63 protein-coding genes and 1 tRNA gene (2 of these 64 cut by a window edge) are annotated in these 53,724 nt (G+C 66.7%); 36 read left to right on the top strand and 28 right to left on the bottom strand.

Annotation, left to right across the window (positions count from 1 at the left end):
* The 6 genes from ASE22_RS18485 to ASE22_RS18470 all read left to right on the top strand — a co-directional run.
* Positions 1-61, top strand: the 3' end of a protein-coding gene (locus tag ASE22_RS18485; protein ID WP_056363170.1) for an IS1595 family transposase. It extends 899 nt beyond the left edge of the window; the window shows 61 of its 960 coding nt (coding positions 900-960); its start codon lies off the left edge, out of view; the stop codon is at positions 59-61.
* Positions 62-161: 100 nt separating this feature from the next.
* The gene (locus ASE22_RS18480; protein WP_056363166.1) at positions 162-899 is read left to right on the top strand and encodes a hypothetical protein; all 738 of its coding nucleotides are present in this window, start codon (positions 162-164) and stop codon (positions 897-899) included.
* Positions 896-1,456 carry a PIN domain-containing protein gene (locus tag ASE22_RS18475; RefSeq protein ID WP_056363163.1) on the top strand — a complete coding sequence of 187 codons (561 nt, stop codon included), beginning with the start codon at positions 896-898 and terminating at the stop codon, positions 1,454-1,456. The genes ASE22_RS18480 and ASE22_RS18475 overlap by 4 nt, the downstream gene beginning before the upstream one ends.
* Positions 1,446-1,589 (top strand): hypothetical protein, encoded by a 144-nt coding sequence (locus tag ASE22_RS27160; protein WP_235536286.1) that lies wholly within the window; start codon positions 1,446-1,448, stop codon positions 1,587-1,589. The genes ASE22_RS18475 and ASE22_RS27160 overlap by 11 nt, the downstream gene beginning before the upstream one ends.
* Before the next feature lie 8 nt (positions 1,590-1,597).
* Positions 1,598-1,792: a hypothetical protein gene (locus tag ASE22_RS26900; RefSeq protein ID WP_156397138.1), complete on the top strand. Its 195-nt coding sequence runs from the start codon at positions 1,598-1,600 to the stop codon at positions 1,790-1,792.
* 189 nt (positions 1,793-1,981) lie between these two features.
* Positions 1,982-2,473: a methylated-DNA--[protein]-cysteine S-methyltransferase gene (locus tag ASE22_RS18470; RefSeq protein WP_056363160.1), complete on the top strand. Its 492-nt coding sequence runs from the start codon at positions 1,982-1,984 to the stop codon at positions 2,471-2,473.
* A 97-nt stretch (positions 2,474-2,570) separates the two neighbouring features.
* Here ASE22_RS18470 and ASE22_RS26895 read toward each other — a convergent pair whose 3' ends face one another.
* Together ASE22_RS26895 and ASE22_RS18455 are read right to left on the bottom strand one after the other, a co-directional pair.
* Positions 2,571-3,704, bottom strand: coding sequence for a hypothetical protein (locus ASE22_RS26895; protein ID WP_156397137.1), 1,134 nt, complete (start codon positions 3,702-3,704; stop codon positions 2,571-2,573).
* Between the two features lie 205 nt (positions 3,705-3,909).
* Positions 3,910-5,307 (bottom strand): protein adenylyltransferase SelO family protein, encoded by a 1,398-nt coding sequence (locus ASE22_RS18455; RefSeq protein ID WP_056363152.1) that lies wholly within the window; start codon positions 5,305-5,307, stop codon positions 3,910-3,912.
* Positions 5,308-5,344: 37 nt separating this feature from the next.
* On the opposite strand from ASE22_RS18455, the gene ASE22_RS18450 reads away from it, so the two are divergent.
* The 9 genes from ASE22_RS18450 to ASE22_RS18415 all read left to right on the top strand — a co-directional run bounded on the left by ASE22_RS18450 (position 5,345) and on the right by ASE22_RS18415 (position 14,740).
* On the top strand, positions 5,345-6,217 hold the full coding sequence (locus tag ASE22_RS18450; protein ID WP_056363149.1) for an alpha/beta fold hydrolase: 873 nt from the start codon (positions 5,345-5,347) through the stop codon (positions 6,215-6,217).
* Between the two features lie 4 nt (positions 6,218-6,221).
* Positions 6,222-7,376 carry a glycosyltransferase gene (locus ASE22_RS18445; RefSeq protein ID WP_056363146.1) on the top strand — a complete coding sequence of 385 codons (1,155 nt, stop codon included), beginning with the start codon at positions 6,222-6,224 and terminating at the stop codon, positions 7,374-7,376.
* A 107-nt stretch (positions 7,377-7,483) separates the two neighbouring features.
* Positions 7,484-8,887 (top strand): NAD(P)H-dependent flavin oxidoreductase, encoded by a 1,404-nt coding sequence (locus tag ASE22_RS18440; RefSeq protein ID WP_056363143.1) that lies wholly within the window; start codon positions 7,484-7,486, stop codon positions 8,885-8,887.
* A 135-nt stretch (positions 8,888-9,022) separates the two neighbouring features.
* Positions 9,023-9,565 carry a hypothetical protein gene (locus ASE22_RS26890; RefSeq protein WP_156397136.1) on the top strand — a complete coding sequence of 181 codons (543 nt, stop codon included), beginning with the start codon at positions 9,023-9,025 and terminating at the stop codon, positions 9,563-9,565.
* Positions 9,566-9,650: 85 nt separating this feature from the next.
* Positions 9,651-10,256, top strand: a complete 606-nt coding sequence (locus ASE22_RS26885; RefSeq protein ID WP_156397135.1) for a hypothetical protein — start codon at positions 9,651-9,653, stop codon at positions 10,254-10,256.
* A gap of 208 nt (positions 10,257-10,464) precedes the next feature.
* Positions 10,465-11,163 (top strand): glutamine amidotransferase, encoded by a 699-nt coding sequence (locus tag ASE22_RS18430; protein ID WP_056363137.1) that lies wholly within the window; start codon positions 10,465-10,467, stop codon positions 11,161-11,163.
* Positions 11,164-11,227: 64 nt separating this feature from the next.
* Positions 11,228-11,566: an STAS domain-containing protein gene (locus tag ASE22_RS18425; RefSeq protein ID WP_056363134.1), complete on the top strand. Its 339-nt coding sequence runs from the start codon at positions 11,228-11,230 to the stop codon at positions 11,564-11,566.
* Between the two features lie 25 nt (positions 11,567-11,591).
* Positions 11,592-12,554: an MBL fold metallo-hydrolase gene (locus tag ASE22_RS18420; RefSeq protein WP_056363131.1), complete on the top strand. Its 963-nt coding sequence runs from the start codon at positions 11,592-11,594 to the stop codon at positions 12,552-12,554.
* 167 nt (positions 12,555-12,721) lie between these two features.
* Positions 12,722-14,740 carry a CHASE2 domain-containing protein gene (locus ASE22_RS18415; RefSeq protein ID WP_056363129.1) on the top strand — a complete coding sequence of 673 codons (2,019 nt, stop codon included), beginning with the start codon at positions 12,722-12,724 and terminating at the stop codon, positions 14,738-14,740.
* 145 nt (positions 14,741-14,885) lie between these two features.
* Here the strand turns inward: ASE22_RS18415 and ASE22_RS18410 are convergent, their stop codons facing one another.
* Positions 14,886-15,476, bottom strand: a complete 591-nt coding sequence (locus ASE22_RS18410; RefSeq protein ID WP_056363125.1) for an OmpA family protein — start codon at positions 15,474-15,476, stop codon at positions 14,886-14,888.
* A complete protein-coding gene (locus tag ASE22_RS18405; RefSeq protein ID WP_056364092.1) occupies positions 15,473-15,904 on the bottom strand; it encodes a FecR family protein in 432 nt (143 codons plus the stop codon). Before ASE22_RS18405 ends, ASE22_RS18410 begins: the two co-directional genes overlap by 4 nt.
* Before the next feature lie 118 nt (positions 15,905-16,022).
* Here ASE22_RS18405 and ASE22_RS18400 point away from each other — a divergent pair, with 118 nt between their 5' ends.
* From ASE22_RS18400 to ASE22_RS18390, 3 genes are all read left to right on the top strand, one after another.
* Positions 16,023-16,370 carry an ATP-binding protein gene (locus ASE22_RS18400; RefSeq protein ID WP_235536285.1) on the top strand — a complete coding sequence of 116 codons (348 nt, stop codon included), beginning with the start codon at positions 16,023-16,025 and terminating at the stop codon, positions 16,368-16,370.
* Between the two features lie 110 nt (positions 16,371-16,480).
* Complete coding sequence (gene lgt, locus ASE22_RS18395; RefSeq protein ID WP_056363119.1) at positions 16,481-17,323, top strand: prolipoprotein diacylglyceryl transferase; 843 nt, start codon at positions 16,481-16,483, stop codon at positions 17,321-17,323.
* A 61-nt stretch (positions 17,324-17,384) separates the two neighbouring features.
* Complete coding sequence (locus tag ASE22_RS18390; protein ID WP_056363116.1) at positions 17,385-18,440, top strand: class I SAM-dependent methyltransferase; 1,056 nt, start codon at positions 17,385-17,387, stop codon at positions 18,438-18,440.
* Here ASE22_RS18390 and ASE22_RS18385 read toward each other — a convergent pair whose 3' ends face one another.
* The 7 genes from ASE22_RS18385 to ASE22_RS18355 form a co-directional block, all read right to left on the bottom strand.
* Entirely contained in the window at positions 18,441-19,046 is a 606-nt protein-coding gene (locus ASE22_RS18385) for a hypothetical protein (RefSeq protein WP_056363114.1), read from the bottom strand. It abuts the gene before it with no gap.
* A 29-nt stretch (positions 19,047-19,075) separates the two neighbouring features.
* Entirely contained in the window at positions 19,076-19,513 is a 438-nt protein-coding gene (locus ASE22_RS18380) for an EF-hand domain-containing protein (RefSeq protein ID WP_056363110.1), read from the bottom strand.
* Positions 19,514-19,546: 33 nt separating this feature from the next.
* A complete protein-coding gene (locus tag ASE22_RS18375) occupies positions 19,547-20,311 on the bottom strand; it encodes a hypothetical protein (RefSeq protein WP_235536284.1) in 765 nt (254 codons plus the stop codon).
* Positions 20,223-20,657 (bottom strand): response regulator, encoded by a 435-nt coding sequence (locus tag ASE22_RS18370; protein ID WP_235536283.1) that lies wholly within the window; start codon positions 20,655-20,657, stop codon positions 20,223-20,225. Before ASE22_RS18370 ends, ASE22_RS18375 begins: the two co-directional genes overlap by 89 nt.
* A gap of 98 nt (positions 20,658-20,755) precedes the next feature.
* Positions 20,756-22,177, bottom strand: coding sequence for a pyruvate dehydrogenase complex E1 component subunit beta (locus ASE22_RS18365; RefSeq protein WP_056363105.1), 1,422 nt, complete (start codon positions 22,175-22,177; stop codon positions 20,756-20,758).
* Positions 22,177-23,289 carry a pyruvate dehydrogenase (acetyl-transferring) E1 component subunit alpha gene (pdhA, locus tag ASE22_RS18360; RefSeq protein ID WP_056364089.1) on the bottom strand — a complete coding sequence of 371 codons (1,113 nt, stop codon included), beginning with the start codon at positions 23,287-23,289 and terminating at the stop codon, positions 22,177-22,179. Before pdhA ends, ASE22_RS18365 begins: the two co-directional genes overlap by 1 nt.
* 131 nt (positions 23,290-23,420) lie before the next feature.
* Positions 23,421-23,729, bottom strand: a complete 309-nt coding sequence (locus ASE22_RS18355) for an FtsB family cell division protein (RefSeq protein ID WP_056363102.1) — start codon at positions 23,727-23,729, stop codon at positions 23,421-23,423.
* A gap of 493 nt (positions 23,730-24,222) precedes the next feature.
* Between ASE22_RS18355 and ASE22_RS18350 the strand changes: the two genes are divergently transcribed.
* From ASE22_RS18350 to cysK, 11 genes are all read left to right on the top strand, one after another.
* Entirely contained in the window at positions 24,223-24,861 is a 639-nt protein-coding gene (locus ASE22_RS18350; RefSeq protein ID WP_056363098.1) for a penicillin-binding protein activator LpoB, read from the top strand.
* A 10-nt stretch (positions 24,862-24,871) separates the two neighbouring features.
* On the top strand, positions 24,872-26,341 hold the full coding sequence (locus ASE22_RS18345) for a tetratricopeptide repeat protein (RefSeq protein ID WP_056363095.1): 1,470 nt from the start codon (positions 24,872-24,874) through the stop codon (positions 26,339-26,341).
* 21 nt (positions 26,342-26,362) lie between these two features.
* Positions 26,363-26,839, top strand: a complete 477-nt coding sequence (locus ASE22_RS18340; protein ID WP_056363090.1) for a hypothetical protein — start codon at positions 26,363-26,365, stop codon at positions 26,837-26,839.
* Positions 26,836-27,210: a hypothetical protein gene (locus ASE22_RS18335; protein ID WP_056363086.1), complete on the top strand. Its 375-nt coding sequence runs from the start codon at positions 26,836-26,838 to the stop codon at positions 27,208-27,210. The genes ASE22_RS18340 and ASE22_RS18335 overlap by 4 nt, the downstream gene beginning before the upstream one ends.
* Complete coding sequence (locus ASE22_RS18330) at positions 27,210-28,043, top strand: hypothetical protein (protein ID WP_056363082.1); 834 nt, start codon at positions 27,210-27,212, stop codon at positions 28,041-28,043. Before ASE22_RS18335 ends, ASE22_RS18330 begins: the two co-directional genes overlap by 1 nt.
* A 33-nt stretch (positions 28,044-28,076) precedes the next feature.
* Positions 28,077-28,571, top strand: coding sequence for a 2-amino-4-hydroxy-6-hydroxymethyldihydropteridine diphosphokinase (gene folK / locus ASE22_RS18325; RefSeq protein ID WP_056363080.1), 495 nt, complete (start codon positions 28,077-28,079; stop codon positions 28,569-28,571).
* 37 nt (positions 28,572-28,608) lie between these two features.
* Positions 28,609-28,684, top strand: a tRNA-Lys gene (locus tag ASE22_RS18320).
* A gap of 368 nt (positions 28,685-29,052) precedes the next feature.
* Entirely contained in the window at positions 29,053-29,220 is a 168-nt protein-coding gene (locus ASE22_RS18315; RefSeq protein ID WP_029549160.1) for a Flp family type IVb pilin, read from the top strand.
* 129 nt (positions 29,221-29,349) lie between these two features.
* Positions 29,350-31,629, top strand: coding sequence for an ATP-dependent helicase (locus ASE22_RS18310; RefSeq protein ID WP_056363078.1), 2,280 nt, complete (start codon positions 29,350-29,352; stop codon positions 31,627-31,629).
* Between the two features lie 90 nt (positions 31,630-31,719).
* Positions 31,720-33,009, top strand: a complete 1,290-nt coding sequence (locus ASE22_RS18305) for an MFS transporter (protein WP_056363075.1) — start codon at positions 31,720-31,722, stop codon at positions 33,007-33,009.
* Positions 33,006-33,923, top strand: coding sequence for a cysteine synthase A (cysK, locus tag ASE22_RS18300; protein ID WP_056363072.1), 918 nt, complete (start codon positions 33,006-33,008; stop codon positions 33,921-33,923). Before ASE22_RS18305 ends, cysK begins: the two co-directional genes overlap by 4 nt.
* A 245-nt stretch (positions 33,924-34,168) precedes the next feature.
* On the opposite strand, the gene ASE22_RS18295 is transcribed toward cysK, so the two are convergent.
* The 4 genes from ASE22_RS18295 to ASE22_RS18280 all read right to left on the bottom strand — a co-directional run bounded on the left by ASE22_RS18295 (position 34,169) and on the right by ASE22_RS18280 (position 37,125).
* A complete protein-coding gene (locus ASE22_RS18295; protein ID WP_056363069.1) occupies positions 34,169-35,509 on the bottom strand; it encodes an AmpG family muropeptide MFS transporter in 1,341 nt (446 codons plus the stop codon).
* Complete coding sequence (locus ASE22_RS18290; protein ID WP_200933089.1) at positions 35,506-35,985, bottom strand: hypothetical protein; 480 nt, start codon at positions 35,983-35,985, stop codon at positions 35,506-35,508. The genes ASE22_RS18295 and ASE22_RS18290 overlap by 4 nt, the downstream gene beginning before the upstream one ends.
* The gene (locus ASE22_RS26880) at positions 35,985-36,611 is read right to left on the bottom strand and encodes a hypothetical protein (protein ID WP_156397134.1); all 627 of its coding nucleotides are present in this window, start codon (positions 36,609-36,611) and stop codon (positions 35,985-35,987) included. Before ASE22_RS26880 ends, ASE22_RS18290 begins: the two co-directional genes overlap by 1 nt.
* Positions 36,612-36,681: 70 nt before the next feature.
* Positions 36,682-37,125: a response regulator gene (locus tag ASE22_RS18280; RefSeq protein WP_056364088.1), complete on the bottom strand. Its 444-nt coding sequence runs from the start codon at positions 37,123-37,125 to the stop codon at positions 36,682-36,684.
* Between the two features lie 82 nt (positions 37,126-37,207).
* Here ASE22_RS18280 and ASE22_RS18275 point away from each other — a divergent pair, with 82 nt between their 5' ends.
* Positions 37,208-38,473: a dicarboxylate/amino acid:cation symporter gene (locus tag ASE22_RS18275; RefSeq protein ID WP_056363063.1), complete on the top strand. Its 1,266-nt coding sequence runs from the start codon at positions 37,208-37,210 to the stop codon at positions 38,471-38,473.
* A gap of 137 nt (positions 38,474-38,610) precedes the next feature.
* Here ASE22_RS18275 and ASE22_RS18270 read toward each other — a convergent pair whose 3' ends face one another.
* From ASE22_RS18270 to ASE22_RS18260, 3 genes are read right to left on the bottom strand one after another with little or no spacing between them, the layout of a single operon-like run.
* Entirely contained in the window at positions 38,611-38,901 is a 291-nt protein-coding gene (locus ASE22_RS18270) for a putative quinol monooxygenase (RefSeq protein ID WP_056363060.1), read from the bottom strand.
* A gap of 26 nt (positions 38,902-38,927) precedes the next feature.
* Entirely contained in the window at positions 38,928-39,776 is an 849-nt protein-coding gene (gene aguB, locus ASE22_RS18265) for an N-carbamoylputrescine amidase (protein WP_056363057.1), read from the bottom strand.
* Positions 39,777-39,789: 13 nt separating this feature from the next.
* On the bottom strand, positions 39,790-40,776 hold the full coding sequence (locus ASE22_RS18260; RefSeq protein ID WP_056364087.1) for an agmatine deiminase family protein: 987 nt from the start codon (positions 40,774-40,776) through the stop codon (positions 39,790-39,792).
* Between the two features lie 113 nt (positions 40,777-40,889).
* Here ASE22_RS18260 and ASE22_RS18255 point away from each other — a divergent pair, with 113 nt between their 5' ends.
* The 3 genes from ASE22_RS18255 to ASE22_RS18245 all read left to right on the top strand — a co-directional run bounded on the left by ASE22_RS18255 (position 40,890) and on the right by ASE22_RS18245 (position 43,767).
* A complete protein-coding gene (locus tag ASE22_RS18255; RefSeq protein WP_056363055.1) occupies positions 40,890-41,915 on the top strand; it encodes an SDR family oxidoreductase in 1,026 nt (341 codons plus the stop codon).
* Positions 41,916-41,979: 64 nt separating this feature from the next.
* Positions 41,980-43,242 carry a nucleotide sugar dehydrogenase gene (locus ASE22_RS18250; RefSeq protein ID WP_156397133.1) on the top strand — a complete coding sequence of 421 codons (1,263 nt, stop codon included), beginning with the start codon at positions 41,980-41,982 and terminating at the stop codon, positions 43,240-43,242.
* 96 nt (positions 43,243-43,338) lie between these two features.
* Entirely contained in the window at positions 43,339-43,767 is a 429-nt protein-coding gene (locus tag ASE22_RS18245; protein ID WP_056364085.1) for a group II truncated hemoglobin, read from the top strand.
* 8 nt (positions 43,768-43,775) lie between these two features.
* Here ASE22_RS18245 and ASE22_RS18240 read toward each other — a convergent pair whose 3' ends face one another.
* The 4 genes from ASE22_RS18240 to ASE22_RS18225 form a co-directional block, all read right to left on the bottom strand.
* Positions 43,776-44,324 (bottom strand): glutathione peroxidase, encoded by a 549-nt coding sequence (locus ASE22_RS18240; RefSeq protein WP_056363049.1) that lies wholly within the window; start codon positions 44,322-44,324, stop codon positions 43,776-43,778.
* Between the two features lie 96 nt (positions 44,325-44,420).
* Positions 44,421-44,612, bottom strand: a complete 192-nt coding sequence (locus ASE22_RS18235; RefSeq protein WP_056363046.1) for a DUF2783 domain-containing protein — start codon at positions 44,610-44,612, stop codon at positions 44,421-44,423.
* A gap of 1 nt (position 44,613) precedes the next feature.
* Positions 44,614-46,185: an FAD-dependent oxidoreductase gene (locus ASE22_RS18230; protein ID WP_056363043.1), complete on the bottom strand. Its 1,572-nt coding sequence runs from the start codon at positions 46,183-46,185 to the stop codon at positions 44,614-44,616.
* Between the two features lie 5 nt (positions 46,186-46,190).
* Positions 46,191-47,150, bottom strand: a complete 960-nt coding sequence (locus ASE22_RS18225) for an MBL fold metallo-hydrolase (protein WP_056363040.1) — start codon at positions 47,148-47,150, stop codon at positions 46,191-46,193.
* A 110-nt stretch (positions 47,151-47,260) separates the two neighbouring features.
* Between ASE22_RS18225 and ASE22_RS18220 the strand changes: the two genes are divergently transcribed.
* Positions 47,261-48,031, top strand: coding sequence for a helix-turn-helix transcriptional regulator (locus ASE22_RS18220; protein ID WP_235536282.1), 771 nt, complete (start codon positions 47,261-47,263; stop codon positions 48,029-48,031).
* Between the two features lie 12 nt (positions 48,032-48,043).
* On the opposite strand, the gene ASE22_RS18215 is transcribed toward ASE22_RS18220, so the two are convergent.
* On the bottom strand, positions 48,044-48,244 hold the full coding sequence (locus ASE22_RS18215; protein WP_156397132.1) for a hypothetical protein: 201 nt from the start codon (positions 48,242-48,244) through the stop codon (positions 48,044-48,046).
* Positions 48,245-48,391: 147 nt separating this feature from the next.
* Between ASE22_RS18215 and ASE22_RS18210 the strand changes: the two genes are divergently transcribed.
* Entirely contained in the window at positions 48,392-48,802 is a 411-nt protein-coding gene (locus ASE22_RS18210) for a hypothetical protein (protein ID WP_056363034.1), read from the top strand.
* A 36-nt stretch (positions 48,803-48,838) separates the two neighbouring features.
* On the opposite strand, the gene ASE22_RS18205 is transcribed toward ASE22_RS18210, so the two are convergent.
* Entirely contained in the window at positions 48,839-49,186 is a 348-nt protein-coding gene (locus ASE22_RS18205; protein ID WP_056363031.1) for a hypothetical protein, read from the bottom strand.
* Entirely contained in the window at positions 49,183-50,364 is a 1,182-nt protein-coding gene (locus ASE22_RS18200) for a hypothetical protein (protein WP_156397131.1), read from the bottom strand. The genes ASE22_RS18205 and ASE22_RS18200 overlap by 4 nt, the downstream gene beginning before the upstream one ends.
* A gap of 274 nt (positions 50,365-50,638) precedes the next feature.
* Between ASE22_RS18200 and ASE22_RS18195 the strand changes: the two genes are divergently transcribed.
* Positions 50,639-51,940 carry an Hsp70 family protein gene (locus tag ASE22_RS18195; RefSeq protein WP_056363025.1) on the top strand — a complete coding sequence of 434 codons (1,302 nt, stop codon included), beginning with the start codon at positions 50,639-50,641 and terminating at the stop codon, positions 51,938-51,940.
* Positions 51,941-52,089: 149 nt separating this feature from the next.
* On the opposite strand, the gene ASE22_RS18190 is transcribed toward ASE22_RS18195, so the two are convergent.
* The 3 genes in view from ASE22_RS18190 to ASE22_RS18180 are tightly spaced (at most 12 nt apart) and all read right to left on the bottom strand, a layout consistent with a single transcriptional unit that may run on beyond the window.
* The gene (locus ASE22_RS18190) at positions 52,090-52,641 is read right to left on the bottom strand and encodes a VOC family protein (protein WP_056363022.1); all 552 of its coding nucleotides are present in this window, start codon (positions 52,639-52,641) and stop codon (positions 52,090-52,092) included.
* 12 nt (positions 52,642-52,653) lie between these two features.
* Complete coding sequence (locus ASE22_RS18185) at positions 52,654-53,409, bottom strand: SDR family oxidoreductase (RefSeq protein ID WP_056363021.1); 756 nt, start codon at positions 53,407-53,409, stop codon at positions 52,654-52,656.
* Positions 53,410-53,411: 2 nt separating this feature from the next.
* Positions 53,412-53,724: the final stretch of an SDR family NAD(P)-dependent oxidoreductase gene (locus ASE22_RS18180; protein ID WP_056363018.1), read on the bottom strand. Its footprint extends 473 nt past the window's final position; only the last 313 of its 786 coding nucleotides appear in the window; the start codon falls outside the window, past its right edge — the gene reads right to left on this strand; it ends in the stop codon at positions 53,412-53,414.

Here is a 53,724-nt window from a genome sequence, read left to right as displayed (position 1 = left end):
GGTGAAGGGCATTGTCGGCAAGCGGCTCACGTATAAATCAACTGGTGTCCAATACGCTTAAGAAGCCCAAGCGGACTGGGCGTACGCGCAGCCGTTGGCGGACGAAGCCGCATCGCAATTGAGTGCTTTACGCGAAATTTTCTTTCGCGTAGAATCCGCCAATGGCGGATTTTGAAGAGTTCAGTTTTGTCATTCCGGGGTATACCCCGGAGACGATTCCGCTCAACCGTCTAATTGAATATTTGCAGCAGATGTCGGTCGTTCTTGGCGACCCTGAGAGCCTGCATTTGATCAGGGTTGATAAGGGCAGCGCAGAACCGATTTTGCATGCGCCGAAAGCCGTCGCCTTGCAGGCTCAGGACAACGCCGCGCGCATCCAGCGCGGGGACGGTACAAAAAAGCAGATAGACGCATACAACCGTATACGCCGAATGCTCCGCCGTGATGCGCGGGATGCTGGTAATCCGGCTCTGCTAAAACGAGCGCAGAAGGTAGTTTTGGAAATCCCTGTTGCGCCGGATGACCTCGGGGTTCTTTCCGGTATTCGGCAGGCATCTACCGTCGATGGCTATCTTATCCGGGTCGGGGGCGCCGGAGACGACGCCGCCCTACAGGTGCAAGATTTACAGGGCCGAATTTTATCTCGACTCACTGCCAAGCGCGCCGTCGCCAAAGACTTGGCAAAGCTTATGTGGGAGCCCGTCAGACTGCATGGAATAGGCCTTTGGGAGCGGACCGGCGAGGGAGAATGGCGTCTAGAGCGGATGCAGGTGCAAAGCTTCGAACAATTGGAAGACGAAGACTTGAGCGTCATTCTTGAGAAGATGCGCACTCTGAAAGTTACTTGGCCCGATGATGTAGACAAACGCCTCCGCGATGAACGAGAAGGATCGCTGTGACGGTCGCTTTCGACAACACGATGTTGAGCATCTTGCTAAATCCGAAGGGTAGCATCCCTGACGACCCTCAAACGGGCTTGCCCGTTTCGGACGCCAAGGCCCGCGCTGATAGCGTCGTACAGAAGATACAGAAGGGCCGGCGCAAAATTATATTGCCTGCTCCGGCATGTGCTGAACTGCTAACCGCGATAGGACCAGACGCTCAGCAGTACATCAATGTTGTCAGTCGCTCGCGGGTATTTGAGATTGGGAACTTTGACGCGCGATGCGCCGCTGAACTCGCCCTGCTTAACCGGGACACGTTCGCCGCCCATGACAACAAGCATAAAGCGGAGCCATATCAGAAACGGAAGGTCGATCGGCAGATCATAGCAATCTGCAAGGTTTACGGCGCTTCGGAGATCTACACCGATGATGATGGCTTAGCTAAGCGGGCCAGAATGTGCGGGATTACGCCCATAAGCATTAGCGAGGTGCCAATTCCAGATAGCGCGCGCGAGCCACAATTTGACCTAGAGCCGCATGATCCAATCCCGGACAGTGATGATGTCAAATAGAGAGCCCAAATCCCAACTCGACAAGTTCAAGGAAGCCGCGCGCGAGCTAGAGTGCGACGACGACGAGAGGCGCTTTGACGAGCGGATGAAGAAGATCGTCGAGAAGAAGCCGGAGCCGGGGAAGCCTGAGTGAGGCTTGTCGTGTCGGCATTGAAATGGGCCGGACTTGTCGTCGGCATTACGGTGCTGTCGATCGCTGGCTTTATTTTTGCCGCTTGGTTGTCACCCGGCGATCCGGGGCGCTCTTATCTGAATTTTGCGTTGGTAGCGGCGGCGGCATCGCTTGCTTGGCGCCTCATCGCCCGCCTTTGGTCATGTGGTTTGTCAAATACGTAATCGCCTTTAATTCTTCAGGTGGAACAATCAACCGTCGAATGATCCATGATCGATCGATTCGCTTCCGGCGGACGAGGCGGACGAATGGCCGGGTTTTGCGGAGCAAGGAACGGGGAGCCTTCCGACCCCGGCAAAGGCATAGGGGCGTCATATGCGAATGTGTCCGCCCCAATCGAAAGGAGTCGACCGATGACCCTCGCTTCCACCATTTTCGCGTCGCCGCTGGGCGACCTCAAGCTCATCGCCGGCGAACGCGGGCTGGTCGCGATCCTGTGGCCCGACGATGCGCCGGGACGCGTTCGGCTGGGGGCGATGTCGGAGGCGCCGGATCATGCGGTGCTGGTCGAGGCCCGTCGCCAGCTTGCCGATTATTTCGCGGGACGGCGCGAGCGCTTCGACGTGCCGCTCGATTTCCGCGGCAGCGATTTCCAGAAACAGGTCTGGACCGCGCTAATGACGATCCCGTTCGGCGAGACCCGCAGCTACGGCCAGATCGCCAGGCAGATCGGCCGTCCCTCGGCCTCTCGGGCGGTAGGTGCCGCCAACGGGCGCAATCCTATCTCGATCGTGGCCCCCTGCCACCGCGTGGTGGGGGCGGGGGGAGCGATGACCGGCTTTGCCGGCGGGCTGGAGGCAAAGCGCTATCTGCTCGCATTGGAGCGTGGGCGGATGGCGGCCTGACATAGCGGTGCGCCGCCCCTCGCCGGGCCGTTCCCCCCGTCGGAGAACGGCTTGGCAAGAGACGGCGCTCCAACCCGTTGGGAGCGAGGCCGCGGCCTCAGCTCTGCCAGGCGGGCCGGAAACCCGGGCGCGGCGGCGCCTTGATCCGGGTGGTTATATGCTCGGCCTGGCGCGGTGCCGGCGCCGGGCGGACAGGAGCCGTGGCGGCCTTCGTCACCGGCTGCACGCCCTGCTCGGCCATGCGTTCGCGGCCGTCGAGGAAGCTCGCGCGCTTCAGGCGGCGCTTCAGCGACAGGAAGGGATTGTCGGCCGTCGGACCGGCATAGGCAGCCTGGGTGTGGCGGCCGAAGCGCGAGAGGTCGAACCCGGCCGGGATGGCCGTCGTCGGGCCGCTCGTCGCGGCGACCGGACGGTCGGCCATCGGCGGCATCGCTGGCGTCGTAACGGGATGCGACGTCGGCGCGGCGGGCATCGCCGCCTGGACCGGCAGGGGCGCGACGGGCACCGGCTCGGCGGGCGCCGCGATGACCGTGTCGGCGACATGGACCTCTTCATCGTCGCGACGACGACGCATCGCGAAGAGACCGCCGCCGATCAGCAGGATCGCGGCACCGGCAGCGCCGGCGATCGGCAGCATATCGTCGCTGGCATCGGTCTGCACGGTGCGCGTGCTGACAGACGGCGCCGGGGTCGCGATGGGGGCTTCGGCGACGGGGGCCTGAGCCGGAGCAGTCTCGGCGAGCGGCGCGGCAGGGGCGGGCGCAACGGTCGCCGTGCGTTCGACCGCGGCGGGAGCGACGGTCCGTGCGGCGGCAGCCGGTGTTTCACGCGGTGTTTCACGCGGGGCCGGTGCCGTGCGGGCGACCGGACGGCTTTCGGGCTCGACCTGCGGCTGCGCGACGGCGGAGGACGTGACGGTGGAGCTAGTGGTGCTGGGCGTAGGGGTGGTGGGCGTCGCGTCGAGACCGGCGGCGATACCGCCAGGGCGGGTTGGCACGGTCACCAGCGACCCGGCGGCGGGTGCGGTGGCCGGAGCCATGCTCTGCACGGCCGGGGCGGCGGCCGTCGGCGTCGCGGGAGCGACGCTGGTCATCGGCGCCGGAGTCACGACCGGCGGCGGGGTAACCGTGACCGGTGCAACATCCTGCGCGAAGGACGGGGTTGAGGACAAGGCCAGGACAGCGGCGATCGCGGTCAGGCCGGGGCGGACGGGGTTAAGTGCGTACCTCATGGGGGAATGAACCCCTCGCCCCGAAATCGGGTCCAGCTTTACCGATGGATTGCAGGTTTCATACGGTGAACTGATTTTTTATATTCGCCGATGTTTCGTAATGGACAGATAAGATGAACGTCTGTTCATATATTCATCTGGTATTCATGTTTTCGCCACTGGTTCCCAGCTTGCATAACGGGCACTATTCTACGAGAATATGGATCTATAGTCGCATCGCTTCGCCCATGCGACGGATCGCCACGACCTTTGCTTCCAGCGGCGACCAGTCGTCGGTCGCGTCGATCGCCGACCAGATCGCCTCTACCTCCTCGATCAGCATCGAACAGGGGTCGACGTCGGACCAATAGCCATGGTCGAGCGATACCACTCCCTCATAAGCCGTAATCGCCGAGCGGAACGCGGCGAAATCCTCGCCGTCATAGGCGCCGTCGGCGGACGAGGCGCCGCGGCGACGCCCTCCGCGCCAGTCGAAGAAGAAGCGGTCGATGCCGACCCCGCTGCGCTGGAGCGCGACATCCATCGCCTGAAGCAGCGCGAGGTCGGCCTCCTCGCCGCGCGGGGCGATGCCGAGGCGGTCACAGATCGCGGCGCTGGCCTCGCGCTCATAATGGCTCGGCCAGGCGTCGAGTGCGGGGGCCAGTTCCTCGGCCTCGGCGATCGGGCGCAGCGACAAGGCGAGTTGGACGACGTCCCAGTGGATCGCCTGCGCCTGCCGCCCGAAGGCATAGAGACCCTGCTGATCGAAATAGGCGGCGGTGAAGCCCGGGTTCCAGGTCGGGTTGAATCGCCACGGGCCATAGTCGAAGCTTTCGCCGGTGACGTTGATGTTGTCGCTGTTGAGCACGCCATGGACGAAGCCTGCGGCCATGTAGCTCGCCGCCAGCCGCGCGGTGCGCCGGCAGACCAGGTCGAGCAACTGGCCGGCCGGCGCGTTGCCGGGTGTCTCGCCGTAGAGCTCGCTCAGGACATAGGCGGTGAGCTCGCGGATCATGTCGTCCTCGCGCAGCGTCGCCAGCCGCTGGAAGCTGCCGATGCGGATATGGCCGTGGCTCAGCCGCACCATCACCGCGGCGCGGGTGGGGGAGGGCTCGTCGTTGCGCTGGAGCTGCTCGCCGGTCTCGATCAGCGAGAAGGTCTTGGAGGTCTCGACGCCCAGCGCCTCGAGCATCTCGGTGGCGAGGATCTCGCGCACGCCACCCTTCAGCGTCAACCGGCCGTCGCCGAAGCGGCTGTAGGGCGTCTGGCCCGATCCCTTGGTGCCGAGGTCGAGCAACCGCCCGGCGCCGTCGCGGAGCTGCGCGAAGAGAAAGCCGCGGCCGTCGCCGATGTCGGGATTATAGGCGCGGAACTGGTGGCCATGATAGCGCAGCGCAAGCGGCTGGGGCAGGTTGTCGGGCAGCGGCTCGAACCGGCCGAAATGGGCGACCCACTGCTCGTCGCTCAGGCCGTCGAGTCCCACGGCCCCGTCCCAGCGCCGGTTGCGGAAGCGCAGGATCGTCTCGGGAAAGTCGGCGGCGGCGACCGGATCGGCGAGGCGATCCTGCAAAGTCGCGATCGCGACGTGCGGACGATAGGCGGCGGCTTGCGGGGCGATAGTCATATGGCGATATGGGGTACGGGTAGCGGGAGGTGCAAGCATGGCGAGTTGGGAAGACGGTTACTGGTCCTCGAAAGATGGTCTCCGCCTCCACTATCGCGACTATCCGGCGGCGGCCGGCGTTTCGCGCCTGCCGATCCTCTGCCTGCCGGGACTGACCCGCAACGCGCGCGATTTCGCGGCGGTGGCCGACCGGCTGGCCGGCGACCGGCGGATCGTCGCCGTCGAGCTGCGCGGGCGCGGCGAGAGCGAGCGGGCCAAGGACCCGATGAGCTATGTCCCCGCCACCTATCTGGAGGATGTCTCGGCGTTGATCGGCGAGGCTGGGCTCGATCGCTTCATCCTGTTCGGCACCTCGCTGGGCGGCATATTGTCGATGCTGATCGTCGCGACGATGCCGGGCAGGGTAGCGGGGCTGCTGCTCAACGACATCGGCCCGGCGATTGACCCTGCCGGGCTGGTGCGGATTCGCGGCTATGTCGGCCGCGGCGGCAGCTATCCGACCTGGCTGCACGCGGCGCGCTCGCTGGCCGATATCCACGCCACCGCCTATCCCGATTATACGCTCGACGACTGGCTCGGCATGGCCAAGCGCCTGTTTCGCCTGACCCAGGCCGGGCGGATCGTCGCCGATTATGACAGCGCGATCGCCGAACCCTTCAAGGTGCCGGGCAACGAGAGCGCGGGCGACCTCTGGCCGCTCGTCGACGCGCTGAAGCCGCTGCCCGCCCTGCTTGTGCGCGGCGGACTGTCAGACATATTGTCGGCCGCGACGGCCGATCGCATGCAGGCCGAACTGCCGATGCTCGAGCGGATCGACTTGCCGCGGATCGGCCATGCGCCGACCCTGTTCGAGCCCGAATGCGAGGCGGCGATCGATCGGCTGCTCGCCCGGATCGATCAGGCCGGTTGAGCCGATGGCACGGCCCGCCCGCAACATCCCGCGCATCCTCCATTGCCATTCAACCTTCGCGCTGGGGGGCAAGGAGGCGCGGGCCGTCCGCCTGATGAACGCGTTCGGCGATGCGGCCGAGCATGTCGTGCTGAGCGCGGTGCCCGATGCGCTCGGGGCGCGTACGGCGATCGATCCCGGCGTCCGCGTCGCCTTTCCCGGCGATGCCGCGCCGTCGCTGCGCGGCAAGCCGGGGCTCGCCCGCTATGCGGAGCTGGCGCGCTACATGGCCGGCTTCGATCTCGTGCTCAGCTATAATTGGGGGGCGATGGACGTGGTCGGCGCGCGCCGCCTGTTCGCCGCCGTCCGCCGCCTGCCGCCGCTGATCCACCATGAGGACGGGTTCAACGAGGACGAGGCCGTGCGCCAGAAGCCGAAGCGGGTCTGGTTCCGCCGGCTGGCGCTGCCCGCCGCGCACCGGCTGGTCGTCCCGTCGCACCGGCTCGAGGCGATCGCGCGTGAGGCGTGGCGGCAGCCCGAGGCGCGGATCGAGCGGATTCCCAACGGCATTCGCCTGCCGAGCGACGCCGAACTGGCGGCGCCGCTGCCGATCCCTGGGGTCGGTCCCGGCGCCGGCCTGCTCGTCGGGACGGTCGCGGGGCTGCGGCCGGTCAAGAATCTGGCGCGGCTGGTGCGCGTGTTCGCGGCCGGCGCGCCCGGCGACGCGCGGCTGGTGATCCTCGGTGACGGCCCGGACCGTCCCGCGATCGAGGCCGAGGCCGCGCGGCTGGGGATCGCCGGCCGGGTGATCCTGCCCGGCTTCGTGCGCGATCCGATCCGCTGCATGGCGGGCTTCGACATCTTCGCCTTGTCGTCGGACAGCGAGCAATTCCCGATCTCGCTGGTCGAGGCGATGGCGTGCGGGCTGCCCGGCCTGATGACCGACGTCGGAGACATCGCGGCGATGGCGGCGGCGGAGAACCGGCCCTTCATCCTGCCGTGCGACGACGAGCCGGGCCTCGCCGCCGGGCTTGCCCGGCTCGCCGCCGATGGGACGCTGCGCCGTGCGACCGGCGCGGCCAATCGAGCCGGCGCGTTGCGATCTTATGGGGAAACGGCGATGATCGAGCGCTATCGCCACCTTTACTGGGCCGCTATGGATACCCATGTGAGACGGTAACAGGCTCCCAATTTGGGAGCGAAAGAGATTTTGCGCGCATTTTACGGCCCTTGGGACTATAGGGCGCGAAATTCTTTAGGCGCTCTGGCGCGTGCGTGGAGGTTTCTTTGTTCAAAGGTCTGCGGCCGATCCAATATGGTGGACGCGAAGTCTGGCCCATCATCGAAGGTGGTAAGGGAGTCGCCGCGACCAATCATATGAGTTCGGGCGCCTGGGCGGCGGCCGGCGGCATCGGCACGGTGTCGGCGGTGAATGCCGACAGCTACGATCCCGAAGGCAAGATCATCCCCCAGGTCTATCGTGCGCTCACCCGCCGCGACCGGCACGAGGAACTGATCGCCTATGCGATCGACGGCGCTGTCGAGCAGGTCAAGCGCGCCTTCGACATCTCCGGCGGCAAGGGCGCGATCAACATCAACGTGCTGTGGGAAATGGGCGGCGCGCAGCGCGTCCTCCACGGCGTGCTCGAACGCACCAGGGGCATGGTGACCGGGGTCACCTGCGGCGCGGGCATGCCCTACAAGCTCAGCGAGATCGCCGCCTCCTACGGCGTCAACTATCTGCCGATCGTCTCCTCGGCCCGCGCGTTCAGCGCGCTGTGGAAGCGCGCTTATTCCAAGGCGGCCGAATGGCTCGCGGCGGTGGTCTACGAGGACCCCTGGCTGGCCGGCGGCCATAACGGCCTGTCGAACGCCGAGGACCCGAAGGCGCCGCAGGATCCCTATCCACGCGTCAAGGCGCTGCGCGAGACGATGCGCGAAGGCGGCATCTCGGACGACGTGCCGATCATCATGGCGGGTGGCGTCTGGTATCTGCGCGACTGGAACGACTGGATCGACAATCCCGAGCTCGGCCAGATCGCCTTCCAGTTCGGCACGCGCCCGCTGCTGACCCTGGAAAGCCCGATCCCGCAGGCGTGGAAGGACAAGCTCACCGTCCTCGAGCCGGGTGACATCCTGCTGCACCGCTTCTCGCCGACGGGCTTCTATTCCTCGGCGGTCCGCAACGACTTCCTCCGCAACCTCGAGGCGCGGTCCGAACGGCAGATCGCCTTCTCGATGGAGGCGGCCGGCGATCACCAGTACCAGCTCGACGTCGGCGTGAAGGGCAAGAGCTTCTGGGTCACGCTCGGCGATCTCCATCGCGCCCGCGAATGGTATGGCCTCGGCTTCACCAACGCCCTCAAGACGCCCGATAACACCCTCGTCTTCGTCGATACCGACGAGATGAAGGTGATCCGCAAGGACCAGGCCGACTGCATGGGCTGCCTCAGCCAGTGCGCCTTCTCCTCCTGGGCGGACAATGAGAATAACTCGACCGGCCGGCTCGCCGATCCGCGCAGCTTCTGCATCCAGAAGACTTTGCAGGACATCGTCCATGGCGGCCCCGTCGACAACAACCTGATGTTCGCGGGCCACGCCGCGTTCAAGTTTCGGCAGGACCCCTTCTATTCGAACGGCTTCGTGCCGACGGTGAAGCAGCTCGTCGATCGCATCCTGACCGGCGACTGATCCGGCCTGGGGCGTTCCTCGCCCTCAAGGAATTGTGATGGCACGCGGCCTGTCCTGCGCAGCGCCGTGGAAATACTTGTAAAGTAGGATTGCATTTGTTCACTCTATGTTCCAGGCTGGAATATGGAGAGTCGAATGGCCAAGGATCCACATTATGATCGATATGCCGGGATGACATCGCTGCCCGGCGATCCGTTGAATCCCCGTAAGCCCAGACCATTCAGGGTCGATGAAGACGGTGAGGTCGTTTATCGTGACGACCAGTCCCGGGATGCCGACCATGTCGGGGGTGTCAAGCCGCACGACCTCGCACAAGCCGGTATCCTCGATTGGGGCGAGCTTGATCGAAACATCGATAAGCGATTGTCGATTCTGGCGGGACAGAACGCTGAACCTCTTGCCGCGCCGCCATTGCCTCCGGAAACGCGAGGAGGCGGGAGGCCGGTGTCCTTAAGCCGAAAGACCATCGGCGGGACTGAATATTATGTGATCAGCGCCAATACCTTTGATCTGACGCGTTCCAACGGCAAGACCGCGATGCCTAATGCAGATGTCATTGCCGCGATGAACGCGAGCATGGGGCAGGCTGCGGTGACGGATAGGGGGCCCGAAAAAACCAATAGCATCGTCCGCCTGCCACTGGATCGACAGCAAAGATTGTTTGAAGGTGGAAGATGAAGGCGACATGGCCTCGTTATTTAGGCGTATCTCCAGAGCCTCATCGTGATTAAAATTCAGTGGGTTCGGGACAGGAGGGATTTTTATGGTGTCCGATTTGCGTCTCTATTTTCCTGATCCTTGTAGCGAATCTTGGAGCGCTATGGTTCCGTCAGGATGTTGTCGGATGTGCTCCAAATGCGAGCGGCCCGTTCACGATCTCACCCGCTATGACATCGCCGGAGTAGAGAAGCTTTTACATGACGAACCCGGGGCTTGTGTTCGTGCCTGCATCGATGCGTCTGGCGCAATCGCCACCAAGCCAGGGCCGCATGGCAATATGCGTCGAATTGTCGCCATCGTTGGTGCTTCGGCGGCGTTATTGATCGCCTCCCCCGCGCTTGCCCGCGATCATCGGGCGAAAGGCGCTATCGTCGGCGTTGTCGAAACGTCCGCATGGAAGGTGACCGTGACGGCAAAAGACGAACATGGTAATTCTTATAAGGCGAAGGCTAAGAGGAATCATAAATACAAAATAAAAAATGTTCCACCAGGGGTTTATTCGATCGAGTTTTCTACGGATTGCGATGAAAATTGGACAGTGGAAAATGTCGTCGTAAAGGATGAAGAGATTAAATTGGACAGTCGTCCGGGCGATGCGTGGCGATGTATCACTGTCGGTCTTGTGCAAATTGTCCAATCCGACGGATGATTTTCCGTTGCGATATGGAGGCCAGGCGATCGAAATAGGATCGATCGACGGCCGCAATCGCTTTTCCGTCAGAAGGCGGCGTGAGAAGCGCAGCGTTGAAGGGCAATCCGGTCGGGCGTAATATCAACTAATATGGTAGAGCTGTTCTTCGGTCGTCGAAAGGCGAAATGCCGTTGGATTCCCGGGCTGTCGCGCTAGTCTCGCCGGCATGAAGTCCGCGCTCGTCATTCGCCACGTCCCCTATGAAGGCATCGCCGGTTTCCGCGCCCCCGTGGAGGAGGCCGGCTATGTCATCGACCGGGTCGATGTCACCGATCCCGATTTCGCCGATCTCGATTTCGACGAACCCGATCTGGTCGTGATGATGGGCGGCCCGATGGGCGTCTACGAGGCCGACCGCTATCCTTGGCTCGGCGGCGAGATCGCCCGTCTCGCCCGGCGGATCATGCTCGACCGGCCGACCCTCGGCGTCTGCCTCGGCAGCCAGATCATGGCGGCGGCGATGGGCGCGCGCGTTTATGCCGGGCCGGTCAAGGAGGTCGGCTTCTCGCCGGTGACCATCCATGACGCGGGCCTCGCCTCGCCGCTGCGCCATATCGACGGCGTGCCTGTGCTCCATTGGCACGGCGATACCTTCGACCTGCCCGAGGGAAGCGAGCTGCTCGCCTCCTCCGACAAATATCATCACCAGGCCTTCCGGCGCGGCGACAACATCCTGGCCCTCCAGTGCCATTCCGAAATGGGCGAGGATCCGCGCTTCGGCGCCTGGTTGGAGGACGAGCCCTATATCGAGGCGGCAGGCCTGAGCGTCGGCGAATTGCGCGACCAGCATGACCGGCATGGCTCGGTCGCGGTGGCGGCGGGTCGCAGGATGATCGCCGACTGGCTCGACCGCCTGGACCCGTAATTGCCCAACTTCCCTGCGCCGGAATTAGAAGCTAGCATGGCGGCCGGCAGGGGGAGCGTGGCTTATGATATGGTCGGAAGAGGCGCGGGACGGGGCGATCGTCGCCGCGCCGAAGGGCAGGATCGACGAAAGCACGGCACAGGATTTCGGTACCAGCCTCGAGGGCGCTGTCGGCCATGCGGCCGATGCGTCGGCGCGGCTCGTCGTCGACTGCGCGGGGATCGACTATATGTCCTCGCGGGGCCTGCGGGCGCTGACCCTGGCCAAGCGCAAGGCCGACGGCGCGGGCGTAAGGATACTGCTCGCGGCCCCTAACGGCGTGGTGCGCGAGATCCTGGCGATCAGCCGCTATGACAAGCTGTTCGGGGTGACCGAGACGGTCGACGCGGCGCTGACCGACTGAACTGGCTATCCGGGGGGAGAGTGCGATGCTGGTCCGATTTTGGGGAACGCGCGGATCGCTGGCCGTGGCCCAGACCGCGGGAGCGATAAGGGGCAAGATCGCCCGCGCGCTGGTGGCGGCGGGCGGCCGGAGGTTCGCCGACGAGGCGGAAGCCGGCGTCTTTGTCGAGAGCGAACTCGATTTCGCGACCGGCGGTACCTATGGCGGCGCCACCACCTGCGTCGAGATCGAGGGCGGCGACGGCTCCTTCATCGTCTGCGACATGGGCACCGGCCTGCGCGAGTTCGGCATCGACGCCTTCGGGCGCTGCGCGGCGGGGCATGAACGGACCTATCATTTCTTCATGTCGCACCTGCACTGGGACCATATCGGCGGTTTCCCCTTCTTCGGGCCGGCCTTCGATCCCAATGCGCACATCATCGTCCATTCGGGCCATGCCGATGCCGAGGAGGCGTTGCGCCGCCAGCAGCAGGAGATCAGCTTCCCGGTCGCCTTCGACTGGCTCCGCGCCAAGATCGAGTTCCGCACGCTGGCGCCGGGCGAGACCTATCGGATCGGCGGGCTCGACGTCGAGGTGATGGAGCAGCACCACAGCCACAAGAGCTATGGCTATCGCTTCACTGACGATGCCGGCAAGACCGCGATCTTCTCGACCGACAGCGAGCACAAGATCGAGAGCATGGACGGAGAGGCCGACGTCGCCGACTTCTTCCGCGATGCCGATCTCGTCATCTGCGACACGATGTATTCGCTCGCCGACGCGGTCTCGATGAAGGAGGACTGGGGGCACAGCTCGAACATCGTCGCGATCGACCTGTGCCATGAGGCCGGGGCGAAACGGCTGGCGCTGTTCCACCATGAGCCGATCTACAGCGACGACGACATCCAGCGCATGCACAAGGAAAGCATCCGCTACGAGGAACTGACCCGGCGCGAGATGCCGCTCGAGGTGTTGTGCGCCTATGACGGCCTCGAGGTGCGACTGTAGGGGATGCTCCGGGACCGGCGCTACCAGATGCCGTCACCCCAGCGAATGTTGGGGTCTATGTCTCTCGCCAGCCAGATGACCATCGGGGAGAGGGCATACATCGATGCCAGCCTCCGCTGGCATGACGGCTATTGGCTGTCCCCCCTGTGCCCAAGCGAGAGACGCCCATGACCCGTAGGATCTGGCTGGCCGGCATCCTCGGGCTGGCCGTCGCGGCGCTGCTCAGCGCCTTGTCGGGCGAGGCGATGCGCCGGCCGCTGTTCGACCTGTGGCAGCGCATCGCCCCGCGCGACCTGTCGGGCACGCCCGTCCATGTCGTGCTGGTCGATTCGGACAGCATCGCAGCGGTCGGGCCCTGGCCGTGGCCGCGCTACCACATGGCCCGGCTGACCGAGGAGATCGCCGCACGCGGGCCCAGGGCGATCGGCTTCGACATGCTGTTCCCGGAACCCGACCGGGTCCGGCCCGACATCTTCGCTGCGCTCTACCCCGAGCTCAGTCCCGCCGCCGCGGCCGAGGTTCACGCCCTGCCGCCGATGGACCGGCTCTACGGCCAGGTGATCGGCAAGGCCCCGGTCGTACTCGGCCGCGCCGGCGTCGCGGCGGGCGGCGACGATCCCGCCCGGCTCGTCGTCGATGCCGAGGTGAAGGGGCCGCCGCCGCCGGCGTTGCCGGACCTTGGCGGAGCCGTCGCCAATATCCCCGAGCTCGAACAGGCGGCGCTCGGCCATGGCCTGCTCAACGGCCAACCCGACAGCGACGGGCTGGTCCGGCGCGTGCCGCTGCTGATGAAGCTGGGTGGCCGGCCGATGCCCGGCCTGTCGCTCGAACTCGCCCGCATCGCGTCCGGCGCGGAAAGCGTGACGAGCGCGGCCGATGCCGTCACCGTCGGCGGGCATCGCGTGCCCGTCGATGCCGAAGGGCGGATGCGGCTGCGCTTCGGTAACTTCCCGGCCGGCGAGATCAGCTCGGCCGCCGATGTGCTCCGCCGGAAATTCCCCGCCGATGCCTTCGCCGGAAAGATCGTCCTGCTCGGCCTCGCCGCCGAGGGGACCGCCGACATCGTCGCCACGCCGCTGGCGGCCGAAGGCTATGGAACGCTGGTGCAGGCGCAGGCGGTCGACGCGATCCTGCGCGGCGGCTGGCTCGACCGTCCCGCCTGGGCGGCGCCCGTCGAATGGGGGGCGGGGCTTCTGCTGTCCGCGCTGGTGCTGTCCGTCGGTCCGGCCCGGCGCCGGCGCTGGTTGCTGGTGCCGGCCGGGCTCGCCGCTGCGATCGCCGCGGGCGGCTGGCTGGCGTTCGATCTCGCGTCGCTGCTGTTCGATCCGCTGCGACCGCTCCTGCTGGGCGGCGCGACCGCGCTCGGCGTCGCGGGCGGGATGTTCGTCGAGGCGCGGCGCGAGCGCGAGCGGCTGCGCGAGACGCTGCTCCACGAGCGGATCGCCGCCGCCGCGACCGAGGGCGAGCTGCAGGCCGCGCGCTCGATCCAGCTCGGCATGCTGCCGCCGCGCGGGGATCTGGCGAGCATCGATCCGCGCATCGACATCGACGCGCTGCTCGAACCCGCCAGGTCGATCGGCGGCGATCTCTACGACGTGATCCGGCTCGACGCCGACCATATCGCCTTCCTCGTCGGCGACGTGACGGGAAAGGGTGTGCCGGCCGCGCTGTTCATGGCGCTGTCCAAGGCGCTCGCGAAGAGCGTGGTGCTGCGGGGCGTGCCAAGCCTTGCCGACGCGGCCTCGGTCCTCAACGCAGAACTGATGCGCGACAACAGCGAGTCGATGAACGTGACGATGCTGATCGGCATCCTCGACCTGGCGAGCGGCGGGGTCACGCTGATGAGCGCCGGGCACGAGGACCCGCTGCACATCCGGCCGGACGGCGCGATCGCGATCCACAAGCTCGACGGCGGGCCGCCCTTCTGCATCCTCGACTTCCCCTATCCCGACGAGCCGATGACGCTCGCACCGGGCGAGACGCTGGTGCTGATCTCGGACGGTGTCAGCGAGGCGCAGGACGGGGCGGGGGCGTTGTTCGGGCATGACCGGCTGCTCGCGGCGCTGCGCGGACGGACCGGTGCCTCGGACATGGTCGAGGCGATGCGCGATGCGGTGCGCGCCTTCGAGAACGGCACCGATCCCACCGACGACCTGACGGTGATGGCTATCCGCTATTTGGGGTGAGGGGCGTTCGGCCCCTTCCCCAAAAGCGTCATGCCGGCGCAGGCTGGCATCTCGCAAGGTGGGGGAAGCGCTTCTCTCGCGAGATGTCAGCCTGCGCCGGCATGACGGAGAGACGGATGGCGAGTGCTCCCGATCCCGCCGCCGTTCAGCGGATCGTCACCACCACGCGCCGGTTGGCCGGTTCCCGGGTGTTGTCGGGGGTCGGCACGCGCAGGTTGCGTTCGCCGCGGCCGACCGCGCTCATCATGGCCGGATCGATGCCCTGCCGGGCGAGCACGCCAAGCACCTCCTCGGCGCGTTGCTGCGACAGCCGGTCATTGTCGTCGGCGCTGCCGAGCGTATCGGTATAGCCGGTGACCTGCACCTCGGCACCGGGCCGCTCGGACACCTCCTTCGTCAGGAAGGCGAGCCCCGGCGCCGATTCCGGCGTGAGCTCGGCGGTGCCTTCGAGGAAATAGAGCGTCAGCCGCACCGGCGGCGGCGGCAGCGCCTCGAGCAGGGCGAGCTGCCGCGCCTTCAGCTTCGCGGGATCGATCGCGCGGGTGCGCGGCGTGCCCGAAAGGTTGGTGCTGCTGTTGAGCTCGCTGACCACCGTTTCCATCGGCCGGCCATTCTCCTCCAGCACCGCGACAGCGCCTTGCTTGCCCTCTTCGCTGGGCAGCAGGGTCAGGGTCGGCGTCGTGGCGCAGCCCGCGAGCAGGCCGGCGGCGGCGAGCGCGAGCGGCGTCCGGCTCATTTCGAAACCTCGACGATGAAGCGGGTGCCGCGGACGCCGAGCAGCGAGGTCGGGGTGCGGACCTTCATCGCGTCGGGTTTCGACTTGGCGATCTGCCCCGACACGATCGCGAGCGAGCCGCGATTGACCTTGGTGACGAAGCTGCCCGCCTGGGTGGTGCGGTCATAGTCGAACTGGTCGACCGAGATGCGGCTGTTCGGCCCCACCGAGAAACGGGTGTCGTCGATGAAGGTCAGGCTCATCTGGCCGTCCTTGCCGGTGACGAGGGTGTCGCCGGGAAGGAGCTGGAATCCAGGAGCGGGCGTCAGCTTCGCCTTGCCCCGCTCGATCGACGTCGCGCCCATGCTGCGCTTGATCCGGCCGATCTCGGCCCAGGCCGGCTGCGCAATGACGGCCAGTGCGAATATCGTCAGAATTGCCTTACGCATGATTCTCGCCATCCCCATGACCAGCAAGGCGTGACATAGCGCAAATATGAGCGCTCGCGACTCGAATTCCGCGTCGGTTACAATCCGTTGCAAAGGCGAAACCGCCGTTCATGAGAGCGTGGAGGCGGCCCGGCTCTTCGGCGTCGACGCGCGCCTCGGCGCGGGCGATGCGGCGCGGCTGGCGATCGTCGTCGAGGAACTGGTCGCCAATCTCGTCGAGCATGGCGGCGCCGCGGCGATCGGTGCGATCGAGCTGAGCCTGGCATGGGAGGCCGGCGGGCCGATTTCGCTGGTGCTGGTCGACGGCGGCATCGCGTTCGACCCGCGCGGGGCCGATGCCGGTGCGGCGATCCCCGAACGCGGCGGCGGGGCCGGGCTCAACCTCGTCCGGGCCTGGGCGACCATCGTCGAGTATCGCAGCGACGGGGACCGCAATCGCACGGAGGTGTCGATCCCGGTCGGTTGACGGCATCGGGCCGCATGGCCGCCCTTCCACCCGATCGATCGCCCGGCTATGGCAGGCCCACCTAGCCTTTCGAGTCCAGCCTTTCGGGGCCAGCCTTCCGGGGAACATCCTTGCAACAGCCCGCCATCGCCCACGCCTCCGCCCAGGCGATCCACTATGACGACCTGGGCCTGAACCCGATCGCGCTCGATCTCGGTTTCCTGCAGGTCCATTGGTATTCGCTGGCTTATATCGCCGGCATCCTGCTGGGCTGGTACTATCTGGTCAGGATGATCGACCGGCCGGGCGCGCCGATGGCGCGGCGCCATGCCGACGACTTCGTCTTCTATGCGACGCTCGGCATCCTCATCGGCGGACGGCTGGCCTATGTGATGTTCTACCAGCCCGAAATCCTCCTCCACCCGCTCGACGTGTTCAAGCTGTGGCAGGGGGGCATGTCGTTCCACGGCGGCGCGCTCGGCGTATCGGTCGGCATCTTCTACATGGCACGCCGCAACGGGCTCAGCTGGCTGCGTATCCACGACTATGTCGCCTGTTGCGCGCCCATCGGCCTGTTCTTCGGCCGCATCGCCAATTTCGTGAACGGCGAGCTGTGGGGGCGTCCCACCGACGTTTCGTGGGCGATGATCTTTCCCGGCGCGCCGGACGGCCTGCCGCGCCATCCCAGCCAGCTCTATGAGGCGGGCCTGGAAGGACTGGTGCTGGGTCTGGTTCTGGCTTTCTTCTTCTGGCGCACCGACGCCCGCAACCAGCCGGGCAAGCTCGTCGGCATCTTCCTGCTCGGCTATGGCCTCAGCCGCTTCGTCATCGAATATTTCCGCGAGCCCGACGTGCAGCTCGGCACGCTGAGCTGGGGGCTGACCATGGGCCAGACGTTGACCGTGCCGATGTTGATCGGCGGGGTGTATCTGATCGCCACCGCGTCGAAACGGAAGCCTATCGATGCCGTTTAGTATATTGCTAACCATATTCGCCTAGGCAGGGGCGATAACGACGTCGAAGAACCGGACAGCAATGGAAACACCTGGGGAGCTGGCGGAAGCGCTGATCCGAGTGATCGAGGCCAATGGGCCGATTCCGGTCGCCGACTATATGGAGGCGGCGAACGGCCTCTATTATGCCGCGCACGATCCGTTCGGCGTAAAGGGCGACTTCATCACCTCGCCCGAGATCAGCCAGATGTTCGGGGAACTGATCGGCATCTGGATTGCCGACCTGTGGGGCCGCTCGCGCGCGCTGAGCGCCTATTATGTCGAACTGGGCCCGGGGCGGGGGACGCTCGCCGCCGACGCGCTGCGCGCGATGGGCGCGCTGCGCCGCCATCCGGAAGTCCATTTCGTCGAGACGAGCCCGGTGCTGCGGCGCCTTCAGAAGGAACGGGTGCCCGACGCGATCTGGCACGAGGGCATCGAGACGCTACCGACCGACGCGCCGTTGATCGTCGTCGCCAACGAGTTCTTCGACGCGCTGCCCTACCGCCAGTATATCAAGACCTATAGCGGCTGGCGCGAGCGCGCCGTTACCCATGACGCCGAGGGCTTCCGTCCGGTGCCGGGCGCCGTACCGGCCGAGGATGTCGTGCCCGAGCATCTCCACGATGCGGTCGCCGGCAGCATCTACGAGACCTCGCCGGCGGGACTCGCCGTCGCCCGCGCGCTCGGCAAGCGGATCGCGAAGCAGGGCGGGGCGCTGCTGGCGATCGATTACGGCCATGAGAATTACGACGCGGGGGACACGCTGCAGGCGCTCAACGCCCATGCCTATGCCGACGTTTTCAGCAATCCCGGCGCCAACGACATCACAGCCCATGTCGACTTCACCGCGCTGGGGCAGGCCGGCAAACTCGGCGGCGCGCGGATCGAGGGGCCCGTGTCGCAGAGCTATTTTCTTGCCACGCTGGGTATCGCCGCCCGCGCCGCCGCGCTGTCCCGCCATCATCCCGAGCGCACCGAGGAGATCGGCGCGGCCTATCACCGGCTGACCTCGGAGGAGGAAATGGGCACGCTCTTCCGCGCAATGGCGATGGTCAGCCCGAAATGGCCCAAGCCGGCGGGGTTCGAGGTGGCCTGACTACTCAGCGGGCCAGGCGATGGATCGCATCAGCAGGTCCAGCTGGTCGCGATACTCATCGGACGCCCGGGCCGTGGTACGAAAACTGATCAGCCATTTCCCGCCAACATAGCAGAAAAGGTCGGCTTCCGAGCGGACGGCTTGCTGGCGGCCCGCGAACACATCGGTTCCTCTGTAGACCAACCGTCGCCCCGGTCCTTCGAAGTTCGAGGACGGGGACGCTATTTCTCCGTGCGCGACCAGCCGCATTTGTGGGTGAGCGCTTTCTATGCTTTGCTCGATGCCCTGCAGTTCACGCTCGCAGAACGTGTTTCGCGTTTGCCGGATGACATTGCGTGGCGACCCGATCGAAACGATGTCGGGGGCTGGATAGACATAAACGGTGAATGCGGCCTGCAGATCGCGTTGAAAGACGTTGTAGCCAACTCCTACATCGCTCGCCTTCGAATCATATTCGGTGATCTCGACCAGTTGCAGCCGCCCCACGCTACGGGGAAAATGCACGCCTGACAGCCGGTGAACATAGTCGCCGGCCGGCCGAAAGCTGCGCCGGTGGCTGCTGTCCGCCGAATTGTCCGGCTGCGCCGTGCAGCCGCTGACGATCAAGCCGAGAAGAATTGCCGCGGTCCGGCCTCTCATCCCTCGCTCTCGGGCACGCACGGAGCCGGCCGTGTCGTCTTGCGCGCGATCCGGGTGGTTTCGAACTCCTCGGCGGTCAGGGTCGCCGATGCGTCGGCATCGGCCTTGGCGAAGCGGTCGGTGGTCTTGACCGACCATTCCTCGAAGGTCAGCCGGCCGTCGCCATTGGCGTCGAGCTTGGCATAGGCCTTGTGCCGGCTGGCGAGGAACTCCTCGCGGCTGACCTTGCCGTCCTTGTCCTTGTCGTAGCGGCCGAAGCGCTTCTCCTCGCGGGTCTTCTCGGTCGCGGCGGGCGGCTCGGCGAGCGGTGCCGGTTCGGCGGCCTGGAGCGGGGCGGAGGCGATCCTGGGGCCCGCGCCCTGGCCCTGCCACAATATCACCCCGCCGCCGGCCAGCAGCAGTGCACCGGCCGCACCCGCCAGATATCGCCACATGTCGCATCTCCCCTGCACATCCGGGGAGGGAGCTTAGCGTCCCGTCAGCCGATAGGCGAGCGCCCGAAACATCCGTTTCGGCGATCCCTGCCGGCGCAGTTCCGCCGCCGGCATCGCCGCGTCGCGGTGCGCCAGCAGGGTCAGCAGACCGAGCGGGCGAAGAGCGGCCGGCCAGCGGCCGCTGGCGACCCCGCCGAGCCGCTCGGCGGCGGCTGCGCGGGCGAAGCGACGTGCCTCGGCATCGCGCAGCCGGTGGCCCAGCTCGGCGAGCGCCCAGCCTTCGCCGGCCCGGCCGATATCCTCGGGCACGGTGCCGAGCAGCGCCGCCGACAGCGCGAACAGCGGTCCGCCGCGCTCCTCGCCATGCGCGATTATCTGCGCCTCGCCCGGAACCTCCTCTTCCAGCAGCGCCGCCCAGCCCTCTTCGATCGCGGCGATCGACCGACCGGGCAATCCGGCGGGCAGCAATTGTGCGGCGGCGGCGGCCAACAGGGGTTCGGCGGGCACTGGCGGGCCCGGTTCGTCGAGTCGGGCCAGCGCATCGCGCCACCAGATCAGCCGCATCGCGCCGATCGCCGGTTCGCGCGCGGCGGCGACGATCGCGCCCATCCGCTCGTCGATCCGCCACAACAGGGCGAGCGGATCGCGGTGGGCCGCCGGTGCGTAGTTCAGCGCCAGCTGGCGTTCGGGATCGGAAAGGGGGGTGAGATCAGGCGTGCTGATAGATGCTGCCGTCGAGGTGGCGCTGGAGGCAGTCGAGCAGGGCGCCGCGGGTGAAGGGTTTGCGGAGGAGCTCATATTGCGCGCCATAGCCGAGCGCCAGTTCCTCGCTGAAGCCGCTCACGAGGACGATCGGCAGCTTCGGCCAGCGGCGGTTGAGCCGGCGCGCGAGCTGCACGCCGCTGAGGCCGGGCATGACGACATCGGTCAGCACGATGTCGAACGGCTCCGCCTCGTCGGCCAGGCGCAGGGCGTCCTCCGCCGATGTCGCCTGGACGATGTCGAGCCCGGACTCCTCGAGCATGAGGCAGGTTATCTCCGCGATCTGGGCATTGTCCTCGACGTAGAGGAGGCGACCCAGAAAGGGATCTCCGGCAGGTGCGGTTTCGGATGACGCTGCGGAATGCGGCGCTTTCTGTCCCATAAGCATACTCCCCAACCGACTCGGACCGGTCGGGGATTATTAACACAGATCGCCGGGGCGACTGTCCGCAAAAACCCGTACGGGGAGCCGCCTGCCGCTCAGTCCCTGTAGGCGGCCGCCTTCGCCGCGGCCACGACGTCGGAGACGTTGAGCAGCGCCGCCTTTTCGAGATTGGCCGCATAGGGCATCGGAACGTCCTGGTTGGTGACGCGGCGAACCGGCGCGTCGAGGTCGTCGAAACCCTCTTCCATCGCGATCGTGATGATCTCGGATGCGATCGAGCAGGTTGGCCAGCCTTCCTCGACGACGACCATCCGGTTGGTCTTCTTGAGGCTTGCCAGCACCGTCGCCTTGTCGAGCGGACGCAGGGTGCGCAGGTCGATGACCTCCGCATCGATCCCCTCGGCCTCGAGCTGCTTGGCGGCTTCGAGCGAGACGCCGACGCCGATCGAATAGCTGACGATGGTGACGTCCTTGCCGGGCCGGCAGATCCGCGCCTTGCCGATCGGCAGCACGTAATCGTCGAGCTTCGGAACCTCGAAGCTCTGGCCATAGAGAAGCTCGTTCTCCAGGAAGACGACCGGGTCCGGGCACCGGATCGCCGCCTTGAGCAGGCCCTTGGCGTCGGCCGCCGAATAGGGCGCGATCACGATCAGGCCGGGCACGCCGGCATACCAGGGGGCATAGTTCTGGCTGTGCTGCGCGCCGACGCGGGCGGCGGCGCCATTGGGGCCGCGGAACACGACCGGACAGCGCATCTGGCCGCCCGACATATAATTGGTCTTGGCGGCCGAATTGATGATGTGGTCGATCGCCTGCATGGCGAAGTTGAAGGTCATGAACTCGACGATCGGCTTGAGGCCGCCCATCGCGGCGCCCGTGCCGATGCCGGCGAAGCCATATTCGGTGATCGGGGTGTCGATGACGCGCTTGTCGCCGAACTCGTCGAGCAGGCCCTGGGTCACCTTGTAGGCGCCCTGATATTGCGCGACCTCCTCGCCCATCACGAAGACGTCGCCGTCCTTGCGCATCTCCTCGGCCATCGCGTCGCGCAGCGCCTCGCGGACGGTCGTCTTGACCAGCTCGGTCCCCTCGGGGACATCGGGGTCGTCGCGCGTGTCGGCGACCGCCGCGACCAGGTCGCGCGCGCCGGTTTCCATGCGGTGGGGCGTGGGGCTTTCCGGAGCGGGGACCTCGGCCTTCGGTTCGTCTCCGGCCGGTTCGGCGGCTTTCGTCTCCGGGGCGGGCGCGGCCTTCTTCGCCGGGGCGGCCTCTTCGCCTTCCTCGGCGATGCGGGCGATCACCGTGCCGACCTTCACCCCTTCGGTGCCGGCGGGAACGGTGATCTCGGCGATCGTGCCTTCGTCGACCGCCTCGAACTCCATCGTCGCCTTGTCGGTCTCGATCTCGGCGAGGATGTCGCCGGACTTGACGACGTCGCCTTCCTTGACGAGCCACTTGGCGAGCGTGCCCTCCTCCATCGTCGGGGAAAGCGCGGGCATCTTGAGATCGACAGCCATCAATATTGTCCCACCAGCACGTCGGTATAGAGCTCCTCGGGCTCAGGTTCGGGCGATTGTTCGGCGAAGTCGGCCGCTTCGGTCACGATCGCGCGGATGTCCTTCTCCAGCTTGCGGAGATCGTCCTCGCTGACGCCGGCCGCTTCGAGCTCCTTCTTGAGGTGGTCGATCGGGTCCGATTTGTCGCGCACCGCCTGGACCTCGTCGCGCGAGCGGTATTTGGCCGGGTCGGACATCGAATGGCCGCGATAGCGGTAGGTCTTGAGTTCGAGCAGGATCGGGCCCTTGCCCGCGCGGACCCAGGCGACCGCCTCCTCGGCGGCGCCGCGCACCGCGAGCACGTCCATGCCGTCGACCTGGATGCCGGGGATGCGGAAGCTTTCGCCGCGGCGGTAAAGCTGGTCCTCCGCCGACGACCGGTTGACGCTGGTGCCCATCGCATACTGGTTGTTCTCGATCACGAAGATGATCGGCAGCTTCCACAACTCGGCCATGTTGAAGCTTTCGTACACCTGGCCCTGGTTCGACGCGCCGTCGCCGAAATAGGCCATGGCGATGCCGCCATCGCCCGAATATTTGTGTTTGAAGGCGAGGCCGGTGCCGAGGCTCACCTGCGCGCCGACGATGCCGTGGCCGCCGTAGAAACGGTGGTCGACCGAGAACATGTGCATCGAGCCGCCCTTGCCGCGGCTGATCCCGGCGGCCCGGCCGGTCAGTTCGGCCATGATCAACTTGGGATCGATGCCATAGGCCAGCATGTGGCCATGGTCGCGATAACCGGTGATCACCGAATCCTTGCCGACCTCGAGCGCCGATTGCAGGCCGACGGCGACGGCCTCCTGGCCGATGTAGAGATGGCAGAAACCGCCGATCAGGCCGAGGCCGTAAAGTTGTCCCGCCTTTTCCTCGAACCGGCGGATCAGCATCATCTGCCGATAGAATTCCAGCATCTCTTCCTTGCTGGCCGTGTACCGCTCCGGTTCGGCCGGACGCTCGCGGTTGGAGGCGGGCGGCGCGGCGGCGGCGGCCGGTTTCGGCGCCGCCCTTGACGCGGCGGGTTTGCGCGGTGCGGCTTTCTTTGCCGCCGCGCGTGGCTGTGCTGGTTTCGCCAAGCGGATCGCTCCTTGTCCCGGGGAGGGGGTGACGGCATGCATATAGGCCGCCGCGCGCGGCGATTTCAACGTACTCTGGAATTTAGTTGCCCGGGCAGCGTCCAAGCCCGCCGCGAGGCACGAAACCGTGCTCAGTTTCGCGGAATAATGACCTCGTCGGGCCGCACCTGTCCGGTCGAGCGGCGCACCAGTTCCTCGCCGAAATCCGGATCGACGCGGTTGGGGTCGAGCAGCTTGGCGTGATGGCGCAGCCGATCGCGCACGGCCTCCGTGCGGTGCAACTCGTTGGACTTGAGCTGGAGCTGGCTGCGATAGCCGCCCAGCGCGAGCAGTCCGTTGGGACCGATCAGCGCCGAACTGGCGAAATAACCGATGATCAGAATCGCGACCGCGGGCAGCGCAGCGCTGCGGGCGATCTGGAAAAGGGGAACGCGATTCATCCAAGGACAGAATCACCTATGAGTCGCGCGATCAAGCCCTTTCGCGCGCTTTTGACGCTGAAATAGCGATATTTTCCGCTGGCCCGAGCGGATGATTCGGGGCGTAACGAAATATCGCTGCAAGTCCGGGGCACAACATCTGGTAGAAAAGCTGCGTGCTGGTGCCTCTGGGCCACGAGGGGTGGTGCTACGAGGCGGTCGGGAGGCTGGTTCGGCAATGTTCGCGCCAGGGGCGAAACGAAAGCGGGCGGGCGTTCCCGTGGGCAGATATGGCCGGGCAGGGCGACGGGCGGGGTAGGCGACCGGCATCGGCCCGAGGGCGCAGAGCGCTCGGCGCGCGGCATTTTACCGGCGCCGCTGTGATCCACGTCATAAAACTTCAGGTGGGTCCGGCTATCGAAACGCTTGACGCCCGGATCGATGGTCTTAGCGTCGCCGATGGTGGGGTGTAGCGGCGGGGGCGTCGCGGCATCCGTGATCGAACGGGGGAAAAATGCTGAAACTGCGTCATGTGGCGAGCGCCGCAATCCTTGGCGTCTGCCTGGCCGTTGCCGCCGGGCCGGCGATCGCCAAGAAGGATCGTTCGCACCAGGCGGTCGATCTCGATCCCGATCAGCGCGGCATCGTCTCGGGGGTCGGCATCGAAGGGCAGGATCTCGGCCGCATGGCCGACCAGATGGTCCGCGACCTGATGGCCAATCCCGAAATATCGAACCGGGCGACGCCGCCCCGGATCATCCTCGACAGCTCCGATCTGCGCAACCAGAGCTCGCAGCGGATCGACAAGGACATCATCACCGACGAGCTGCGCGGCAAGCTGATGGGTGCCGCACGCGGCAAGATGCGCTTCGTCAGCCGCGAGTTCATCGCCGCGGTCGAGCAGGAGCGCGCGCTGAAGCGCGACGGCGTCGTCGACAGCGGCACCACTGGGCTGACCCGCGCGACCGCCGGCGCCGACTACAAGCTGGTCGGCAAGATCACCTCGCTCGACAGCCGCAACAACGATACCGGCATGCAGGAGCGGCTGACGGTCATCTCGCTCGAGATGCTCGATCTCGAATATGGCACGCTCGTCTGGAACGGCACCTACAAGATCCGTCGTGCCGGCGCCGACGACGTCGTCTATCGCTGAGGTCGGATCGATGAAGACTATCCATCGGCTGGCGACCGGAATCGCCGCTCTCTCGCTGCTGTCGCTCGCCTCCGCCGTCCTGGCGCAGGATGTGGCCGTGCCCGTCGATCCCGCCGCCGCGAAGGCCGCGGCCAAGGCCCGCGCCAAGCAGGTCGCCGCCTGGAAGGCGCAATATGGCCCCGGCCCCTATCCCGACGAGGTCGAGGCCTTCGCCCAGACCCGCGAGGAGAAGCTGCGCGGCTATTATCGCGTCCTCTATTATGACGGCGAGCATAACGCCGTTCTCAATTATGAGCGGCTCGGCCTGCTGTCGATGGAACTCGGCTATTATGGCGACGCCGAAAAGGCGTTCGACGGCGCGCTCGACCGGATCGAGGCCTTCTACAACAAGGACAAGCAGGCCGAGAAGGCGACCTCGGCGACCCGGCTCGAGGTCAACAAGGACTTCAAGGGCGAGCCCTATGAGCGGGCGATGGCCTATTATTATCGCGGCCTGCTCTACCTGCGGAAGGGCGACTACGACAACGCCCGCGCCTCGTTCAAGGCGGCCGAATATCAGGATACGGTGTCGGGCGAGGAGAGTTTCCAGTCGGACTTCGCGCTGCTGACCTATCTGCAGGGCTGGGCGTCGCACTGCGCGGGCGATGGCAGCCAGGCGGCCGAGACCTTCGAGCAGGCGGCGAAGATCGATGCCAGGCTCAAGGCGCCTGGCCCGAACGACAATCTGCTGGTGCTGACCGAGCTCGGCGCCGGCCCGGTGAAGGCGACCGACGGCCAGTATCAGGAGAAGCTGGTCTTCCGGCCCGGCCCGGTCCTGCCGGAGAATGGCGCGATCGTGACGCTCGGCAGCGGCAAGACGACGCGCGCCTGGCCGCTGGTCCCGGCCGCCGACATCTATACCCAGGCCTCCACCCGCGGCGGCCGCGCGATCGACGGCATCCTCGACGGCAAGGCCCAGTTCAAGGCTGGGCTGGAGACCACCAGCACGCTCGCGACCGCCGTCGGCACCAGCTTCGCGCAGCAGATGGGCGGCAATGCGCTCTACGCCCAGGGAATCGGCGCGGCGCTGAGCATGTTCTCCAAATCGGTACGGCCGACCGCCGACACCCGCATGTGGGACGGCCTGCCCTCCACCATCCTGGTCGGCACCACCCGCTGGGGCGCCGCCGCGCCGGCACCCGCCGGCAAGGGCAAGAAGAAGGCCGCGTCCAAGGCTTCGGCTTCGGCTTCGGCGTCGGCCGGCTGGAGCATGCCGCCAGTCAGCGTGACCTATCGCCACGACGACGGCGGGATCGAGCTGGCCGGCACCCGGCCCATGGCCGCCAGCGCGGGGAAGTGCGGTATCGCCTGGGCCCGGTCGCGCAGCGTCGAGAGCCTGCCGCCGGAGGCGCCGGGCAACAACGCAAAGATCGCGCTGGCGCGCAAGAAGGACAAGAATGCCTGGGCCAAGGACGAGGCCTTTCGCGCGAAGCTGCGCTAGTTGCTCGATGGGAGACGGTTGATGAGGACATATCTGCTCGCCGCGATCGCCGCCGGGGCGCTGCTCGCCGCCCCGTCCCAGGCGCGCGAGAACCGCCCGGTCAAATGCGATATGGGCGATGCCAAGCGCTCATTGTCCGCAGGCGGCCCGGCGCTGGTCGCCAACGTGCCGTCGGCGATGACGCCGATCGACCTGAACGCGGTCCAGATGACCGACAAGAAGCTGGCCAACCGGGTCGTCGTCGAAGGGATGTTCGCCCGGCGGACCGACACCAATTCGGTCGAGGTGATAACCCGCTTCGTCAATTGCACGAAGAAGACGGTCGAGCTCGACGCGCGCTCCTCCTTCATGGACGAGAACCAGGTGCCGACCGAGGATTCGACCTATTGGAAGAAGGTGATCCTCGCGCCCAAGGCCACCGGGGTCTATCGCGGGCTTTCGATCGGCCGCGACGAGGTCAAATATTATCTGGTCGAAGTGCGGACCTCGCAGCCATGATCGGGGCCGCCATGATCCGTGTCTCGATCGCGCTGGCCGCGGGTCTCGCCGCCGTCCAGGCGCAGGCCGGGCAAGACGTGCCGCCGCCGCGCGCGATTCGTCCGGTGCAGCCGCTGCTGGCCGCCGCGCCCCCGCCGGCGGCCTATGGTGCGGCGCCGGGCCTGTGGCGCGATACGCCGCCGGTGATGCAGGGCTGGTCGCGGGACCGCCATGTCCCCGTCGTCGGCCTGGACCGGATAAGCGCCTGCGCGGCGCGGGCGCTGGTCGGCATGGCGGCGGCGGACGACGGCTGGCTCGACGAGGATGCGGACTATGCCGACGCCGATGCCGATTTCGGCGATGACGGCTTTTCGCCATGGGGGGACATGTGATGGGCAAGCGGGCCGGGTTCGCGGGGGCGATCGCCGCGATGCTGGTGGCGGGGAGCGCCGCCGTCGCGCAGCAATATCGGGACGACCTGCCCGAGGTGCTGCGCGCGCCGCCGCGCGGGAACGCCGCGGCGCAGAGCGAAGCGGCGACCGCCAGCGCCTTCCGCTCGGCCTATGCGCGCAGGAAGAGCCCGCGCATGGTCGTGTTCTGGAACCGCCAGCTCACCGATTCGCTGTCGACCACATATGAGCAATGGTCGCGCTTCACGCTCGCCGACGGGCGGGTGGTCGACAAGACCTATTATGACGACGGGTCGACCACCGTCGCCGGGCGCGGCGTCGAGGCCGAACTCCGCTCGGGCCGAACCGCGACCGCCGCGGACGGCGCGCGGATGGAGGGGCTGCCCGAACGGGCCGACTGGAAGGCCGCGCAGGGCTTCAACCGCACGATGCTCGCCGGTGGCGCCCGGCTGATCGACCGTACCCTGATCATGAGATCGACCGCGCTCGGCAAGGGCGTCAATCGCGGCGATGCCCAGTCGGTCGAGATGTCGGCGCTGATCGGCAAGGCCGACCTGCTGGTCGAGGTGCTGCAGACCCCCGACGGCGGTGCGCCGAGCGGCTATACCTTCCGGGTCGACGTCAAGGATATCCGCAGCGGCACCCTGCTGGCGACGGTCGTCACCCAGGGCGTCCCGCCGTCGGGCGGGCCGGGTCGCTGGGTGGCTGGGCCGAACGGCTATCAGCGCGAACGGCCCTTGCCGCCGGGCGTCGAGCAGGTCGGCGCGCGCGTAGCCGCCGAGGTGATGCAGGCGCTGGTGGCGAACTGGGGCTAGTCGCGTACCGATCCCCCGCTATAGGCGGATCGCATGCGGCCCTATTTCTACGCGATCGGAATCGGATCGAACCGGCGCCACGGCCGGCACGGCGCGCCGGCGGCGGTGGTGCGGGCGGCGATGGCGGCGCTCGACCGGGCCGGCATCCGCCTCGTCGGCCGGTCGCCGGTCATCGCCACGCCGGCCTTGGGCCCGGCGGGGCGCAGCTTCGCCAATGCGGCGATCATCGTCGAGACCGCACTCGAGCCGCCGGCGCTGCTCGCCCGCCTCAAGGGGCTGGAGGCGGCGTTCGGCCGGCGCCGGGGGCGCCGCTGGGGGGCGCGCGTCCTCGATCTCGATATATTGCTCTGGTCGGAAGGGCATTGGCCGCTCCGGGGGAAGGGGCGGCTGACGGTGCCGCATCGATCGCTCGAGCTGCGCGATTTCGTGCTCAGGCCCTTGCTGGCGATCGCGCCGGGATGGCGGGTCGGTCGCGGCGCGAGGACTGTGCGCCATGCGCGCGCCAGGCTTCTCCGCGGGGCGGGTTGACCACGGCAGCCGCGCCCAATAGGGAAGCGCGGTCGGTGGGTCCGTAGCTCAGTTGGTAGAGCAAGCGACTTTTAATCGAGAGGTCCCGGGTTCGAATCCCGGCGGACCCACCAGACGCCGCCCGAGCCGGCGACTCCGGTCTTCAGGAAATGAAAAGGCTCATGACCTGGCTCGCGATGAGCCAGAGAGCGCCCGCGCCGATCACTGCGGCGACGAGATAGGCGTGGGCAGGAAGGCGTTCGACCATTATTTGCAACCCTTTGCGTAACTTGCCCGCTCCTACCGCGCCGCCTTTCTCGGCTCAATCGATCAGCGGGCGCCTTAATGATCGATCCATTCGATTTTAGTCGAAGTTCATGCAGGGCTCTGCACGGCGAGCGGCCAATATGTGGTTTTCGCCGCCTTAACCTTGGCGGGTTACCGGACCTTAAGTCGGCAACGGCTAGACCAAAGTCGTAGGGACGACAAAAGGATGGTCCGAATGCACAAGTTCACGAAGCTCCTTCGCGACAGCCGTGGCGCGACCGCCATCGAATATGGCCTGATCGCGGCGCTTATCGCGGTCGCGGCGATCACCGCCATGACGGCGCTGGGCAACCAGCTTTCCACGACGTTCAACAATGTCAGCAATAATATGAAGGCCTCGTAAGAGCCTTCGCATCCCCCGCTTCCGCTGCCCCGGCCGGTGTGTCCCCGGCCGGGGTCTTTACGTCCTGGGACCATGGCGCGTCGCCATCCGGCCTTGCCCCGGCGCGTGCCGTTCCCTAACTGTTCACGGGTGACTCACGATAGCCCCGTCCCCGAACCCGCCTATCTGCGCGGCCTCAATCCGCCGCAGCGCGAAGCGGTCCTCACCACCGAAGGGCCGGTTCTCGTCCTTGCGGGTGCCGGCACCGGCAAGACGGCGGCGCTGACCGCGCGGCTCGCGCACCTCGTCGCGACGCGGCGGGCCTGGCCCTCGGAAATCCTGGCCGTCACCTTCACCAACAAGGCCGCGCGCGAGATGCGCGAGCGGGTCGGCCGGTTGCTCGGCCAGGCGGTCGAGGGGATGCCCTGGCTCGGCACCTTCCATTCTGTCGCGGCGCGGATGTTGCGGCGCCATGCCGAACTGGTCGGCCTCACCCCCAGCTTCACCATCCTGGACACCGACGACCAGCTCCGCCTGCTCAAGCAGCTGCTCGCCGCCGCCGACCTCGACGAGAAGCGTTGGCCCGCGCGGCAGCTCGCCGGGCTGATCGACCGCTGGAAGAATCGCGGCCTGACCCCGGCGGAGATCGACGCGGGCGAGGCCGAGCAGTTCGCCAACGGCCGGGGCGGGGAGCTGTACCAGCAATATCAGGATCGGCTGCGCGCGGTGAACGCCTGCGACTTCGGCGACCTGCTGCTGCACATGCTGGTGATCCTGAAGACGCACCGCGACGTGCTGGCCGATTATCAGCAGCGCTTCCGCTATGTGATGGTCGACGAATATCAGGACACCAACAGCTCCCAATATCTCTGGCTCCGCCTGATCGCGCAGGAGCGCAAGAACATCTGCTGCGTCGGCGACGACGACCAGTCGATCTATTCGTGGCGCGGCGCCGAGGTGGCGAACATCCTGCGCTTCGAGCGCGACTTCCCCGGCGCGGCGGTGATCCGGCTCGAACAGAATTACCGCTCGACCCCGCACATCCTCGCGGCGGCGAGCGGGCTGATCGACCATAATGGCGGACGGCTGGGCAAGACGCTGTGGACCGAGGAGGCGGAGGGCGACAAGGTCCGGATCGTCGGCGTCTGGGACGGGCCCGAGGAGGCGCGCCGGGTCGGCGACGAGATCGAGGCGCATGAGCGCGGCGGCGGCAGGCTCGACGATGTCGCGATCCTCGTCCGTGCCCAGTTCCAGACCCGCGAGTTCGAGGACCGCTTCATCGCGATCGGCATGCCGTACCGCATCGTCGGCGGCTTCCGCTTCTACGAGCGCGCCGAGATCCGTGACGCGCTCGCCTATCTGCGGGTGATCGGCCAGCCGGCCGACGACCTTGCGTTCGAGCGGATCATCAACACCCCCAAGCGTGGCTTGGGCGACAAGGCGGTGGCGAAGATCCACCAGCTCGCGCGAATCGAGGGCATCCCGATGACCCTGGCCGCGGCGCGCATCCTGGGCACCGACGAGCTGACCCCGCAGGCACGCCGCGCGCTCGGCAACCTCGTCGGCGACATCGCCCGCTGGCGCGACCTGCTGTCGCAGCTGTCGCATCCCGAACTGACCCGGCAGGTGCTGGAGGAATCGGGCTATGTCGCGATGCTCCAGAACGAGAAGTCGACCGAGGCCGAGGGGCGGCTCGAAAACCTCAACGAGCTTGCCCGCGCCATGGAGGACTATGAATCGCTGGGCGATTTCCTCGAACATGTCAGCTTGGTCATGGACAATGACGCCGAGGCGGACACGCCGAAGGTCACGGTGATGACGATCCATGCCGCCAAGGGATTGGAGTTCGGCACCGTCTTCCTGCCCGGCTGGGAGGAAGGGGTCTTCCCGTCGCAGCGCTCGCTCGACGAGGGCGGGCTCGCCAGCCTCGAGGAGGAACGGCGGCTCGGCTATGTCGCGATCACCCGCGCGCGGCGGCGCTGCACGATCATCCACGCCGCCAATCGCCGCATCTACGGGCAATGGACCTCGTCGATCCCGTCGCGCTTCGTCGCCGAGCTGCCGCAGCAGCATGTCGAGACCGAGACGACGATGTCGGGCGGCGAATCGCTGTGGCGCGCGCAATGGTCCGAGCATGCCGATCCCTTCGCGCATGTCGGGCGGTCGCAGGGCCGGGGACCCGGCTGGCAGCGCGCGACCGCCGCAGGTGGGCTCGGCACGCCGCAGACCGGATCGCGGGTGGTCGAGGCGCGTGCCTCGGCGGTCAGCTTCGCCCAGCCGCCGCGCAAGGACATCGCGCTCGGCCAGCGCGTCTTCCACACCAAGTTCGGCTATGGCGCGGTCGTCGAGATCGAGGGCAACAAGCTGGAGATCGACTTCGAGCATGCCGGCCGCAAGCGCGTCCTCGACAGCTTCGTCAGCCTGCCCTGAGAAGTTATTTCTACTAACATAGTAGAATTATAGATCCCGGTCTTTGATCGACGGTTGCGGGAAGCACGGCCGAACGCCTAGAGAAAACCCATGGCGAAGACCCAGCATCCTCTTTCCATTCCAGCCTACCGGTCCTACTGGCTCGCCCGCTTCTCCTCGACCCTCGCGCTCAACGGCATGGTCGTGGTCATCGGCTGGCAGGTCTACGACGTCGCCCGGCGGACCATGTCCCCGCGCGAGGCGGCCTTGCAGCTCGGCCTGATCGGACTGGTCCAGTTCCTGCCGCTGATGCTGCTGACGCTGGTGACCGGGCTCGCCGCCGACCGGGTCGACCGGCGCTGGATCGCGCGGAGCACCGCCGCGCTGGAGATGCTCTGTGCCGCCGCGCTGGCGCTGATGACATGGCTGCACGTCATCAACCTGCCGGCGCTGTTCGTGATCGCGGCGCTGCTGGGCGTCGCGCGCGCTTTCGCCGGGCCTGCGCTCCAGGCGCTGGCGCCCAATCTGGTACCGAAGCAGATCCTGCCCGCCGCCATCGCGGTCAGCTCCTTCGCCTGGCAGGTCGGGGCGATCGCCGGCCCGCCGCTCGGCGGCTATCTCTACGCCATCTACGCGCCGCTCTCCTATGCGGTGGCCGCGGTCCTGCTCGCCTTCTCGACCGTGATGCTGATGACGATCGGGCCGGTGCCGCGCACCGCGATCGTCGGGTCGCGCAATCCCTGGGCGCAGATGCTGGAGGGGATTTCCTACCTCAGGCGCAACCGGCTGGTGCTCGGCGCGATCTCGCTCGACCTGTTCGCGGTGCTGCTCGGCGGCGCTACGGCGATGCTGCCCATCTATGCGCGCGACATCCTCCATGTCGGATCGTCGGGGCTCGGCCATCTCCGCGCGGCGCCCGCGATCGGCGCCGCGGCCGTCGCGATCGGCCTCAGCCGCTGGCCGCTCCATAGCAATGTCGGCTTCAAGCTGCTCGTCGCGGTCGCGGTGTTCGGCGCGGCGACGATCGTCTTCGGCATTTCCTACCGGTTGCCCGAGCCGTTGCTGATCTCGCTGGTCTGCCTCGCGCTGCTCGGCGCCGCCGACATGGTCTCGGTCTATGTCCGCCAGACGCTGATCCAGCTCTACACCCCCGACGAGATGCGCGGGCGGGTGGGGGCGGTCTCGACCCTGTTCATCTCGGGATCGAACGAGCTGGGCGAGGCCGAGTCCGGTTTCCTCGCCGCGCTGGTCGGCCCCGTCACGGCGGTGGTCGCGGGCGGGATCGGCACGATCATGGTCGCCGTCTTGTGGGCGAAGCTCTTTCCGGAAATATTGCGGGCGAGGACCTTCGATCCGCCTACATCGTTCGAGAATGTGCCAGGTCAGGAGAAGACAGCATGACCAAATACGCATCGATACTGGAGACGATCGGCGCTACGCCGCACGTCCGCGTCAATCGCCTGTTCGGCGACGCCGAGGTCTGGATCAAGTCGGAACGCGGCAACCCCGGCGGATCGATCAAGGACCGCATCGCCCTGGCGATGATCGAGGATGCCGAGCGCTCGGGCAAGCTCAAGCCCGGCGGCACGATCATCGAGCCGACCAGCGGCAACACCGGCATCGGCCTCGCGCTCGTCGCCGCGGTGAAGGGCTACAAGCTCGTGCTCGTCATGCCGGAAAGCATGTCGATCGAACGGCGCCGGCTGATGCTCGCTTATGGCGCGACCTTCGACCTTACTCCGCGCGAGAAGGGCATGAAGGGCGCGATCGAACGCGCGCTGGAGCTGCAGGCGCAGACCCCGGGCGCGTGGATCCCGCAGCAGTTCGAGAATGCCGCGAACATCGACGTCCATGTGCGGACCACTGCCGAGGAGATCTACGCCGATTTCCAGGATAGCCCGATCGACCTGATCGTCACCGGGGTCGGCACCGGCGGCCATATCACCGGCGTCGCGCAGGTGCTCAAGCCGCGCTGGCCGAACCTCAAGGTCTTCGCGGTCGAGCCGACCCTGTCGCCGGTCATCTCGGGGGGCCAGCCCGGCCCGCACCCGATCCAGGGCATCGGCGCCGGCTTCGTCCCCGCCAACCTCCACACCCAGCTGCTCGACGGGGTGGTCCAGGTCGATCCCGCCGACGCCAAGGATTATGCCCGCCGCTCGGCGCGCGAGGAGGGTGTCCTCGTCGGCATCAGCTCGGGCGCGACCCTCGCGGCGATCGCGCAGAAGCTGCCGGAGTTCGTCGGCAAGCGCGTGCTGGGCTTCAACTACGACACCGGCGAGCGCTATTTGTCGGTCCCGGATTTCCTGCCGGAGTGATCGACCTTCACCGATGACGTCATGCCAGCGCTGGCGTCTTTCTTCCCGAAGGCGGAAAGGCAGAGAGATCCCGGCTTTCGCCGGGATGACGATGACGAGAATGGAGATGGGCTCTTACGCAAAGGCCCCGCGCTGGCTGGCATCTGGGGCGGCTCCTGCCTCGCGCTCGTCTCCTCTCTCCGGAGATCCCGGCCTCCGCCGGGATGACGGGTTACGCAAAGGTCCCGCCTGCGCTGGCATGACGATCATCGTTCGGAGGGTGTTTCCTCCTCCCCCGCGCTGCCGATCGACTGGTCGATCAGCCCGGCGCGCATCATCAGCCAGAACAGGATGATGCCGGGCAGCGCGGCGACGGTGGTGAGCAGGTAGAAGTTCACATAGCCGATGCCCTCGAGCATCGCGCCCGCGGTGGTGCCGGTCAGCACCCGGCCGACGATGCTCGCGGCGGCGGAGATCAGCGCATATTGGGCGGCGGTGAAGCGCAGGTCGCACAGCGCGGAGAAATAGGCGACGACGCAGACGCCGCCGATGCCGCTGGCGATATTCTCGAACCCGATCGCGCCGGCCATCGCCCAGTTGCTGTGGCCGCTCGCCGCCAGCCCGGCGAAGCTGAGGTTCGACACCCCCATCAGCACCAGGCTGAACAGCACCGACCGCTTCATCCCCAGCCGCGAATAGAGCATGCCGCCGATGAAGATGCCGATCAGATAGGCCCAGAAGCCGAAGCCGATATCGTAGATCGCGATCTCGTCATTGGTGTAGCCCAGGCTGTCGAACAGCAGCCGGAAGGTGAGGTTGGCCAGCGTGTCGCCGATCTTGTGGAGCAGGATGAACAGCAGCACGAGCATCGCCCCGCGCCGCCGGAAGAACTCGGCCAGCGGGCCGACGATCGATGCGAGCATCTCGCTGCGGGTGCGGCGGCTGGTCGGCTCGCGGTGGCGGGCGGGCTCGCCCATGATCAGCGCGGCGACCATCGCGGGCAGGGCGAAGGCGGCGCAGGCCATATAGGCGATGTTCCAGCCCATCCGATCGGCGAGGATGAGCGCGAGCGCACCGGCGGCGGTCGATCCGATCCGCCAGCCATATTGCGACATGCCCGCGCCGACGCCCAGCTGCCGGGCCTCGAGCAGCTCGATCCGATAGGCGTCGATGATGATGTCGAAGGTGGCGCCCGCCGCCCCGACCATGATCGCCGCCACCGCCGTCTGCATCAGGCTGGCCTTGGGATCGACCAGGCCGAGATGGACGACCGAGGCGATCACCAGCACGCCGATCACCAGCATCCAGGAAACCCGCTGGCCGAGCCGGCCGATCACCGGCAGCCGCACGCCGTCGACGACCCAGGCCCAGAGGAATTTGAGGTTGTAGACGAGGAAGGCGAGGGTGAAGGCGGTCACCGCCTTCTTGTCGATCCCGTCCTGCGCGAGCCGCGTCGTCAGCGTCGCGCCGATCATCGCGTAGGGAAAGCCCGAACTCATCCCCAGGAACAGCGCGGCGAGCGGCGCCGGCTCGGTATAGGGCCGGATCGCCCCGATGATGCCCCTGCTTTCGACGGCCGTGCCGTCCGCCCCCGATATGTCGTTCATCGGCGCAGCATAGCGTCGGCTTCCCAGGAAAAAAGAGCCGTCGGTTTATTGCCTGTGGAGCGTGTCACATAGGCCTCGCAAAGCGCTGCCCGGTTCTCGGGTTGCAGGACGGGGCCTCTTCCCATGCATGTCTCGCGCTGGCGTTTCAGCACGAAGCTCGGCGTCATTTGCTTTACGAGTCTGCTGACCGGGATCTCGCAGTCGCAGTCATCCGGATCGCAAAAGTCCTTTGGATCGAGGGCGATGGGATCAGGCTGGCTCTTGGTAGCCAAGAGAATGGCATCGTTGTCCTTCCAGCAGTACCGATTACCAAAATTGAGACCTGGCTGTATCTTCTCGAGTTCCACGGGGGTGGGAAAGCGCCGACCGTGGATATCTATCTCCACGATTTCGCTTGTGTCGTTGGGTATCACTACCGGAAGCGCGTCACAGCCCGTCAGCAATAGCGGAAGACCGACGGAGAGCAGGTATTTCATCAGCCGCCGCCCTTTTGGCGATGTTTCCATTCGCTGAAATCATCTGCCTCCCGTTCATAGGGATTCGGCGTGCCGGTCAACGCCTCATGCACGAGATGGAGGAGATAGCCAGGCACGAAGGTCGGATTTTGATACTGATAGGTGTGGCCGCTTTCATGTTCGGCCGTGGTCGCAGCCGTGGGGGCGCCATCATACCGATTGTTAAGATCGCCGGGGCGGCTTCCCGGACCATGAAGAACGGCGTTTCCCAACGTAAAAGCGCGGCCCTTGTCACCGAAATAGCCGCTCTCGAACTGGATGCCGTTGTCACGCATGGAAATGCCCGCGCGTTTGTCGCCCGCCGCTCTCGCCAGGGCGACATTGGCCATTCCCGCCACACTGCCCGCCAATGTGAATGGAGCCGCATAAAGCTTGCCTGCGATGTCGGAGATTTTGGTCTTGGGGACAAGTCTGTCAGCTGCGGCCCTGGCGGCCTGTCGTTGCCGGAAGTCCTTCACGATCCGCTTAATTTGAGGCGGCGTCAGTGAACCAGGCCGAGGACTGCCTTGCTGCGCGAAACCGAGAGCCGGGTTCATATTTCGAATCCGAAAATCGGGGATCGACGGCGGCAGTGCTCGCTTGGACATTCAACTCTCCTCGTCTTCAGGTCGAGGAGTAGCGAATTGGCATCAGATTGTCAAGAACAAAAAGGGAACATTAGCCGGCGGAACCGGCTCCGTCAATGTCATATAATGTCAGCCCGCGCGGCAGGCGCCGCGGCTTCGCCCCGTCCAGATGCGCCTCGACCGCCTCGATCGCCTGGCGGAGTTCCTTCTGCGTATAGGGCTTGGCGAGGCAGCCGATCGCGATCTTCGGGGCGTCGACCGGGCAGGTCGCGGTGACGAACAGGACGGGGATGCCCGCCTGCCTGGCAGCGACCGCCACGTCGCGGCCGCTGCTCTCGTTGAGCCGCACGTCGGCCAGGATCAGGTCGATCCCGCCCGCCGGCAACAGCGCGAGGGCCTCCGGGGCGTTGTCCAGCGTCGCGACCACGGCGTAACCGAGGGTCTCAAGGAAATGCTCGTTGTCGAAGGCGATGAGCGGCTCGTCCTCGACGATCAGGAGGTTCTTCAGCCTGGACTCATTGCGACCGAACAGCATCTCGTCTCCCTCGCCGGCGGCCGGCACTTGACCCGGCGGGGCTTTCGCCCGACCACGGGTGACATTCTTTGCGGAGACGCCCGTGGCCAAGCGCCTCACCTACTACATCCTCGCGGCGATGATCCTCGGCATCATCGTGGGTATCACGCTGAACCGGACGATCACCGATCCCGCCACCCTGTCCAACGTCACCGAACATGTTTCGATCCTTACCGATCTGTTCCTGCGGCTGATCAAGATGATCATCGCGCCGCTGGTGTTCGCGACCCTCGTCACCGGCATCGCGCATATGGGCGACACGGCGGCGCTCGGGCGGGTCGGCTTCCGGTCGATCGCCTGGTTCCTGACCGCCAGCCTGCTGTCGCTGACCCTCGGCCTGATCATGGTCAACCTGCTCCAGCCGGGCGTCGGCGCCGATCTGGTGCTGCCGCCCGAAGGCGCGTCGGCCGGGGTGTCGCAGGCCGAATTCTCGCTGAAGCAGTTCATCACCCATCTCGTGCCGAAGAGCTTCTTCGAATCGATGGCGAACAACGAGATCCTGCAGATCGTCGTGTTCTCGGTCTTCACCGGCGTCGCGATCACCGCGGTCGGCGAGCGCGCGGCGCCGCTGGTGCGCGGCATCGAGGCGCTTGTGCAGGTGATGCTGCAGATCACCGACTATGTGATGCGCTTCGCCCCCTTCGCGGTGTTCGCCGCAGTCACCACCGCGCTGGCCGAGCAGGGGCCCGGCATCCTGATCAGCTTCGGCAAGTTCATGGGCAGCTTCTACCTGTCGATGATCCTGCTCTGGGTGGTGCTGCTCACGCTCTGCTATCTGATCGTCGGCGGGCGATCGAAGCTGCTGATCCGCTACATCCGCGAGCCGATCCTGCTCGCCTTCAGCACCGCGTCGTCGGAAGCGGCCTTCCCGCGCACGCTGGAGGCGCTCGACCGGTTCGGGGTGCCGCCGCGCATCGCCAGCTTCGTGCTGCCGCTCGGCTATTCGTTCAACCTCGACGGTTCGATGATCTACTGCACCTTCGCGACGATGTTCATCGCGCAGGCCTATGGCATCGAGCTGAGCTTCGGGCATCAGGTGACGATGCTGCTGATCCTGATGATCACGTCGAAGGGCATCGCCGGGGTGCCGCGCGCCAGCCTGGTGATCATATCGTCGACGCTGGCCTTCTTCGACATTCCCGAAGCGGGCCTGCTGCTGATCCTCGCGGTCGACCATTTCCTCGACATGGGGCGTTCGGCCACCAACGTCGTCGGCAACGCCGTGGCCAGCGTGATCGTCGCGAAATGGGAGGAGGGCAGGCTGGACGTGATCGAGCCATCCGAGATGGAGCCGCCCCACGCGCCCTGAGCGGGGCGCGGGGCGCTACTCCAACCGTCATCCCGGCGAAAGCCGGGATCTCCCTTTCTCCTCCGGACCTCGTCGGCTCGGATCGGATGAAGGCAGCGAGATTCCAGCTTGCGCTGAAATGACGGAGATACGGGACGCTACCTTACGAGATAGTCGTAGTAGGAGCCGTCCGGCGGACCGTCGAGCGCGTCCATCAGGGGGCCCATCGGCAGCTTCTTGAAGTCCGCCTTGATCGCCTCATGCGCTTCGATGCTCGCCCATTTCTCGATGAGGACGAAGCGCCGCTCGTTGCCGGCGTCGCGCAGCACCTCGGCGCCCTCGGAGCCCGGAAAGGCGACGACCGCCGTCGCCAGGTCGCGCAGCGCGGTTTCCAGCGCGGCGTCGTAGCCTTCCTTGGCGTGCATGATGTAGAGCCGTGCCGTCGTCATATGCCCTCCTTCGATATCATTGTCGTTCAGATGTCCTCGGCCAGCCGTCCGTAGAGTTCGGGCCGCCGGTCGCGGAAGAAGCCGAAGGCGGCACGATGGCGCTTGGCGAGGTCGATGTCGAGCGTCGCCACCAGCACGCCGGTCTCGGTCGCACCGAACTCGGCCAGCAGGTCGCCGCGCTGGTCGCAGATGAAGCTGTGGCCGTAGAAGGTCTGGCCGTTCTCGGTGCCGATCCGGTTGGCGGCGACGACCGGCACGACGTTCGACACGGCATGGCCGACCATAGCGCGCCGCCACAGCCGGCTGGTGTCGAGCTCGGGATCGTGCGGCTCGTTGCCGATCGCGGTCGGGTAGAACAGGATCTGCGCGCCCATCAGCATCATCGTGCGCGCGGTTTCGGGATACCATTGGTCCCAGCAGATGCCGACGCCGATCGTCGTGTCCCGCGCGGGCCACACCTTGAAGCCGGTATTGCCGGGGCGGAAGTAGAATTTCTCCTCATAGCCCGGCCCGTCGGGGATGTGGCTCTTGCGGTAGACGCCCATGATCCTGCCGTCGGGATCGATCATCGCCAGGCTGTTGTAGTGATGCTGCCCGTCCAGTTCGAAGAAGCTGGTCGGGATGTGGATCTTCAGCTCGGCGGCCAGCGCCTGCATCGCCCTGACGGCCTTGTGCTCGGCGGTCGGCCGGGCACGGGCGAACATGCCCTCGTCCTCGACCTGGCAGAAATAATGGCCCTCGAACAGCTCGGGCGGCAGCACGACCTGCGCACCCCTGGCCGCGGCCTCGCGGACGAGCTTGGAGACCTCGGCTATGTTGGCGTCGATGTCGTCGCTGAAGGCGAGCTGGAGCGCCGCCACGCTGATCTGGGTCATGTCCTTGGGGTCCTCACGCGGCCGGGAGCTGCTGGCTGATGCAGTGGAAGCTGCCGCCGCCGGTCAATATATGATCGGCGCGGAAACCGACAACCGACCGGGTCGGAAACAGCGCGGCGATCGCCGCCACCGCCGCTTCGTCATTGGCCGCGCCATAGAGCGGCACCACCACCGTGGCGTTGCCGACGTAGAAGTTCATGTAGGACGCCGGGATGATCTCCCCGTCGCTTTCGACCGCGCCGGGCGAGGGGATGGCGACCACCTCCAGCCCGAACGCGCGCGCGCGGTCGCGGGCATCGGCATAGACCGCCGCATTGGGATCGTCGTTGCCGGCCGGCTCGGGAATGGCGAGGACCCCCGGCGCCACGAAGCGCGCGAGATTGTCGACATGGCCGTCGGTATGGTCGTTGGCCAGCCCGTCGCCCAGCCACAGCAGCCGCTCGACGCCCAGCCCCTCGGTCAGGCGGTCCTCGATCGCGGCGCGGTCGAGCCCGGGATTGCGGTTGGGGTTGAGCAGGCATTGCTCGGTGGTGACGCCGATGCCGGCGCCGTCGACGTCGATCGCGCCGCCCTCGAAGATCCAGTCGCGGGTGCGGACCGGGAAGCCGGTGCGGGCGGCCAGGCGCGCGCCGACGCTCTCGTCGCCGGGCAGCGCATATTTGCCGCCCCACCAGTTGAAGCCGAAATCGGTCGCGGCGCGCCCGTCGCCGCCGCGGACGACGATCGGCGCGGTGTCGCGCAGCCAGATGTCGCCGAACGGCTCGACGATCACCTGCGCCGCGTCCCCCGCCAGCTCGGCGGCGCGGTCGGCCGAGGCCCCGTCGGCGGCGACGAGGATCACCGTCTCGCCCTTGCCGCCGGCATGGACGGCGCGCGCGAACGCGATCACCTCGGCGCGGGCTGGCTCCAGGTCGTCCTCCCACAGCTCGGGGTGGCTCGGAAAGCCGATCCAGACGGCGTCGTGCGGGGCCCATTCGGCGGGCTGGCGATAATTGGTCATGCCGCGCCAGATAGCGATCGCGCGTGACGGTTCAAAGGAGGAATATCGCGCGAAGCGAACGAGGCGCTCCATCGCCAATTCCCGCCGGCGCAAAGATCGGCTAGGCGTCGCGCATGACCATGGACCTTGATCAGGCACTTCGTTCCCGTCAGGCGCATTGGCTGGTGACCGGCGCGGCCGGGTTTATCGGCTCGCATCTGGTCCAGACCCTGCTCGCGGCCGGGCAGCGGGTGCGCGGCCTCGACAATTTCGCGACCGGCCATCGCAGCAACCTCGACGACGTGCGCGGCCGGGTGGGCGAGGAGGCCTGGGGGCGCTTCGCCTTCACCGAGGGCGACATCCGCGATCGCGCGGCCTGCGCGGCGGCGGTCGCCGGGGTCGACCATGTGCTGCACCAGGCGGCGCTGGGCTCGGTGCCGCGCTCGATCGCCGATCCACTGGCCTCGCACGACACCAACGCCACCGGCTTCGCCAACGTCATCGACGCGGCGCGGCTCGCCGGGGTGGCGAGCTTCGTCTACGCCTCGTCGAGCTCGGTCTATGGCGACGAGCCCGGCCTGCCGAAGGTCGAGGGGCGGATCGGCCGGGTGCTGTCGCCCTATGCGCTGACCAAGCTCCACAACGAGCTGACCGCCGAGGTCTATCGCCGCAGCTACGGCTTCGGATCGGTGGGACTGCGCTATTTCAACGTCTTTGGCCCGCGCCAGGATCCGAACGGCGCCTATGCGGCGGTGATCCCGCGCTGGATCGCCGCGATGATCGCCGACGAGCCGGTGCTGATCAACGGCGACGGCGCGACGAGCCGCGACTTCTGCTACGTCGCCAATGCGGTGCAGGCCAATCTGCGCGCGGCGCTGTTCGCGCCCGCCGGCGAGGCGCATCTGCTCAACGTCGCGGTCGGCGACCGGACCAGCCTCAACCAGCTGTTCGAGCTGCTGCGCGGGGCATTGGGCGGCGACGGGATCGTCTATCGGCGTGCGGCCGAGCATGGCGATTTCCGCCCCGGCGACGTGCGCCATTCGCTGGCGGACACCACGGCCGCCGCGCAGCTGATCGGCTATGCGCCGACCCACCGGATCGCCGAGGGGCTGGACGAGGCATTGCCTTGGTATCGCCAACTCGCCAAGGTAGCGCGATAGTCCAGGCGGCCGGACGGCCGGGGCAGGCAGACTTGGGGGGCGTGGCGTGAGCGTTGGAAACGGGATGAGCCGGATTGCGGTGATCGGGCTCGGATATGTCGGCCTTCCGCTCGCGGCGGCGCTGGCCAGGCATTTTCCGACGGTGGGCATCGATATCGACCAGGGCCGGGTCGACGAGCTGCGGCGCGGGCATGACCGCACCAACGAGCTGACCGCCGAGGCGCTTGCCGCCTCGTCGCTGGCGCTGGCCACCGATATCGGCGAGGCGGCCGACGCCGACGTCGTCATCGTCACCGTGCCGACCCCGGTCGACCATGCCAACCGGCCCGATCTCGGCCCGGTCATGTCGGCGACCCGCGCCGTCGCCTCGGTGCTCAAGCCCGGCCGCGGCACGATCATCGTCTATGAGAGCACCGTCTATCCGGGCGTGACCGAGGATCTGTGCGGGCCCGAGCTCGAGAAGCTGTCGGGGCTGCGGCGCGGCACCGACTTCTTCCTCGGCTACAGCCCCGAGCGGATCAACCCGGGCGACCGCGAGCACACCGTCGACCGCATCACCAAGGTGGTGGCGGGCGAGAATCCCGCGGTGCTCGACACGCTCTGCGCGATGTACGGGGCGATCACCACGGGCGGCACCTTCCGCGCGGCGTCGATCAAGGTCGCCGAGGCGGCCAAGGTGATCGAGAACGCCCAGCGCGACATCAACATCGCCTTCGTCAACGAGATCACCCAGATCTTCGGCAAGGTCGGCATCTCGATCTGGGACGTGCTGGCGGCGGCGGGGACCAAGTGGAACTTCCTGCGCTTCGTGCCCGGCCTCGTCGGCGGCCACTGCATCGGCGTCGATCCCTATTATCTCAGTTACCTTGCCCAGCAGCTCGGCCATTATCCGCGCGTCATCCTGGCGGGGCGCGGGATCAACGACGGCATGGGCGCCTGGATCGCCGACCAGATCCACGAGAAGGTCGCCAGCGGATCACGCATCCTGGTCCTCGGCCTGACCTTCAAGGAAAACGTCCCCGACCTGCGCAACTCGCGGGTGATCGACGTCGTCCGCCGGCTCGAATGGCTGCGGCACGAGGTCGTCATCCACGATCCGCTCGCCGACCCGGTCGAGGCGCGGCACGAATATGGCGTCGACCTGGCGGGCGATGCGCTCGACACGCGCTACGATGTCGTGATCGGAGCGGTGTCGCACGCCGACTATGCCGGGATCGCCGCCGACCGCCTCGCCGGGCTGGTGAAGGAGGACGGACTGGTCGCCGATCTCAAGGGCATGTGGAGCAAGCTCGACCTTCCGGCCCATGTGCGGCGCTGGTCGCTCTGACGCAAGGCGTACCCGGCACCGGGCGCCTTGATCCGCGTCAATGCGGCAAGCAGGCCGGCGGGCGCAGAAGCGATCTTCCGAGGGATGGAGGATCGCATGGCCGATGGCGGGATCGGGACGGGAAAAAGCGCTTATGATCGCATCGGCGGCGCGGCGGTAGTTCGGTCGATCGTCGATCGCTTCTACGACCTGATGGACGGGGATGGCCGCTTCGCCGCATTGCGCGCGCTGCATGGCCCCGACCTGGAGCCGATGCGCCGGTCGCTGGCGGGCTTCCTCGCCGCCTGGCTCGGCGGGCCGCGCGACTGGTTCGCGGACAACCCCGGCAAATGCGTGATGTCGCTGCATGGCGCGATCGCGGTGAGCCCGGCCACCGCCCGGCAATGGGCCGACGCGATGCGGCTCGCGATCGCCGATGCGGCCGGAAGCCGCGATGCCGGCGACCCGGACCTTGGCCGCCAGATGGCCGATGCCCTGGAGGGCATGGCGCTGGCGATGGTCCGGGTCGAGCCGGTCGGCGGCTGACCGGCGGCTTACTTGGCCAGCTCGGCCTCGATCGCGTCGGTGATGATCGCGTCGTCGGGGGCGATGTCGGGGGCGAAGCGGCCCGCGACGGTGCCGTCCTTGGCGATCAGGAACTTCTCGAAATTCCACAACACGTCGGTGTCATTCTCCGGCACGATGCCGTAGCCGGCCAGCTTCTGCTTGAAGCCGTCGTCCTTGAAGGTCGCGGCCGGCTGTGCGGCGACGAGCTTGGCATAGAGCGGGTGCTGGTCGTCGCCCTTGACCGAGACCTTCGCGAACATCGGGAAATCGACGCCGTAATTGGTCGTGCAGAATTGCTGGATCTCGGATTCGGTGCCCGGCTCCTGTGCGCCGAAATTATTGGCCGGGAAGCCTAGCACCGCGAAGCCCTTGTCCTTGTACGCGCCGTACAGTGCCTCGAGCGCGGTATATTGCGGAGTCAGGCCGCACTTCGACGCGACGTTGACCGCCAGCAGCACCTTGCCGGCATAATCGCCGAGCGTGGCGTCGTCGCCTGCGATCGTCTTGAGCGGAACCTGCTGGATCTCGGTGGCCATTGCGACTCTCCTCTTGGGTGGACGGGCGCCGGTATCGGATGGAGCGGCCGGGCGCGCAACCCATCCTCTCGCGTCGTTCCGACGGAGGGAACGGCGTCAGGCGTCCCCGCCGGCCACCTCGATCGCCTCCAGGATCGTTTCCCTGTCGCCGATATGGTTGATCAGGATCAGGATCAGCCGCGCGTTGATCCGATGGCTGTCAGCTTCGTCGCGCCCCTCGTGGAGCGCGATCAGCTTCTCATAGACGCCGTCGGGATCGGCGAGGTTGGGGGTGAGGATAAGGTTCATCTCAGCAACCTCGATTGGCTCGCGCCAACGCGCGGGCGATCTTCGCCGCATCGGCTCGATGCCAGCGCGCCGCGACATAGTGATCGGGCCGGATCAGATAGGCGCCGCCCGCTCCCAGGCCGTAGCGGGCGAGCGCGATCGGAGCGTCGTCGAGTTCGAGGATATCGATGCCTTCGGGCGGCGACTCGCCGCCGCCCGCACGCAGGAGCACGAAGCGATCGCCGAGCCCGCCGAGCAGCCACCCGTTGCCGAGCGGTGCATCGATCGCGGGAGAGCCGGGCGCGATACCGCCGTCCCACGCGTCGTCGTCCGGGGTATTGAGGCTGCTGTCGGGGTAGCTGATCGCGGTCGAAAGCCGGCCCGAGTTCACGATCGGCCGGGCGAAGCCATGCTCCGCCGCCAGCTCGAGCACCGCGTCGCGAAAGGCCTCGCTCACGCTGCTCTTGGGTGTAAGAAAATCGGTCGAACGTGTTGAGTTCAGGATATTTTCGTCCGCTGTGACGATCGCTTCCTCATTATAGCTCTCAAGCAGCGCCGGGTCCGCCCCGCCGAGGACGAGGTCGAGCTTCCAGCCGAGATTGTCGATGTCGGCGAAGCCGCCGTTGCAGCCGCGCGCGCCGAAGGGCGACACCAGATGGGCGCTGTCCCCGGCAAAGAGGACTCGGCCGTGGACGAAGCGTGCCATGCGGCGGCACTGGAAGGTGTAGATGCTGTACCATTCCTTCTCGAACGCGACGTCGGGGCCCAGCATCGCCCGGATGTAGCGCTCGACATTCTCGTCCCTGAGGCATTCCTCGCGGTCGACGTTCCAGCCGAGCTGGAAGTCGAGCCTCCAGACGTCGTCGGGCTGGCGGTGGAACAGCGCGGACTTGCCGGGATTGAAGGGGGGATCGAACCAGAACCAGCGCTCGGCCGGGCGGTCCTCGCTGATGCGGATGTCCGCGATCAGGAAATTATCCTCGAAGACCCGCCCTTCGAAGTCGAGGCCGAGCATGGTCCGGATCGGCGAGCGGTTGCCGTCGCAGGCGATCAGCCATCCTGCGTCGATCGCATAGTCCCCCTCGGGCGTGCCGACCTCGATCGCCACGCCCTCGTCGCGCGGGGCGACGCCGCGTATCTCGTGCCCCCAGCGGATGTCGACATTGGGTAGCGCCGCCAGCGCGTCGACTAGATATTCCTCCACATAATATTGCTGGAGGTTGATGAAGGCAGGCCGCTTCTGGTCCTTCACCGGCAGCAGGTCGAACTGGTAGACCGGGTCGGCCCGGTCCTTCCAGAACACCTTGCCGACGTTCCAGGTCACGCCCTTCTCGACCATCCGGTCGCCGACGCCGAGCCGGTCCATGATGTCGAGCGAGCGCTTCGAGAAGCAAATCGCCTTGGAGCCGCCCGCGATATAGTCGAGCCGGGTCAGCACGGTGACGCGGTGCCCCCGGCGGCCGAGGTCGAGCGCCATGGCGAGGCCGACCGGGCCGGCTCCCGCGACGACAACGGGCACCTCTTCGGCCGTCGTGGCGGGCCGTGGGGTCGGCCCGATGCTGCGCCAGACGTGCCCGTAACGGACGTCGGTCATCGCGCTTATCCCTGCAGCAGGTCCCAGACTTCGCGGTCGCGCTCCATCGTCCAGATGCGCGGCCAGTCGATGCCGTCGAACTCGTCCCACAGGCGCTGCACGTCGAACGGCAGGCAATGTTCGAAGATCGGCCAGCGGCCGAACTTCGGGCCGAGCGCGGCATGGGTGGCCTCGAACGCCTCCTTCAGCGTGCCGCCGCGCTTGTGGACCGCGCCGGTCTGCTCGATCATGACCTTCAGGAACTCGCGGGTCTGCTCGACCGCAGCGTCGGTCGCCGCGACGCCCCTGGCGACCGCGCCACGTCCGCCGATCAGATTCTCGGACCGATAGGCCTTGACCTTGTCGAGCGTGCCCGACGACCAGTCGAAATGGAAGGCGTCGCCGGTGTAGAGCGCCGCCTCGGCCTCGACCAGGTCGCCCGCGAACAGCGTCCTGCTCTTCTCGTGCCAGGCGACGATGTCGCCGGCGGTGTGCCCGCGCCCGCAGAATTGCAGGTCGATCCTGCCGCGGTCGCCGCCCAGCTCGATGCTGTAGCTGTCCGCGAAGGTCTCGGTCGGCCAGGTCAGGCCGGGGATCTCCTCGGGCTGCTTGAACAGGCGCGGCATGCGGCCATATTCGCTGTCCCAATCCTGCTGGCCGCGCTCCTCGATCAGCTTGCGGGTCCGCTCGCTGGTGATGATATGCTCTGCGCCGAAGGCGCTGGCGCCCAGGACGCGGACCGCATGATAATGGGTCAGCACCAGATATTTGATCGGCTTGTCGCTATGCTCGCGCAGCTTGGCCAGCCAGTCGCGCGCGGCAGCCGGGGTTGCGCGGGCCTCGAAGCAGACCAGGAAGTCCTCGCCCTCGATCGCGCCGACATTGGGATCGCCCTCTGCGGTCAGCGCGTAGACGCCGTCGGCGAGGATTTCGAGAGTTTCCTTCTTTTCGGCAAGGTCGGCCGACGATGCGAAGGGCTTGGCCATATCCGTCTCCTGTCATGTCCCGCGCGCTGGCGGGCGATCTGTCCTGGCCGGGTATAGCGCGCGCCCGACCGACCCCTTGTCCATAGAGCTATGGACAGGGACTCGCCCGCGTGCCGCGCGGCTGGTATGAAGCCGCCATGACGTGGAGCGGATTGCCCGAACCTGTCGACCCGAGGATCGGCGCCTCGCTGATAGAGGCGGCTGGCCGCGAGGCGTTCGGCGACGTCCTGCTCGATGCCGCGCAGCGCTACGACGTCGTCGAGGAAGTCTTCGCCTATCGCATCGGCGCCGACGGCAAGCCGCAGGTTGTGGCGTCGTCGAGCGGGCTCGATCGGTCGGACGAGCGGGCGGAGATCTTTGCCCGGCGTTTCTACCGCGACGATCCGGCGCGCGGCATCTGGGCGGAAACCCCGGTCGGCGCGGTGTTCGCGCGGCGGGTCCATGCCAGCCAGATATTGCTGCCCGACTATCGGGCGATCTGCTTCGACAAGCCCGCCTTCGCCGACAAGCTGTGCTTCGGCTGGCGGGGCAGCGACGAAAGCCTGTTCCTCAGCATGTACCGGCGCGGCGCCGCCGAATGGCAGGGCGCGGCGCGGCTGGCGGCGCTCGCCAGCGTGGCGCTGTCGGCGATCGCGCAGAAGCCGCATCAACCCTCGGCCAGCCTTGCCGAGCGGCTCGAGCAGCGACTCGCCCGCTTCTATCCCGACCTGCGCGGCCGCGAGTTGCAGGTCTGCGCGCGAACCCTGGCGGGGGGCAGCGCCGACGCGATCGCCGCCGAACTGGGCATCGGGCGCGCGACCGTGCTCACCTATCGGCAGCGCGCCTATCAGCGCTACGGCTTCTCCGGCGTGAGCGAGTTCCTGCCCGCGATCCTCGATTGACCGGGGGCGGCTTCAGGCGTCGTCGTCGTCGGCATGGGCGAGCAGAGCCTTGACCGAATAGAGCATGGCCAGTTCGCGGTGGGCGGCGACGGCTTCCGGACCGGCGGCTACGGCGGCCTGCTCGACTTCCTGCCGAGCCCGCAGCAGGAAGTAGGAGGATTCGTCCCCGATCTCCTGCGGGATCGTGTCGGGAATTCTATCTGTCTGTTTCATCAACATTATCTTTGTTCGCTTGCGATGTCCGGGGCAAGTCCAGCCATAAGGATTTTCGTTGACTGATTGATGAATGATCCGAACAAGGCCGCCCGATTGCGACCGGGCGAGCCCCGCGTGCGGGCAACTGGGAAGTGGACGAGGGCGATGGACGACGAGCGGGCGCGCAGCCGCGAAGAGGAACGGAACCGCCGGGCGGCGGAGCGCGCCGAAGCCGCGCAAGCCCGTAGCGAGCGCCGCGCGGCCGACCGGGACGAGGCCGCCCGCCAGCGCGAACAGGCCCGCGCGGCGCGCGGTGCCGAGGACGAGGCGCGCCGTGCCGCCCTCGCCGCCGACCGCGAGGGGCGGCCGAAGCGGCGTGCGTCAGGATCGCTGGCCCGGACCGGCGAGCAGAAGGTCGTTCGCGACGTCCGCCTCTACCGGACCAATGTCGACACCGGCCGCATGCGCGAGCTGGCGAAACGCGGGGCGACGGTCGAGGGGCTTGCCAAGGTGTTCGGCGTTTCGATCGAGACGGTAGTGGAGGCGCTGAAGGGCGACGCGGCGTTGAAGGCCTGAGAGAGAGGCGGCTTGGGAGTCGGTGCGGATGGCCGACTATTCAATTACCAGATCCGAATTGGCGCAGCAGTCCGCCAGCTTGGCATAAACCTCGGGCGCGATGTTGACGCACCCGCCGGTCACCCGCCGCCGGCGCTCCACCTCCGACGACGCAAGCCGCTCGAGCCGATGCTCGCGAGGGGCGCCGAGCCATACGCGATGGATGGCAAACACATCGCTCGGTCCTTCCTTGAAGCTCAGCACGTCGCCCCCATAACCCGGGGTGAGTACCCGCCGTTCGGCGAGGCGATAATGGCCGGTCGGCGTCGTGTCCCCGACCAGTGCTGGATAGCACTGGCCGAGAAAACAGATCGTCGCCAGGCTCAGGCTGACGACGACGCTCAATGTCGGATCGGCTTTGGCGGCACTTCCACCAATACGGTGCGCATCGTCCCGATCTCGCAATCGCGCAGTTGGATGTTGGTAACCAGGCGCTGGTTGGAACTCGACGAGCCCATTCCCCCCTGGCCCCAGCTTCCGCCGCCACCGCCGCCACCCAGGGCGATGTTACGGTTGCTCGCGACACCGATCACGGTGGTGAACATCACAACCTGATGGCCGAACATGCGTATGTCGCCATCCGCCATCCGTTCCATGCGATAATCGACCGTATTGCCGGCATCGTCGCGATAGGGCTCGATATCGTCGCTGAAGCCCTGCGGTACGGAGGACTTGCCGAACAGACCAATGAAGGTTCCGTAGACCTGCTGCCGCACGATGCGCTGCAGCGGCCCGCAAGCGGACGTCTCCTTGATGATGTTGCCGACAGCCAGCTGTGATGGCGGCGTGCCCGGGACGACCGGCGGGATGAAGATCGCCTTGGAGCGATAGACGCTGTGGTCCGAAGCATCGACGTTGGTTGCGCTGTTGCCGCCGCTGTTGCTCGCATCGCTGCCGAGCATGTTGCCGCCCGAGCTCGATGTCGTCGCGCCGACGGTCGACGCGCTCCCGTTCGCCTGGTTGTTGCCGCCGAGATAGGCATTGCTGGCGCCGGTGCTGCTAGTGCTTGCGCCGGTGTTGCTGGTGCTGGCACCCGTTGAGAGAGTGTTGCCGCCTGACGAACTGCCGCCGAGCGTGTTCGTCGATGTGCCGGTGTTCGACTGGCCCATGGTCTGGTTGCCGTTGGTGGCGCTGCTCGCGTTGTCGTTCTGGGACATATTGCCGGTGCTGCTCGAGCCGATCGAGCCCGTCGTCGTGGTCGCGTTCTGCGTGGTTTGCGCCGAATTGTCGAACACCGGCGCGACCGTGTTGCCGCTCTGGTTGCTCGCGGACGAGGTCCCGGCGATCGAGCTCGTCGTAGTGCTGTTGTCCGCGGTCGCGGTCAGCGAGTTATGCCCCGCGTCCTGCACGCTGATCGTGCAATTGGTGGCGCCGGCAGGGCAGGTTTGGCTCGATTGCGCACTCGCGATGTTCGAAAGGCATAGCGCGGCCCCGGAGAGAAGGGCATATTTTGAAAGCATGATTTCCCGATCTACTTTTTGGTTTTCGGTAAGTAGATGAAAGATATAATAAAAAAAGTGCATAACAGCACAGAATAAGCGCGATTCACTGTATTTATACTTAAGTATTCATTTTATTTATTTGCATCCAGTGGAACTTATTCGCATTGCGAACGTAAGCGCGGAGCCGCGGGAGAGAGATGGTTGCCGCAGCTGGCCCATCTTCTTTCCGGGCCTATCCCCCGCTCGCGCGCGCTGGCCTCATTTCCGCGATTGCCTTCATAACCGGGCCGATCCGACTTGCCGCGCCGTCGCTCCGCTGCCATAGGCGCCGACCCCGCAGCCGCTGGAGCTTCGCATGCAGACCAATGCCGCCGGCCGGGCGATCGGCCTGGATTTCGGGACGACGAACACGGTGGCGGCGCTTTCGCGGGACGGTGGATCGGCCGAGCTGATCGGGTTCGAAGGCGCGCAGGCCAGCGGTTCGGTGTTCCGCTCCGCGCTGTGCTTCTGGCAGGACGAGGGCGTGCGCGGGGGACTTGCCTATGAGGCGGGTCCCTGGGCGATCGCCGAATATCTCGACTATCCGCAGGGCAGCCGGTTCATCCAGTCGTTCAAATCGGTCGCCGCGAGCCCGCTGTTCGAACATGCTTCGGTCTTCGACAAGCGCTTCCGCTTCGAGGAACTCGGGCAGCGCTTCCTGGAGCGGCTGACGGGCCATGCGGGCAGTGGGCTCGATACCGACGGTGCGCGCATCGTCGTCGGCCGGCCGGTCGACTATGCCGGCGCCCGCGCCGACCCGGCGCTCGCGCGCGAACGGTATGACCGGATGTTCGCGGGCTTCGGCGCCGAGGTCCATTATGTCTACGAACCGCTGGGCGCCGCCTTCAGCTTCGCTTCGCGCCTGACCGAGCCCACCACGGTGCTGGTGGCCGATTTCGGCGGCGGGACCAGCGACTTCTCGATCGTCAGGGTGGCCGAGCCCGAGGCGCGTCCGCGCTGCGTGCCGCTGAGCTCGAGCGGGGTCGGCATCGCCGGCGATCGCTTCGATTCCCGCATCGTCGAACGGCTGGTGCTGCCGCTGCTCGGCAAGGGCGGCCTGTATCGGTCCTTCGACAAGATACTGGAGATTCCGGCGGGCTATTTCTCGGATTTCTCGGACTGGTCGAAGCTCGCGCTGATGCGCAACCGACGCACGCTCGACGAGCTGGGCAAGCTCCGGCGCAGCGCGGTCGAACCGCATGCGATCGACCGCATGATCGCGGTCATCGAGAATGAACTGGGCTATGCGCTCTACGACGCGGTAGGCCAGCTCAAGCGGACGCTGTCCAGCGAGGATAGGGCTTCGTTCCGCTTCACGGGTGGAGGCCTCGACATCGAGGCCGAGGTGAACCGCGCCGATTTCGAGGGGTGGATCGCCCCGGACGTCGCCCGCATCGAGGCCGCCGTCGACCAGGCCCTGGCCAGGGCGGGGATGGCGGCGCTCGGCATCGACCGGGTCTTCCTCACCGGCGGGTCGTCGCTGATCCCCGCGATCCGGGCCATCTTCGCGCGCCGCTTCGGCGAGGACCGGATAGGGGCGGGCGGCGAACTCACCTCGATCGCGCATGGCCTCGCGCTGATCGGCCAGTCCGAGGACATCGCCGAGTGGGCGGTATAGCCCGCGACGCGGTCATCCCGGCATCGATCCACCGTTATGCCGCTTCTTCCCACCGGCCGAGATGGCGAGGGCGGATCAGGGCAAGGAGATTCCAGCCTGCGCTGGAATGACGGGGAGGGATTAATGTATATACATTAAGGTTGGCCGGGTCAGGCCGGGCTCAGCACCCGCACCGGATCGCTGCCGTCCCAATCGTCGGCCGCGGTCTTCATCATCGTGAAGAAGCCCTCGGTCTTGTCGGTCATTTCGATCAACTCGATCATGCCCGGCAGCACGCCGTCGGTGTCCATATAGGCCGCGCGCGCGCCGACGCCGGCGACGCCGTACAGCGCCATTTCATGCCCTTGCGCCTTGTAATGGGCGACGTCGGCGTCGAAATCGCGGCAGGATATGCCGAAATGGTGGAAGCCCCAGCCGCGCTTTTTGTAGATGTCGGTGTAGACCGACGGCGTTTCCATATCGTGTTGCTGGATCAGCTCGACGCACATCGATCCCGAATAGGCGAGGGCGAGGCTGACGTCGAAGTCGGTCGGCTGGCCGCGATATTGCGCCTCGAACAGCGGGAAATGGTCGATGATGAACCAGGGCCCGGTCTTTAGTCGCGGGCGATATTGCTCCAGGGCCTGCCGGATATCGGGGACGATATAGGCCACCTGCATGATGCCGCCCATCGGCTGGCCGAAGTCGAGAATCTGGTCCATGGAACAGGGATCCTAGTTGGTGAGGCTCATCCCGCCGTCGATCACCAGCGAGGCGCCGGTGACGAAGCGGGCTTCGTCGGACATCAGGAACAGCACGCCGTTGGCGATATCGGCGGCTTCCTGCCATTTCTTCATGGGCACCTTGGACAGGAAGGCCTCGGCAGCCTGCTCCTCGTCGATGCCGAGTTCGGCGGCGGTGCGGGCGATGAGGTCGAGATGCATCGGCGTGCGGACCTGGCCGGGGTGGACGCTATTGCAGCGGATCGCATAGCCATGCTCGCAGCAATGCAGCGCGACCGACCGGGTGAACTGCATGACCGCCGCCTTGGATGCACCATAGGCCGACAGGAAGGGGGTCGGTACCAGCGCGCCGATCGACGACATGTTGACGATCGCGCCGCCGCCCGCCGCGGCGATGGCCGGCACCGCATATTTGCAACCGAGGAACACCCCCTCGACATTGACCGCGTAGATCCGGCGCCAGTCCTCGGCCAGCGCGCCTTCGGGATCGGGCGGCCCCTTGCCGTCGGCGATGCCGGCATTGTTGACGAGGCCGTCGAGCCGCCCGTGCGTCTTGACGACATCGGCGATCAGGTCCCGCCATTGCGTCTCGTCGGTCACATCCTGGCCGACGACGTCCTGCCCGTCGGCGATGTCGGTGCGGACGACGGTCGCGCCCTCCTCGCCCAGCCGCCGTGCGATCGCCGCGCCGAGGCCGGCGGCGGCGCCGGTGACGATGACGACCTTGCCCGAAACCCGTCCGCTCATGATCAACCTTTCGTGTGCGCGCTGCTGGGACCCGCCAGTTGGGCCCCGTCGATGACCAGCGCATGGCCGCTCATCATCGCAGCTTCGTCCGAAGCCGCGAAGAGGATGGCATTGGCGATATCCTGGGGTGTGGCGATGCGGCCGATCGGCACCAGGCGGGCCATGGCCTCGAGCATCGCCTGCCGACCGCCGACCGCGTCGGCGACGGGATCGAGCATCTCGCTGTCGACATAGGTCGGATGGACCGACACGCAACGGATCGGCAGGCCCTGTTCGGCGCAGTACAGCGCGACCGACTTGCTGAGCGTGGTGACG

The sequence above is a fragment of the Sphingomonas sp. Root720 genome (assembly GCF_001428605.1).
GTDB lineage: Bacteria > Pseudomonadota > Alphaproteobacteria > Sphingomonadales > Sphingomonadaceae > Rhizorhabdus.
Note: the sequence above shows the minus strand (reverse complement) of the source record. Positions and strands in the feature narration are given on the sequence as shown.

What these genes read in the sequence shown, in the direction of transcription:
- ASE22_RS18225 (WP_056363040.1), bottom strand. Translation starts at nt 47,150, where the DNA reads ATGGCCAAGCCCTTCGCATCGTCGGCCGACCTTGCCGAAAAGAAGGAA.
- ASE22_RS18200 (WP_156397131.1), bottom strand. Translation starts at nt 50,364, where the DNA reads ATGCACTTTTTTTATTATATCTTTCATCTACTTACCGAAAACCAAAAA.
- cysK (WP_056363072.1), top strand. Translation starts at nt 33,006, where the DNA reads ATGACCAAATACGCATCGATACTGGAGACGATCGGCGCTACGCCGCAC.
- ASE22_RS18255 (WP_056363055.1), top strand. Translation starts at nt 40,890, where the DNA reads ATGACCATGGACCTTGATCAGGCACTTCGTTCCCGTCAGGCGCATTGG.
- ASE22_RS18270 (WP_056363060.1), bottom strand. Translation starts at nt 38,901, where the DNA reads ATGACGACGGCACGGCTCTACATCATGCACGCCAAGGAAGGCTACGAC.
- folK (WP_056363080.1), top strand. Translation starts at nt 28,077, where the DNA reads ATGCGGCCCTATTTCTACGCGATCGGAATCGGATCGAACCGGCGCCAC.
- ASE22_RS18245 (WP_056364085.1), top strand. Translation starts at nt 43,339, where the DNA reads ATGGCCGATGGCGGGATCGGGACGGGAAAAAGCGCTTATGATCGCATC.
- ASE22_RS18470 (WP_056363160.1), top strand. Translation starts at nt 1,982, where the DNA reads ATGACCCTCGCTTCCACCATTTTCGCGTCGCCGCTGGGCGACCTCAAG.
- ASE22_RS18305 (WP_056363075.1), top strand. Translation starts at nt 31,720, where the DNA reads ATGGCGAAGACCCAGCATCCTCTTTCCATTCCAGCCTACCGGTCCTAC.
- ASE22_RS18315 (WP_029549160.1), top strand. Translation starts at nt 29,053, where the DNA reads ATGCACAAGTTCACGAAGCTCCTTCGCGACAGCCGTGGCGCGACCGCC.
- ASE22_RS18280 (WP_056364088.1), bottom strand. Translation starts at nt 37,125, where the DNA reads ATGCTGTTCGGTCGCAATGAGTCCAGGCTGAAGAACCTCCTGATCGTC.
- ASE22_RS18355 (WP_056363102.1), bottom strand. Translation starts at nt 23,729, where the DNA reads ATGAATCGCGTTCCCCTTTTCCAGATCGCCCGCAGCGCTGCGCTGCCC.
- ASE22_RS18415 (WP_056363129.1), top strand. Translation starts at nt 12,722, where the DNA reads ATGACCCGTAGGATCTGGCTGGCCGGCATCCTCGGGCTGGCCGTCGCG.
- ASE22_RS18345 (WP_056363095.1), top strand. Translation starts at nt 24,872, where the DNA reads ATGAAGACTATCCATCGGCTGGCGACCGGAATCGCCGCTCTCTCGCTG.
- ASE22_RS18405 (WP_056364092.1), bottom strand. Translation starts at nt 15,904, where the DNA reads ATGCGTAAGGCAATTCTGACGATATTCGCACTGGCCGTCATTGCGCAG.
- ASE22_RS18250 (WP_156397133.1), top strand. Translation starts at nt 41,980, where the DNA reads ATGAGCCGGATTGCGGTGATCGGGCTCGGATATGTCGGCCTTCCGCTC.
- ASE22_RS18375 (WP_235536284.1), bottom strand. Translation starts at nt 20,311, where the DNA reads ATGAGCTCCTCCGCAAACCCTTCACCCGCGGCGCCCTGCTCGACTGCC.
- ASE22_RS18365 (WP_056363105.1), bottom strand. Translation starts at nt 22,177, where the DNA reads ATGGCTGTCGATCTCAAGATGCCCGCGCTTTCCCCGACGATGGAGGAG.
- ASE22_RS18190 (WP_056363022.1), bottom strand. Translation starts at nt 52,641, where the DNA reads ATGGACCAGATTCTCGACTTCGGCCAGCCGATGGGCGGCATCATGCAG.
- ASE22_RS18455 (WP_056363152.1), bottom strand. Translation starts at nt 5,307, where the DNA reads ATGACTATCGCCCCGCAAGCCGCCGCCTATCGTCCGCACGTCGCGATC.
- ASE22_RS18410 (WP_056363125.1), bottom strand. Translation starts at nt 15,476, where the DNA reads ATGAGCCGGACGCCGCTCGCGCTCGCCGCCGCCGGCCTGCTCGCGGGC.
- ASE22_RS26880 (WP_156397134.1), bottom strand. Translation starts at nt 36,611, where the DNA reads ATGTCCAAGCGAGCACTGCCGCCGTCGATCCCCGATTTTCGGATTCGA.
- ASE22_RS26895 (WP_156397137.1), bottom strand. Translation starts at nt 3,704, where the DNA reads ATGAGGTACGCACTTAACCCCGTCCGCCCCGGCCTGACCGCGATCGCC.
- ASE22_RS18450 (WP_056363149.1), top strand. Translation starts at nt 5,345, where the DNA reads ATGGCGAGTTGGGAAGACGGTTACTGGTCCTCGAAAGATGGTCTCCGC.
- ASE22_RS18260 (WP_056364087.1), bottom strand. Translation starts at nt 40,776, where the DNA reads ATGACCAATTATCGCCAGCCCGCCGAATGGGCCCCGCACGACGCCGTC.
- ASE22_RS18445 (WP_056363146.1), top strand. Translation starts at nt 6,222, where the DNA reads ATGGCACGGCCCGCCCGCAACATCCCGCGCATCCTCCATTGCCATTCA.
- ASE22_RS18290 (WP_200933089.1), bottom strand. Translation starts at nt 35,985, where the DNA reads ATGAAATACCTGCTCTCCGTCGGTCTTCCGCTATTGCTGACGGGCTGT.
- ASE22_RS18420 (WP_056363131.1), top strand. Translation starts at nt 11,592, where the DNA reads ATGCTGGTCCGATTTTGGGGAACGCGCGGATCGCTGGCCGTGGCCCAG.
- ASE22_RS18425 (WP_056363134.1), top strand. Translation starts at nt 11,228, where the DNA reads ATGATATGGTCGGAAGAGGCGCGGGACGGGGCGATCGTCGCCGCGCCG.
- ASE22_RS18480 (WP_056363166.1), top strand. Translation starts at nt 162, where the DNA reads ATGGCGGATTTTGAAGAGTTCAGTTTTGTCATTCCGGGGTATACCCCG.
- ASE22_RS18295 (WP_056363069.1), bottom strand. Translation starts at nt 35,509, where the DNA reads ATGAACGACATATCGGGGGCGGACGGCACGGCCGTCGAAAGCAGGGGC.
- ASE22_RS18370 (WP_235536283.1), bottom strand. Translation starts at nt 20,657, where the DNA reads ATGGGACAGAAAGCGCCGCATTCCGCAGCGTCATCCGAAACCGCACCT.
- ASE22_RS18430 (WP_056363137.1), top strand. Translation starts at nt 10,465, where the DNA reads ATGAAGTCCGCGCTCGTCATTCGCCACGTCCCCTATGAAGGCATCGCC.
- ASE22_RS18210 (WP_056363034.1), top strand. Translation starts at nt 48,392, where the DNA reads ATGGACGACGAGCGGGCGCGCAGCCGCGAAGAGGAACGGAACCGCCGG.
- ASE22_RS18185 (WP_056363021.1), bottom strand. Translation starts at nt 53,409, where the DNA reads ATGAGCGGACGGGTTTCGGGCAAGGTCGTCATCGTCACCGGCGCCGCC.
- ASE22_RS18195 (WP_056363025.1), top strand. Translation starts at nt 50,639, where the DNA reads ATGCAGACCAATGCCGCCGGCCGGGCGATCGGCCTGGATTTCGGGACG.
- ASE22_RS26885 (WP_156397135.1), top strand. Translation starts at nt 9,651, where the DNA reads ATGGTGTCCGATTTGCGTCTCTATTTTCCTGATCCTTGTAGCGAATCT.
- ASE22_RS18390 (WP_056363116.1), top strand. Translation starts at nt 17,385, where the DNA reads ATGGAAACACCTGGGGAGCTGGCGGAAGCGCTGATCCGAGTGATCGAG.
- ASE22_RS18350 (WP_056363098.1), top strand. Translation starts at nt 24,223, where the DNA reads ATGCTGAAACTGCGTCATGTGGCGAGCGCCGCAATCCTTGGCGTCTGC.
- ASE22_RS18335 (WP_056363086.1), top strand. Translation starts at nt 26,836, where the DNA reads ATGATCGGGGCCGCCATGATCCGTGTCTCGATCGCGCTGGCCGCGGGT.
- ASE22_RS18215 (WP_156397132.1), bottom strand. Translation starts at nt 48,244, where the DNA reads ATGAAACAGACAGATAGAATTCCCGACACGATCCCGCAGGAGATCGGG.
- ASE22_RS18235 (WP_056363046.1), bottom strand. Translation starts at nt 44,612, where the DNA reads ATGAACCTTATCCTCACCCCCAACCTCGCCGATCCCGACGGCGTCTAT.
- ASE22_RS18330 (WP_056363082.1), top strand. Translation starts at nt 27,210, where the DNA reads ATGGGCAAGCGGGCCGGGTTCGCGGGGGCGATCGCCGCGATGCTGGTG.
- ASE22_RS27160 (WP_235536286.1), top strand. Translation starts at nt 1,446, where the DNA reads ATGTCAAATAGAGAGCCCAAATCCCAACTCGACAAGTTCAAGGAAGCC.
- ASE22_RS26890 (WP_156397136.1), top strand. Translation starts at nt 9,023, where the DNA reads ATGGCCAAGGATCCACATTATGATCGATATGCCGGGATGACATCGCTG.
- ASE22_RS18340 (WP_056363090.1), top strand. Translation starts at nt 26,363, where the DNA reads ATGAGGACATATCTGCTCGCCGCGATCGCCGCCGGGGCGCTGCTCGCC.
- ASE22_RS18230 (WP_056363043.1), bottom strand. Translation starts at nt 46,185, where the DNA reads ATGACCGACGTCCGTTACGGGCACGTCTGGCGCAGCATCGGGCCGACC.
- ASE22_RS18380 (WP_056363110.1), bottom strand. Translation starts at nt 19,513, where the DNA reads ATGTGGCGATATCTGGCGGGTGCGGCCGGTGCACTGCTGCTGGCCGGC.
- aguB (WP_056363057.1), bottom strand. Translation starts at nt 39,776, where the DNA reads ATGACCCAGATCAGCGTGGCGGCGCTCCAGCTCGCCTTCAGCGACGAC.
- ASE22_RS18240 (WP_056363049.1), bottom strand. Translation starts at nt 44,324, where the DNA reads ATGGCCACCGAGATCCAGCAGGTTCCGCTCAAGACGATCGCAGGCGAC.